Origin of the sequence: Marinactinospora thermotolerans DSM 45154 (genome assembly GCF_900167435.1) — a bacterium.
GTDB lineage: Bacteria > Actinomycetota > Actinomycetes > Streptosporangiales > Streptosporangiaceae > Marinactinospora > Marinactinospora thermotolerans.
This window is the reverse complement of sequence record NZ_FUWS01000011.1, coordinates 55788-112050: the sequence shown is the minus strand read 5'-3', so window position 1 is coordinate 112050 and position 56263 is coordinate 55788. Positions and strand designations below refer to the sequence as shown.

57 protein-coding genes (2 of these 57 only partly in view) are annotated in these 56263 nt (G+C 71.0%); 13 read left to right on the top strand and 44 right to left on the bottom strand.

Going from position 1 to position 56263, the window contains the following annotated elements; genetic code table 11:
• The 9 genes from B5D66_RS19225 to B5D66_RS19185 form a co-directional block, all read right to left on the bottom strand.
• On the bottom strand, nt 1-765 hold the 5' portion of the coding sequence (locus B5D66_RS19225) for a cytochrome c biogenesis CcdA family protein (protein WP_078763180.1). 48 nt of this gene lie to the left of the window's left edge; the window shows 765 of its 813 coding nt (coding positions 1-765); its start codon is at nt 763-765; its stop codon lies off the left edge, out of view.
• Nucleotides 762-1391 (bottom strand): TlpA family protein disulfide reductase, encoded by a 630-nt coding sequence (locus B5D66_RS19220; RefSeq protein WP_078763179.1) that lies wholly within the window; start codon nt 1389-1391, stop codon nt 762-764. The genes B5D66_RS19225 and B5D66_RS19220 overlap by 4 nt, the downstream gene beginning before the upstream one ends.
• A 257-nt stretch (nt 1392-1648) precedes the next feature.
• A complete protein-coding gene (locus B5D66_RS19215) occupies nt 1649-1852 on the bottom strand; it encodes a helix-turn-helix domain-containing protein (protein WP_078763178.1) in 204 nt (67 codons plus the stop codon).
• Nucleotides 1853-2100: 248 nt separating this feature from the next.
• On the bottom strand, nt 2101-2898 hold the full coding sequence (locus tag B5D66_RS19210; protein WP_078763310.1) for a phosphatase: 798 nt from the start codon (nt 2896-2898) through the stop codon (nt 2101-2103).
• A gap of 105 nt (nt 2899-3003) precedes the next feature.
• Entirely contained in the window at nt 3004-4182 is a 1179-nt protein-coding gene (locus tag B5D66_RS19205; RefSeq protein WP_078763177.1) for an acetoin utilization protein AcuC, read from the bottom strand.
• Between the two features lie 131 nt (nt 4183-4313).
• Nucleotides 4314-5108, bottom strand: coding sequence for a pyrroline-5-carboxylate reductase (gene proC / locus B5D66_RS19200; RefSeq protein WP_078763176.1), 795 nt, complete (start codon nt 5106-5108; stop codon nt 4314-4316).
• 8 nt (nt 5109-5116) lie between these two features.
• Nucleotides 5117-6001 (bottom strand): proline dehydrogenase family protein, encoded by an 885-nt coding sequence (locus tag B5D66_RS19195; protein ID WP_078763175.1) that lies wholly within the window; start codon nt 5999-6001, stop codon nt 5117-5119.
• Complete coding sequence (locus B5D66_RS19190) at nt 6001-6636, bottom strand: TetR/AcrR family transcriptional regulator (protein WP_078763174.1); 636 nt, start codon at nt 6634-6636, stop codon at nt 6001-6003. The genes B5D66_RS19195 and B5D66_RS19190 overlap by 1 nt, the downstream gene beginning before the upstream one ends.
• Before the next feature lie 10 nt (nt 6637-6646).
• Nucleotides 6647-7570 (bottom strand): sugar phosphate isomerase/epimerase family protein, encoded by a 924-nt coding sequence (locus B5D66_RS19185; RefSeq protein ID WP_078763173.1) that lies wholly within the window; start codon nt 7568-7570, stop codon nt 6647-6649.
• A gap of 148 nt (nt 7571-7718) precedes the next feature.
• On the opposite strand from B5D66_RS19185, the gene B5D66_RS19180 reads away from it, so the two are divergent.
• On the top strand, nt 7719-8336 hold the full coding sequence (locus tag B5D66_RS19180) for a class I SAM-dependent methyltransferase (protein WP_200813718.1): 618 nt from the start codon (nt 7719-7721) through the stop codon (nt 8334-8336).
• 43 nt (nt 8337-8379) lie between these two features.
• Here B5D66_RS19180 and B5D66_RS19175 read toward each other — a convergent pair whose 3' ends face one another.
• Complete coding sequence (locus tag B5D66_RS19175; RefSeq protein ID WP_144390207.1) at nt 8380-9075, bottom strand: hypothetical protein; 696 nt, start codon at nt 9073-9075, stop codon at nt 8380-8382.
• Nucleotides 9076-9255: 180 nt separating this feature from the next.
• On the bottom strand, nt 9256-10164 hold the full coding sequence (locus B5D66_RS19170; protein ID WP_078763170.1) for an SGNH/GDSL hydrolase family protein: 909 nt from the start codon (nt 10162-10164) through the stop codon (nt 9256-9258).
• Nucleotides 10165-10462: 298 nt separating this feature from the next.
• On the opposite strand from B5D66_RS19170, the gene radA reads away from it, so the two are divergent.
• Complete coding sequence (gene radA, locus B5D66_RS19165) at nt 10463-11824, top strand: DNA repair protein RadA (RefSeq protein ID WP_078763169.1); 1362 nt, start codon at nt 10463-10465, stop codon at nt 11822-11824.
• A gap of 34 nt (nt 11825-11858) precedes the next feature.
• On the opposite strand, the gene B5D66_RS19160 is transcribed toward radA, so the two are convergent.
• On the bottom strand, nt 11859-12626 hold the full coding sequence (locus tag B5D66_RS19160) for a hypothetical protein (protein ID WP_235001107.1): 768 nt from the start codon (nt 12624-12626) through the stop codon (nt 11859-11861).
• Between the two features lie 86 nt (nt 12627-12712).
• On the opposite strand from B5D66_RS19160, the gene B5D66_RS19155 reads away from it, so the two are divergent.
• Nucleotides 12713-13588 (top strand): HhH-GPD family protein, encoded by an 876-nt coding sequence (locus B5D66_RS19155; RefSeq protein ID WP_078763168.1) that lies wholly within the window; start codon nt 12713-12715, stop codon nt 13586-13588.
• A 9-nt stretch (nt 13589-13597) separates the two neighbouring features.
• On the opposite strand, the gene B5D66_RS19150 is transcribed toward B5D66_RS19155, so the two are convergent.
• The 4 genes from B5D66_RS19150 to B5D66_RS19135 all read right to left on the bottom strand — a co-directional run bounded on the left by B5D66_RS19150 (nt 13598) and on the right by B5D66_RS19135 (nt 18394).
• Nucleotides 13598-14185, bottom strand: coding sequence for a DUF3105 domain-containing protein (locus tag B5D66_RS19150; RefSeq protein WP_235001106.1), 588 nt, complete (start codon nt 14183-14185; stop codon nt 13598-13600).
• A 426-nt stretch (nt 14186-14611) separates the two neighbouring features.
• Complete coding sequence (locus B5D66_RS19145) at nt 14612-17119, bottom strand: ATP-dependent Clp protease ATP-binding subunit (protein WP_078763167.1); 2508 nt, start codon at nt 17117-17119, stop codon at nt 14612-14614.
• Nucleotides 17120-17559: 440 nt separating this feature from the next.
• A complete protein-coding gene (locus B5D66_RS19140) occupies nt 17560-17898 on the bottom strand; it encodes a histone-like nucleoid-structuring protein Lsr2 (protein WP_078763166.1) in 339 nt (112 codons plus the stop codon).
• Between the two features lie 220 nt (nt 17899-18118).
• The gene (locus B5D66_RS19135; RefSeq protein ID WP_078763165.1) at nt 18119-18394 is read right to left on the bottom strand and encodes a hypothetical protein; all 276 of its coding nucleotides are present in this window, start codon (nt 18392-18394) and stop codon (nt 18119-18121) included.
• 571 nt (nt 18395-18965) lie between these two features.
• Here B5D66_RS19135 and B5D66_RS19130 point away from each other — a divergent pair.
• Nucleotides 18966-22235 (top strand): UvrD-helicase domain-containing protein, encoded by a 3270-nt coding sequence (locus B5D66_RS19130; protein WP_078763164.1) that lies wholly within the window; start codon nt 18966-18968, stop codon nt 22233-22235.
• Between the two features lie 24 nt (nt 22236-22259).
• Here B5D66_RS19130 and B5D66_RS19125 read toward each other — a convergent pair whose 3' ends face one another.
• From B5D66_RS19125 to dacB, 21 genes are all read right to left on the bottom strand, one after another.
• Entirely contained in the window at nt 22260-22790 is a 531-nt protein-coding gene (locus B5D66_RS19125) for an amino-acid N-acetyltransferase (protein WP_078763163.1), read from the bottom strand.
• 68 nt (nt 22791-22858) lie between these two features.
• Nucleotides 22859-23173 (bottom strand): LuxR C-terminal-related transcriptional regulator, encoded by a 315-nt coding sequence (locus B5D66_RS19120; RefSeq protein ID WP_078763162.1) that lies wholly within the window; start codon nt 23171-23173, stop codon nt 22859-22861.
• A 649-nt stretch (nt 23174-23822) separates the two neighbouring features.
• Nucleotides 23823-25319, bottom strand: coding sequence for a bifunctional lysylphosphatidylglycerol synthetase/lysine--tRNA ligase LysX (gene lysX / locus B5D66_RS19115; RefSeq protein ID WP_078763161.1), 1497 nt, complete (start codon nt 25317-25319; stop codon nt 23823-23825).
• A gap of 76 nt (nt 25320-25395) precedes the next feature.
• Nucleotides 25396-26178 carry a type III pantothenate kinase gene (locus B5D66_RS19110; RefSeq protein ID WP_078763160.1) on the bottom strand — a complete coding sequence of 261 codons (783 nt, stop codon included), beginning with the start codon at nt 26176-26178 and terminating at the stop codon, nt 25396-25398.
• A 29-nt stretch (nt 26179-26207) separates the two neighbouring features.
• Entirely contained in the window at nt 26208-28772 is a 2565-nt protein-coding gene (locus B5D66_RS19105; RefSeq protein WP_078763159.1) for an L-aspartate oxidase, read from the bottom strand.
• Between the two features lie 34 nt (nt 28773-28806).
• Nucleotides 28807-29679 (bottom strand): pantoate--beta-alanine ligase, encoded by an 873-nt coding sequence (gene panC, locus B5D66_RS19100; protein WP_078763158.1) that lies wholly within the window; start codon nt 29677-29679, stop codon nt 28807-28809.
• 32 nt (nt 29680-29711) lie between these two features.
• Nucleotides 29712-30605, bottom strand: coding sequence for a Rossmann-like and DUF2520 domain-containing protein (locus B5D66_RS19095; RefSeq protein WP_078763157.1), 894 nt, complete (start codon nt 30603-30605; stop codon nt 29712-29714).
• A gap of 167 nt (nt 30606-30772) precedes the next feature.
• Complete coding sequence (locus B5D66_RS19090) at nt 30773-31027, bottom strand: chaplin (protein WP_078763156.1); 255 nt, start codon at nt 31025-31027, stop codon at nt 30773-30775.
• Between the two features lie 273 nt (nt 31028-31300).
• The gene (locus tag B5D66_RS19085) at nt 31301-32578 is read right to left on the bottom strand and encodes a PH domain-containing protein (RefSeq protein WP_327308966.1); all 1278 of its coding nucleotides are present in this window, start codon (nt 32576-32578) and stop codon (nt 31301-31303) included.
• A gap of 882 nt (nt 32579-33460) precedes the next feature.
• Nucleotides 33461-34036: a PH domain-containing protein gene (locus B5D66_RS19080; protein ID WP_394330072.1), complete on the bottom strand. Its 576-nt coding sequence runs from the start codon at nt 34034-34036 to the stop codon at nt 33461-33463.
• A gap of 94 nt (nt 34037-34130) precedes the next feature.
• On the bottom strand, nt 34131-34634 hold the full coding sequence (locus B5D66_RS19075) for a DUF3180 domain-containing protein (protein WP_078763154.1): 504 nt from the start codon (nt 34632-34634) through the stop codon (nt 34131-34133).
• Nucleotides 34635-35156: a 2-amino-4-hydroxy-6-hydroxymethyldihydropteridine diphosphokinase gene (gene folK / locus B5D66_RS19070; RefSeq protein WP_078763153.1), complete on the bottom strand. Its 522-nt coding sequence runs from the start codon at nt 35154-35156 to the stop codon at nt 34635-34637.
• Complete coding sequence (folB, locus tag B5D66_RS19065) at nt 35153-35530, bottom strand: dihydroneopterin aldolase (RefSeq protein WP_078763152.1); 378 nt, start codon at nt 35528-35530, stop codon at nt 35153-35155. Before folB ends, folK begins: the two co-directional genes overlap by 4 nt.
• 1 nt (nt 35531) lies before the next feature.
• On the bottom strand, nt 35532-35975 hold the full coding sequence (locus B5D66_RS19060) for a nuclear transport factor 2 family protein (RefSeq protein ID WP_078763151.1): 444 nt from the start codon (nt 35973-35975) through the stop codon (nt 35532-35534).
• Complete coding sequence (gene folP, locus B5D66_RS19055; RefSeq protein WP_078763150.1) at nt 35972-36880, bottom strand: dihydropteroate synthase; 909 nt, start codon at nt 36878-36880, stop codon at nt 35972-35974. Before folP ends, B5D66_RS19060 begins: the two co-directional genes overlap by 4 nt.
• A 105-nt stretch (nt 36881-36985) precedes the next feature.
• Entirely contained in the window at nt 36986-37603 is a 618-nt protein-coding gene (gene folE / locus B5D66_RS19050) for a GTP cyclohydrolase I FolE (RefSeq protein WP_200813710.1), read from the bottom strand.
• Nucleotides 37600-39630, bottom strand: coding sequence for an ATP-dependent zinc metalloprotease FtsH (gene ftsH / locus B5D66_RS19045; RefSeq protein WP_078763149.1), 2031 nt, complete (start codon nt 39628-39630; stop codon nt 37600-37602). Before ftsH ends, folE begins: the two co-directional genes overlap by 4 nt.
• 362 nt (nt 39631-39992) lie before the next feature.
• On the bottom strand, nt 39993-40547 hold the full coding sequence (gene hpt / locus B5D66_RS19040) for a hypoxanthine phosphoribosyltransferase (protein WP_078763148.1): 555 nt from the start codon (nt 40545-40547) through the stop codon (nt 39993-39995).
• Nucleotides 40548-40651: 104 nt separating this feature from the next.
• The gene (gene tilS, locus B5D66_RS19035) at nt 40652-41623 is read right to left on the bottom strand and encodes a tRNA lysidine(34) synthetase TilS (protein ID WP_078763147.1); all 972 of its coding nucleotides are present in this window, start codon (nt 41621-41623) and stop codon (nt 40652-40654) included.
• Nucleotides 41624-41698: 75 nt separating this feature from the next.
• The gene (locus B5D66_RS19030) at nt 41699-42811 is read right to left on the bottom strand and encodes a zinc-dependent metalloprotease (RefSeq protein WP_078763146.1); all 1113 of its coding nucleotides are present in this window, start codon (nt 42809-42811) and stop codon (nt 41699-41701) included.
• A gap of 94 nt (nt 42812-42905) precedes the next feature.
• Nucleotides 42906-44270, bottom strand: coding sequence for a D-alanyl-D-alanine carboxypeptidase/D-alanyl-D-alanine endopeptidase (dacB, locus tag B5D66_RS19025; RefSeq protein WP_078763145.1), 1365 nt, complete (start codon nt 44268-44270; stop codon nt 42906-42908).
• Between the two features lie 84 nt (nt 44271-44354).
• On the opposite strand from dacB, the gene B5D66_RS19020 reads away from it, so the two are divergent.
• The gene (locus B5D66_RS19020) at nt 44355-44873 is read left to right on the top strand and encodes an inorganic diphosphatase (RefSeq protein ID WP_078763144.1); all 519 of its coding nucleotides are present in this window, start codon (nt 44355-44357) and stop codon (nt 44871-44873) included.
• Between the two features lie 71 nt (nt 44874-44944).
• On the opposite strand, the gene B5D66_RS19015 is transcribed toward B5D66_RS19020, so the two are convergent.
• Nucleotides 44945-45541, bottom strand: a complete 597-nt coding sequence (locus B5D66_RS19015; RefSeq protein WP_144390206.1) for an RNA polymerase sigma factor — start codon at nt 45539-45541, stop codon at nt 44945-44947.
• A gap of 170 nt (nt 45542-45711) precedes the next feature.
• The gene (locus tag B5D66_RS19010) at nt 45712-46305 is read right to left on the bottom strand and encodes a hypothetical protein (protein WP_235001105.1); all 594 of its coding nucleotides are present in this window, start codon (nt 46303-46305) and stop codon (nt 45712-45714) included.
• A gap of 694 nt (nt 46306-46999) precedes the next feature.
• Between B5D66_RS19010 and B5D66_RS19005 the strand changes: the two genes are divergently transcribed.
• Nucleotides 47000-47560, top strand: coding sequence for a hypothetical protein (locus B5D66_RS19005; RefSeq protein WP_235001104.1), 561 nt, complete (start codon nt 47000-47002; stop codon nt 47558-47560).
• Nucleotides 47561-47565: 5 nt separating this feature from the next.
• Here B5D66_RS19005 and B5D66_RS19000 read toward each other — a convergent pair whose 3' ends face one another.
• Nucleotides 47566-47937: a hypothetical protein gene (locus B5D66_RS19000; RefSeq protein ID WP_078763141.1), complete on the bottom strand. Its 372-nt coding sequence runs from the start codon at nt 47935-47937 to the stop codon at nt 47566-47568.
• A gap of 146 nt (nt 47938-48083) precedes the next feature.
• Entirely contained in the window at nt 48084-48302 is a 219-nt protein-coding gene (locus B5D66_RS18995) for a hypothetical protein (RefSeq protein WP_078763140.1), read from the bottom strand.
• A gap of 199 nt (nt 48303-48501) precedes the next feature.
• Between B5D66_RS18995 and B5D66_RS18990 the strand changes: the two genes are divergently transcribed.
• The 3 genes from B5D66_RS18990 (at nt 48502) to B5D66_RS25790 (ending at nt 51713) form a co-directional block, all read left to right on the top strand.
• Complete coding sequence (locus B5D66_RS18990; RefSeq protein WP_078763139.1) at nt 48502-49362, top strand: exonuclease domain-containing protein; 861 nt, start codon at nt 48502-48504, stop codon at nt 49360-49362.
• Nucleotides 49363-49646: 284 nt separating this feature from the next.
• Nucleotides 49647-51419, top strand: a complete 1773-nt coding sequence (locus B5D66_RS18985) for a BCCT family transporter (protein ID WP_078763137.1) — start codon at nt 49647-49649, stop codon at nt 51417-51419.
• A gap of 141 nt (nt 51420-51560) precedes the next feature.
• Nucleotides 51561-51713 (top strand): hypothetical protein, encoded by a 153-nt coding sequence (locus B5D66_RS25790; RefSeq protein ID WP_200813709.1) that lies wholly within the window; start codon nt 51561-51563, stop codon nt 51711-51713.
• A gap of 11 nt (nt 51714-51724) precedes the next feature.
• Here the strand turns inward: B5D66_RS25790 and B5D66_RS18980 are convergent, their stop codons facing one another.
• Entirely contained in the window at nt 51725-52888 is a 1164-nt protein-coding gene (locus tag B5D66_RS18980) for a carbohydrate kinase family protein (protein ID WP_078763135.1), read from the bottom strand.
• A gap of 204 nt (nt 52889-53092) precedes the next feature.
• On the opposite strand from B5D66_RS18980, the gene B5D66_RS18975 reads away from it, so the two are divergent.
• Nucleotides 53093-54454 carry a 6-phospho-beta-glucosidase gene (locus B5D66_RS18975; protein ID WP_078763304.1) on the top strand — a complete coding sequence of 454 codons (1362 nt, stop codon included), beginning with the start codon at nt 53093-53095 and terminating at the stop codon, nt 54452-54454.
• A gap of 12 nt (nt 54455-54466) precedes the next feature.
• Here the strand turns inward: B5D66_RS18975 and B5D66_RS18970 are convergent, their stop codons facing one another.
• Nucleotides 54467-54907, bottom strand: coding sequence for a hypothetical protein (locus B5D66_RS18970; protein ID WP_078763133.1), 441 nt, complete (start codon nt 54905-54907; stop codon nt 54467-54469).
• A gap of 250 nt (nt 54908-55157) precedes the next feature.
• Between B5D66_RS18970 and B5D66_RS18965 the strand changes: the two genes are divergently transcribed.
• Genes B5D66_RS18965 through B5D66_RS18955 form a run of 3 tightly spaced genes read left to right on the top strand, consistent with a single transcriptional unit; the run spans nt 55158 to nt 56202 of the window.
• Nucleotides 55158-55370, top strand: coding sequence for an aromatic acid exporter family protein (locus B5D66_RS18965; protein ID WP_078763132.1), 213 nt, complete (start codon nt 55158-55160; stop codon nt 55368-55370).
• A complete protein-coding gene (locus tag B5D66_RS25540; protein WP_078763131.1) occupies nt 55364-56002 on the top strand; it encodes an aromatic acid exporter family protein in 639 nt (212 codons plus the stop codon). Before B5D66_RS18965 ends, B5D66_RS25540 begins: the two co-directional genes overlap by 7 nt.
• A complete protein-coding gene (locus B5D66_RS18955) occupies nt 55927-56202 on the top strand; it encodes a hypothetical protein (RefSeq protein ID WP_144390205.1) in 276 nt (91 codons plus the stop codon). The genes B5D66_RS25540 and B5D66_RS18955 overlap by 76 nt, the downstream gene beginning before the upstream one ends.
• 18 nt (nt 56203-56220) lie before the next feature.
• Here B5D66_RS18955 and B5D66_RS18950 read toward each other — a convergent pair whose 3' ends face one another.
• Nucleotides 56221-56263 carry the 3' portion of a glucose 1-dehydrogenase gene (locus B5D66_RS18950; RefSeq protein WP_200813716.1) on the bottom strand. 749 nt of this gene lie beyond the right edge of the window, so 43 of the gene's 792 nt are visible here — the last part of the coding sequence; its start codon lies beyond the right edge, outside the window — the gene reads right to left on this strand; it ends in the stop codon at nt 56221-56223.

Here is a 56263-nt window from a genome sequence, read left to right as displayed (position 1 = left end):
GACGTCGGTCCACAGACCGGACACCAGGAGCAGGCCCACGACCACGAGCAACGCGCCGCCGACCGCGGTGATGACGCGGTAGTGGCGCTTGACCCAGTCGAACGCGCCGAGGGCGCGTCGGTACATGAGGGCCGCCGCGACAAACGGCAGACCCAGGCCCAGGCAGTAGGCCAGCGACAGCAGCGCGCCCCGGTCGACACTGCCCTCGACGAACGCCAGCGACTGCACGGCGGCCAGCGTCGGGCCGATGCACGGCGTCCAGCCGAGTCCGAACAGCACGCCCAGGAGAGGCGCCCCGGCCACCCCCGCCGCCGGCAACCGGTGGAACCGGAACTCCCGGTTCAGTCCCGGCACGACGCCCATGAAGGCCAGTCCCAGCACGATCGTCATGGCGCCCAGGACCCGGGTGATGACATCGGAGTAGTCCAGCAGCAGGCCGCCGACGCCTCCGAAGAAGACCCCCACCGCCACGAACACCGCGGTGAAGCCGGCGACGAACAGCAGGCTGCCGGCGAGCATGGTCCACCGTCGAGCCGCCAGCGCGTCATCGACGGTCTCGACCCGCGTGGCGTCACCGGAGGCCGCCGCCGCGACCTGCGCCCGGCGCCGTGTGGCGATGTCCGCGCCGGTCATACCGGTGACGTAGGAGAGGTAGCCCGGCACCAACGGCAGGACGCACGGGGACAGGAACGACACCAATCCGGCCGCGGCCGCCAGCGGAACCGCCAGCAGCAGCGAACCCTGCACGATCGTTTCGGCGATCATGCGGATCCGGCGTCCTCCCGGGCGCCCTCGTCCAGGACCGGCTCGACGAGCCCGGTCAGGTCACGGTAGTTGGTGGCGCCGATGACACGGGCGGCGATGCGGCCCTCGCGGTCGATGACCAGCGTGCTGGGGATCGCCTGGGGCGGAACGGTGTCGCGGAACGCCTGGGGGACCTCGCCGGCCTGGTCGTACAGGCTGGGGTAGGTGACCTCCTGGTTGCGTTCGAACGCCTCGGCGGAGGTCCGGTTGTCCTTGATGTTGACCCCGAGGAACTCCAGGCCGGCGTCCTTGTACTCGCCGTAGACCTCCTCCAGGACGGGCGTCTCGGCGCGGCAGGGAGCGCACCAGCTCGCCCAGAAGTTGACGACGACGACGTCTCCCTCGTAGTCGTCGAGGGAGATGGGGTCGCCACCGATCGTCTCCCCCTCGACAGCGGGCGCGGGGGTGCGGTCCTCGGGCGCGAACGCGGTCGTGGACCCGTCGCCCTCGACGTAGCGGTCGTTGGAGCTTCCGGAGTCGGTGGCGGCCTGTCCGGCGCAACCGGTGAGCGCGATGACCGCCGCGAGGGCGGCGACCGAACGCCGGAACGCCGGGCGCGTGCGGGCACCGGGCTCATTACAGGGCATCGTCAAAACCTCGAAAGAGGAGGTGAAACAGGCATCGTTCAATAACGACACAGTGTAGTAGATGCCCTGCGCGAGAGGACTTCGGCCCGGTCCGGGCAGGTCCCAGGCCCCGAGGCCCGCACCCCGGGGGTGGGAGAGGCGGGCGTGCCGGGGAGACACGCCCGCGGATTCCGATATCCGGTGCCGACGCGAAGGCCGGCCGTTCCCCGGTGCCGGTGGGCGGGGTGCACCGCTCCGGGGAGTCCCGGATGCCGCTGCTAACCGGCCTCGACGAACGCCTCTCGGAGGTAGTCGTGGACAGCTCGTTCAGGCACCCGGTAGGAACGTCCCACCCGGATGGCGGGGAGAACCCCCGAGTGGACCATTCGGTAGACAGTCATCTTGGAGACCCGCATGATCGTCGCGACCTCGGCCACGGTCAGGAACCTGACCTCGTCCAAAGGAGCCTTGCCACCGTTCATGTTCCGCCGCCCTCTTTCCCGGACGTGGGCGTACTCGTCCCTGCCCTGTCGCCACCGTGGTGGGCGCGGAGCGATGATCCACTCCGTCCCATCACCACGCCGGTGTGTCGTTCCGTAACTACTGCCACGTCCGGTTTCAGCGTAAATCCGGGGTCACGGCATTGAAAGGTTGGCTTTGCTGTCCCTGCAGCTACATGTGGGGAAGGGTGCCCCTGAGGTTTAGGAGATGGGTATAAAACGATCCGCCCTCAGGTGAGTCCGGCCCGCGACAGGACGTAGTCGGACAACGGACGGTAGTCGTCGGTGAGGTATCCGTCGTCCAACGGCACCGTGGTGTGCAGTTTGCCCTCGTGCTCGCCGAGGAACAGTGCCGGATCGTTGGAATCGGCAAATCCCACCACGTTGATGCCGGCCTGCGCCGCCGCCCCCGCGAAACCGTGGTCGGCGATGACCAGCTGCGGCCACGGCTCGCCCCGCGCCGTGAGGTCGGCCAGGATGGCCTGCATCGCGAAGGGGTGGTGGCTGTGCCGGGGCTGTTGCCCGTCGGTGACCAACGCGACGTCCTCCCGCCAGGTGAGGACACGCGTCTTCGGCGGATGCTCGCCCTCGATCTCGTAGGAGTGGCCCGCCGCGGCCGTCACCACCTGGCATCCGTTGGCCGTCAAGACGCGCTTCCACCCCTGGTAGGTCTCCAGCAGGTTGCGCGGGTGCCCGGTGGCCAGCAGGATCCGCTCCCGGTTGCGCGCCGCCTCGGCCATGCGCTCGGCCACCGCCTCCAGCGCGTCGACGGTGCGGTCGGGGTCGATCGTGTCGATGCCCCACAGGTAGTTCTCGTCGGCGACCACGCCGCAGCGCTTCGACATCAGGGCGAGGACCTCGCCGAAGGACCATTCGTGCGCGAACGAGAGGCCGAACTGGTGGTACGGATCGCCCTCGACGAGCCTCTGGTAGTGCTTGAGGTTGTTCTGCCGGGGCGTGTCCACCTGCCCCGCGATCCCCGTCCGCACCAGGTGGTCGATCAGTTCCGCTCGTGAGGGCGGCGTCACCATGTCCCCTTTCGGATCGTGTGCCCGCCGCTACCGGCCTCCGCGGGCTATTGAGGCATCCTCATACCCGTTCCCCGCCGGGTTCAACTGCTCCGGCGGGCCGGATCACAGGTTCGGGTCGATGCCATGGCAGGGGAAGACCGCCCGGCGGGTCTCCTGGATCGCCTGGTCGACCGGGTCGGCGGGGTCGAATCCCTCCTCGAAGGGCACGTGGCCGGGATCGCGTCCGTCGGTCATCCGCAACGGCGCGGTCTCGCCGGTGCGGCGCTGGACGAACTCCCGCCACTCCTGCGGCGTCTGCGTGTCGGGGTCCAGCGGTGCCCCGGTGACCTCGGCGAGCAGGTGCGTCCAGGCCCGTGGCACGACCTGCACCAATTCGTAGCCACCGCCCCCGAGGACCACCCAGCGGCCCCCTGCGGTCTCCTTGGCCAGCCGGTGCAGCTCGGCGTAGGCCAGCCGTTGCCCGTCCAGGCTCATCGTGAGATTGGCGAGCGGGTCGAGGGTGTGGGTGTCGCATCCGTGCTGGGTGACGAGGACCTCCGGCTGGAACTCGCGCAGCAGCGGGGGGACGACGGCGTGGAAGGCCCGCAACCACCGCTCGTCGCCGGTGCCGGCCGGCAGGGCGACGTTGACCGCGTACCCCTCGGCGCGCGGTCCCCCGATCTCGCCCGGGCGGCCGGTGCCGGGGAACAGCGTCAACGGCGACTCGTGCAGGCTGATCGTCAGGACCCGCGGATCGTCGTAGAACACCTTCTGCACACCGTCGCCGTGGTGCACGTCCACGTCGACGTAGGCGACACGTTTGGCACCCTGCTCCAGCAGCCAGGCGATCGCCAGCGCCGCGTCGTTGTAGACGCAAAAACCCCAGGCGTGCTTGGGCATCGCGTGGTGCAGCCCACCGGCGATGTTGACCGCGTGCTGCGCCTCGCCCGCCCACACCGCGCGCGCCGCCGCGACCGAGGCCCCCGAGATCAGCGCGGCGGCATCGTGCATGTTGGGAAAGACCGGGTTGTCGGCGGTGCCGAGGTAGTAGGGGTCGTCCGGTTGCAAGGTGACGCCGGCCCGCTTGACCGCCTCGATGTAGTGGCGATCGTGCACGAGCTCCAGCAACTTGTCGTCCGCGGGTTCGACGCCGGTGAAGGAGACCCCCGGCGCGTCGAAGACGCCGAGTTCGCGGGCCAGTGCCATCGTCAGTTCGACGCGGACCGGCGCGAGCGGATGCTGCGGCCCGAAGTTGTAGGCCGTCAGCCCCTCGTCCCACGCCACGCGCAGCGAACAGGACATGCACCCTCCCGGCGGAAAACGTGTCGATGTGTGCGTTCCACCACACACTAACGAAATCGGGGACGTCCATCTTCCGCCGGGTCGTCAGGTACGGGGGTGTCGGGGGACCGAGGAGCCGCCTCGGCCGGGGTTCAGCCCTCGGAGAGTTCGCGGCTGCGGTCGCGGGCGGCCTCGATGGCGTCGGTGAACGCGGTGCGCACGCCGTGGCGTTCGAGTTCGCGGACCGCGGCGGCGGTGGTCCCACCCGGCGAGCTGACCGCCTCGCGCAGCACGACGGGGTGCTCCCCGGAGTCGCGCAGCATGGACGCCGAACCCGCGATCGTCTGCACGACCAGCTTCTCGGCGATGTCACGCGACATGCCCATCAGCACCCCGGCGTCGATCATCGTCTCGACGATGAAGTAGAAGTAGGCGGGGCCGCTGCCCGACAGGGCGGTCACCGTGTCCATGTGCCGCTCGGCGACGCGCAGCACCTCGCCGACCGGGCGGAGCAGCGCCTCGGCCCGGTCGAGGTGGTCGGCGGTGGCGTGCCGGCCGGCCGCGATGGCGGTCATCCCCTGGCCGACGACCGCCGGCGTGTTGGGCATCGCCCGCACGACCGCGACGTCACCGACCAGGTGCTTCTCCAGCAGGCCGGTCGTGATGCCGGCCGCCACCGAGATGACCAGCGTGTCGCCGCTGATCGCGGGCGCGACGTCGACGAGCAGGTCGACCATGTCCTGGGGCTTGAGCGCCAGGACGAGGGTGTCGGCGCGTCGCGCGGCCTCCTCGGCCGGGACGATCTCGACCCCGTAGCGCTCGCGCAACCGCCGCGCCTGTTCGGCCCGCGGCTCGGTGACGAGGACCTCGGCGGCGGCGTGGCCGGTGCCGAGGAGTCCGGCGAGCAGGGCTTCGCCCATCTTGCCCGCGCCGATGATCGCGATCATGTGGTCCCCTACCTTTCGACTGGGTCCCACGTTAGCGGTCCGGGCCCCAGGCGCGCCGACGGCGGTCCTCCCGGTGTGGACACCGGTCGAGGACCCCTGCGAGGACTCCCACGATGTCCCGGGCCGTAGGCGAGACCGACCCGTACCCGGGCACCCGGCTCGCCGATGTCACGAGGACGCGCGCCACGACCGACCTGGTACTCGATCTCCTCCGTCGCGAGCGCCGCGAGCGCGCCCGCGATCGCCATCAGACGGGGGTCGTGGGTGGCGACCACCAATTGGGCCCCGCTGTCGATGAGCCGGCGCAGCGCGCGGACATAGGCGAGGTCACCCTCATGACGGGAGAGCAACGTGGCCGCAGGTGCCCCCTCGGGAGCGCCCGAGCACAGCCGGACCCGGGAGCCGGGCCGTAGGGGAGGCTCGCCCGTGAGACGCGACCGGGGCCAGACCTCCACCCCGAGCCGGGGGTGGTCGGTGCGCACGGCGGCCACGAGGCGCGATACCGCCTCATCGGTTCCCCCGGTCCCCGCCCGCACGGTGACGGTCGCTCCCGTCCGCTCGGCCCCGGCGCAGAGCCGGGCGAGAGAGGCCACGGCCAGCGCTTCGCCCTCCGCGCCCAGGTACAGGCCCAGTTCCGTGGGGTGCACCGACAGCTCGGTCACCGCCGAGAGCCCCTCCGCTGCCAGTCGGTCCAGGAGACGCAGGTACCGGTGGAGGGCGGCCGACACCTGCTCGGGGTGGCGGACCTCCTCCCCGTGGTACTCGACGGAGGCGGACAGCCCCTGGTCGGCGAGCCGCCGCACCGCCCGCACCAGGGCCTCGGTCCCCTCTCCGACCGGGAACGGGCGCGGCCCGTGCCGGTCCCGCCTCCACGGGGACGGTCCGATGTCCATCAGCGTCCTCCTGGCTCGTCGGTTCCCGCGCGCCGGCCCTCGTCGTCCGGCTCGGCACCGTCCGCGTCGATCAGGGCGCGCAGGGCGGGCGCGTAGACCGCCACGATGTCGTCGACCGCCGCCGAGGCCAACGGCTCGACCTCGACCACGTAGCGCATCGCCAGCAACCCGAACACCTGGGAGAGGAGCGCGGTGGCGCGCAGCGGAGGAACCTCGAACCGCTCGGCGATGTGCCGGGAGAGGACGTCCTCCAGGAAGCCCCTGACGGTCACGGCGAAGGCGTCGTGGGCGGCCGCCGAGCGCAGCAGCGCCAGCAACGGCCCCCGGGTCCGGGGATCCTCCCACGCCCCCAGCAGGAAGCGGAGCAGCGCCTCGGCGCGGTCGTGCCGGGAGGAGGAGGCCGTGATCCCGCGCAGCACCTCGGCGGGATCGTAGGGCAGCCGCATCGCGGCGACGAACACCTGTTCCTTGGCCCCGAAGAAGTGGTGCACGAGCGCGGGGTCGACGCCGGCGGCCCGGGCGATACCGCGAACGGAGGCGCCCGTGTACCCCTTGTCGGCGAATTCCTCGCGGGCGACCTCGAGGATCCGCTCCCGGGTCACGGTCGCGCCGGGACGCCGTCCGGTACGTGCCACGGGTCCCGGTTCAGGTCTCGTCGACGATCGTGCCGTCGGGGCCGGCCGAGAACCGTCGGGGCGCGGTCTGGGCGGTCGCGCGCCGCAGGGCGATGCGCTCACGGCGGTCCGGCCTCTCGCCCGTCCCCCCGCCGGCCCTCGCGAAGTGCAGGCGGGCGAACGCCAGCGCCTCGGCCAGCTCAGTGCGCCGGGTCTCGCGGTCGGGTGCCTTGCGGGTGCTGACCTCCAGGACGATCTGACCGTCGTACCCCGTGCCGGCGAGGTGTTCGAGCAGCTCCGCGCAGGGCTGGTTGCCGCGCCCGGGGATCAGGTGCTCGTCGATGTTCTGGCCGCCCAGACCGTCGGCGAGGTGGACGTGGGACAGCCGGTCGCCCAACTGCGCGGCCATGTCCATCGCGTCGGAGCGCGACATGGCGGTGTGGGAGAGGTCGAGGGTGACGTCGGGGTAGTCGCGGTCGAGCGGGTTCCAGCTGGGCGCGTAGGGGACGACCTCCTTGCCGCGCATGTGGACCGGGTACATGTTCTCGACCGCGAACACGATGTCGGTCTCCTCCTGCATGCGCGCCAATCCCGTCTCGAACTCCTTGGCGTACTCGCGCTGCCAGCGGAAGGCGGGGTGGACGACGACCGTCCGCGCCCCCAGGGTCTCGGCCATCTCCTTGGAGCGGACCAGCTTGACCCAGGGGTCGCGTCCCCACACCCGCTGGGTCACGATCAGACAGGGCGAGTGGACGGCGAGGATGGGGACCTGGTGGTAGTCGGAGAGCCGCCGCAGCATGTCGACGTCCTGGCTGGCCGGCTCACCGGTGACCATGACCTCGACGCCGTCGTAGCCGAGCTCGGCGGCGATCTCGAAGGCCGCGGGGGTCTTCTCCGGGTAGACCGACGCTGTCGAGAGGACGACAGGCGCGTCTGGAACCTGGATAGCGCTCACCTCATCAACCCTATGCGTTGTAACGGAAATTGGCTCGCACGCCAATGATGCGGATAGCGTCTGCCGAGTGAACGCGACGCCGTCGGGGGCGATTCCCAGCCCCAACATCTGGAACAGCCCGCAGGTCTATGAGCTGGAGAACCGGGCGGTGGATCCTGACGGGGTGATCGACGCCGCCATGCGCGCCATCCGCGACTGGGACGGCGCACACGTCCTCGACATCGGCTGCGGCACGGGCTACCACCTGCCCTACTTCGCGGAGCGCGCCCGCGGGGTCGTGGGCGTCGAACCGCACGCCGCCCTGGCCTCCGTCGCCCGCGCGCGCGTCCGCGACCTGCCCAACGTCGAGGTGCGCACCGGGGTCGCCCAGAGCCTGCCCGTCGCCGACGCCTCCGTGGAGGTCGCGCACGCCCGCTGGGCGTACTTCTTCGGCCCCGGATGTGAGCCCGGTCTCGCCGAACTGGAGCGGGTGATGCGGCGAGGCGGCGTCGCCTTCGTCATCGACAACGACGCCACCCGCAGCACCTTCGGCCGCTGGTTCCGCCGCTTCCTGCCCTCGTACGACCCCGTGGCGGTCGAGCGGTTCTGGAGCCGTCAGGGCTTTGCGCGCCGGCCGCTGGACATGCGGTGGCGCTTCGAACGGCGTGAGGACTTCGAGGCGGTGGTCCGCATCGAGTTCTCCGCCGCGATCGCCCAAGAGGTCATCGCCTCGCACGAGGGGCTGGAGGTGGACTACGCGGTCAACCTGTGGTGGCGGGAGTACTGAGACCGTTCCCGCCCGCACAGACCGGCGGGCGAGCCCGTCCGGCTCAGACCATGGTGAAGCTGACGTAGCCGTAGGCGCTCACCTCGACGTTGTAGGACTCCACCCCGTACTCGGTCTGCGCGTCGCACACGACCCCGCTGTCGATGTCGGGGGTGGCGAGCTGGGCCTCGTCCATGTCGCAGCGCACGGCCTCGGCGTCGGCCCAGTAGCGCAGCGCGTCCTCGACCACGTCGCGGACCATCGGGACGCTGTCGGCGCGGTACTCGTAGCTGAAGATGTAGGAGCCGCCGGTGACGTCGACCGTGTAGGGGATCTGGAGCCCCTGGTAGGTGACGGTGCAGTCGATGGTCTCGTCCACCGACGCCTGCGTCTCGGTGCACTCCGCGGTGGAGGAGGGGTCATAGAGCAGCGACGCCTGGTTCGCGCTCTTGAGGACCTCCCACTCGATCTGCTCGGTGGGGGTGGCGGTGTCACCCGGTTCCGCCGGCAGGGTGGACTCGTCGAACTCCGGGGAGGACGCCGGGATCGGCCCGGTGCGGTAGTCACCGGAGACGAGGCCCTCGGTACCGTCGGCCTGCTGGGCGGGCACGGTCTCCTCGATCGGCACCTCGGGCTCGGGGGCGGGGACGAAGGGGAACGGGAAGAGCAGGCCGCAGCCGGAGAGCGCGAGGGTCGCACCGACGGCGACCGGCGTCATGACCACGGCTCGGGACAGTCGCTTCCTGGCGGGGGACGTCACGGGGGCCTCTTTCACTGCGCCGGGACAGCGGGAAGTCCGTCCCGGTCTGAGATGGAATGACTCTCATGGGACTCCGTGGGATCGGATCCGGTTCCCGATCCCCGCCCCCGTCTTCGCCACCGGTACCGCCCGGGACGACACGGCCGGAGGGCCGCGCCCTCCCGGACCCGCCCTCGGCGCCTAGGCCAATGGGGCCTGTTCGACGCCGACCGCCTCCAAGACGCGCTGCGCGGTCGCCGCCATGCCCGAGGCGTTGGGGTGGACCGGGGCGGCCGGCCGGGTGGGGAAGATGCCCTCGACCCACTTCTCGTCGGCGGCGGCGCATACGTCGTGCCCTCGTTCGCCGACGTCCACGAACACCGCGCCGGCCTCGGCCGCCTCTTTCGCCAAGACCGTGTTGAGGTCGCTCTGCGCGGCGTCGAGGTAGGCGACGTCCCCACGGGCGATGGGCACCAGCGGCCAGCATCCGCGCTCGGCCGGCAGGATCTGCAGGTAGCCGACGACGACCACGGTCGCCTCAGGGCTGCGCTCGGCGATCTCGGCGAGTACCGCGGCGACCTTCTCCCCGGTCTCGTCCGCTCGTCGGGCCAGTTCGTCGCCGCCCTCGTCGTCGACGTAGCGGTCCCGGCAGGGGTCGCCGGCGGGATCGGTGGCGCTCAACGTGGCGCAGGTGATCAGGATCTCCGCGAAGCCGAAGTCGTTGCCCCCGATCCCCAGGGTGACGAGGTCGGTGTCGGGGGTGAGGGCGTCGAGCTGGGGGGCGTTCTCGGTGTCGAGCGGCAGTCCTTGGGGCCGGGTCATGTGCTCGGTGGTCGCCCCGGAACAGCTGGCGTCGTGGAACTCGGCCGAGCCGAGCGCCTGCGCGACCAGGTTGGGGTAGTTCTTCCGGGAGCGCAGGCAGAACACCGGCCTGCCGTACTGTCCCGGGATGAGCGGTCCCGCGGTGAAGGAGTCGCCGAGGGCGACGTAGCGTCCCGTGACGTCCGCGGTGGCCGCCTCGGCCTGGGCGGGGACGGTGGCCAGGGCCAGGACTCCTGCGGCGCTGAGCGCGACGGCCGTGAGACGACGTGCGGTGGTGGTGGGGGACACGCGCTTTCCTCCTCGGGAACGCGAAGGCCGGGAACTCGAACGTGACCCGCCCCCGCCGTTCGGTCAACGAACAGGCCGACAACGGTCATTCACTTGACGCGACGAATTGTATACGTACAGTGACGCATTTGGGGAGGACTGTGCCGGTCATCCCGACGGCATGTCTGATATGTCGCTGCGGTGGGCCGATCGGACCAGCCGTGACGCTTGCCGCCGGCGAGGCAGCGGTCCCGCCGTCCACGGCGCGGGGCTGTGGAGGACCGTACGGAGTGTCACCGGGACACGCTAGCGTGCAGACATGGCCAGGTCTGCGAAAAGTACGTTCCGGTGCGCCGAGTGCGGCTGGACCACCCTCAAATGGGTCGGCCGCTGTGGCGAGTGCCAGGCGTGGGGCACCGTCGAGGAGGTCGGTCCCGCCGTCTCGGGAGGCCTGGTGGCGGCCAAGGTCAGCTCCCCCGCCCGCCCCATCACCGAGATCGACGTCGAAGCCGCCCATGCCGCCCCCACCGGTCTGGAGGAGCTCGACCGCGTCCTCGGCGGCGGCCTGGTCCCCGGAGGCGTCCTCCTGCTCGCCGGCGAGCCCGGCGTGGGCAAGTCCACCCTGCTGCTCGAGGTGGCGGCGCTGTGCGCCGACTCCGGGCCGGTGCTCTACGTCACCGGTGAGGAGTCCACCGGCCAGGTCCGTCTCCGCGCCGAACGCCTGGGGGCGCTGTCCTCCAAACTGTTCCTCGCCGCCGAGACCTCGGTGGCGGCGCTGGCGGGCCACGTCGACGAGATCGCGCCGAAACTGCTCATCGTCGACTCCGTGCAGACCATGAGCTCGCCCGACGTCCCGGGGGTTCCCGGCGGCGTCACCCAGGTCCGCGAGGTCGCCGGGTCCCTGATCAGACTGGCCAAGGCCCGTGGCATCGCCACCGTGCTGGTCGGCCACGTCACCAAGGACGGCTCCATCGCCGGTCCCCGGCTGCTGGAGCACCTGGTCGACGTCGTGCTGCAGTTCGAGGGCGACCGCCACTCCCGGCTGCGGATGCTGCGCGCGGTCAAGAACCGCTACGGCCCCACCGACGAGGTCGGCTGTTTCGAGCTCACCGACTCCGGCATCATCGGCCTGCCCGACCCCAGCGGCCTGTTCCTGACCCGCCGCAACGAGCCCGTCCCGGGCACCTGCGTCACGGTCACCCTTGAGGGACGTCGCCCCCTGATCGCCGAGGTCCAGGCGCTCGTCGCGCCCACCGCGCTGCCCCAGCCGCGACGCGCCACCTCGGGGCTGGACTCCGCCCGGGTCGCGATGGTCATGGCGGTACTGGAGCGCAGGGCGGGCCTGCGCATCGGCTCCTCCGACGTCTACGCCTCCACCGTCGGCGGGGTGCGGCTCGGCGAACCCTCGATCGATCTGGCCCTGGCCCTCGCGCTGGCCGGCTCCCACACCGACCTCGCGTTGCCACGCGGCTTCATCGCCATCGGCGAGGTCGGGCTGGCCGGGGACGTGCGCGCGGTCAGCGGCGTGCAACGGCGGCTCTCCGAGGCGCAACGGCTCGGTTTCACCAAGGCCATCGTCCCGCACAACAGCGACGAACCCGTCGACGGCATCGAGGCGATCGGCGTCGAGGACCTCGGCGAGGCGCTCCGCCTCGCCCTGCCCGCGAAACAGCGTCGTTGAGGATGGTGGCCGGGTGCCCCACCCGGCCACCGTCTCAGTTGAGCCGGAAGACCTGTGGCTCGGCCCCGTTGACGTAGTCGCCGTACAGCGTCACGACGTAGGTGCCCGGACGGGCCTGGCTGTCCGCTTCGCGGCAGTCCGGCCAGGAGCGTTCGCGCTCCCAGGTGACGGTCGTCGTGAGCGGCACCCCGCGGCGCAGCTGTTCGTTGTCGGTGCCCCGCCCCTCGACACAGTCGGCGGTGGAGAAGATCCGGTCCTCACCCGAGGTGATGCGCAGCTCCATCGCCTTGGGCCCGACGTCGATCGTGCAGGTCTGCTCCGCGGTGTTGACCACGGTGACCTCGATCTTGGGCTGGGCGTCCCAGGCGTAGTCGGTGCGGTCCGTCGCGAGGGTCACCACGACGTCCTGGGGACGACAGGGGTCCTCGGAGCGCTGCGGGGCCGGGATGTCGGGCGCTGCCCCGCCGTCCCCGCCTCCCGCGGGGGCCGCGGCGCCGGGACCGCCGGCCCCTCCCCCGGAGCCTTCCCCGCCCTCGCCGGCCGCCCCTTCGGACCCGCCCGCGTCCTCGTCCCCCGCGGGGTCCCCGTCCTCCGAACCGGCACCGGTGGAGGGCGATGCTGCGATACTGGGCGAGGCGGAGGAATCGGGCGACGCACCGGTACCGGGATCAGGGGACACGCCGGCCGCCCGCTCCCCGTCGTCCGAGGGGGAGGCCGAGCAGGCATAGGCGATCAGCGCCACTATCAGAAGTATCCCGGCCAGCACGAAGACACGCCGTTTCATGTACGTCTCGGAACTCACGGGTCCAGTGCTTGAGGGCATGGGCGTAGTATCCCGGCTTTCCGACTTTGCACCTACTCAACCCGCCGTTGGGCAACTGATTACGCATGAACGAAAACCCTTACAGCACAGCGGTTCTCGCATGGTACGAGGCCAACGCTCGCGACCTTCCGTGGCGACGTCCCGAGGCCACCCCGTGGGAGATCCTGATCAGCGAGATCATGCTCCAGCAGACGCCCGTGGTGCGGGTGCTGCCCGCCTGGGAGGCGTGGGTGGAGCGCTGGCCTCGACCGGCCGACCTCGCCGCGGAACCCGCGGGCGAGGCCGTACGCATGTGGAACCGGCTCGGCTACCCCCGTCGCGCGCTCAACCTGCACGCCTGCGCCCGGGCGATCGTGGAACGGCACGACGGGCGGGTGCCCGACTCCCACTCCGACCTGCTGGCCCTTCCCGGGGTCGGCCCCTACACCGCCGCGGCGGTCGCGAGCTTCGCGTTCGGGCAGCGCCACGCGATCCTCGACACCAACGTGCGCCGGGTGCTCGCGCGGGCGGAGACCGGAATTGAGTACCCTCCGAAAACCCAGACCAAGGCCGAGGTGAGGTTGGCGGAGTCCCTGCTGCCGGACGCGCCAGCCGTGGCCGCGCGCTGGGGCGTGGCCGTGATGGAGCTGGGCGCGCTCGTGTGCACGGCCCGCTCCCCCAAGTGCGCCGACTGCCCCATCCTGGACCGGTGCTCCTGGGTCCTCGCCGGCCGCCCCCCGCACGACGGCCCGCCCCGGCGCGGACAGACCTACGCCGGAACGGACCGCCAGGTCCGGGGCCGGCTCCTCGCGGTGCTGCGCGAGGCCCCCGGCCCGGTGGCCAAGGAGGCGCTCGACGCGGTCTGGGACAAGAGCGTGCAGCGCGAGCGAGCGCTGGACGCGCTCGTCGCCGACGGTCTGGTCGACCCCCTGGAGGACGGCACCTACGCTCTGCCCGGGTGAGCGACGGGGTCACACCCCGATGCTGCCGGCCTCGCCGACGCTGGGCTCGCCCATCCCCTCCGAACAGGGGGCGCCGGGCTCCGGTGTCTGCGGTCCCTGCTCGTAGCGGGCGATGAACTCCTGGAGACGCGGGTCGCCGGCGTCGTCCACCCCCAGCTGCTTTCCCCAGGCCGAGGCCACCACGGGCGCCGGCAGACCGGGGACCGGGCTGACCAGAAGGTAGCTTCCCGGCCGGTACAGCCCGGTGAGCAGGTCGACCTGCCCGTCGTCGATGGTTGGGTCGTAGGTGATCCAGACGACACCGTGTTCCAGGGAGTGGACGGCGTTCTCCGCCGGCACCTCCTCCGCGTAGACACCGCAGTTGAGCCAGACCGCCGCGTGGTCGCCGCCCACGGGCGGATTCTGCGGGTAGTCGACCGTCCCGGTGACGTGGTTCATCGACAGGCCGTCGAATGTCTGCACGCCGTCGATGTCACCGGCCTCGCTTCGCCCCTCGGCCAGGCCCGGGTGGGGGCCCGACGCTCCTCCGCCCAGGAGGAGGACGGTCGCGCCGGCGCCGACCAGGAGCACGACGACAAGCGCCGCGGCCCCCAGCACCCACCACAGCGCTCGCGGGCCGCGTCGGGGCGGAGTCGGCGGGCGGAAGCCGGGGGGAGCCCCCGGCGGATACGGACCGTGCGGATGGGCGCCTCCGGGCCCCTGCGGATACGGGCCGCCGGGAGCCTGCGGAGGAGGTCCGGGCGGCCACGCCGCGGACCCGTGCGGTGGGTGGGGGAAACCGGGTGGATACGGGCCGGGGGCGGGCACGCCCGGCCCGGGCAGAGGTCCCGGCCCGGGCACACCGGGAGGGTGCGGCCCGGGAACGCGCGGACCCTCAGGGCCGCCGGCCGGGCCGGATGGGGGGTCTGCTGGATTCGTCACGGTCCGGACACTACCGGCCGATGCCGGCGGGCACCGGCTCGTGGACACGGGAAAGGGGTGGCCATTACGGCCACCCCTTCGTCACCCGAAGCGGACGGGACCTCAGTCGCCCTTGCCCGCGGCGGTCTCGACCTGCGGCGTGTCAGGGACCGACGCCGGCTTCGGCACGCCCCGGAAGGTGAACTTCGCGTCCGTGCCGCTGCCCTCGGCGTCGACGATGACGATCTGTCCCGCCTTCAGCTCGCCGTAGAGGATCTTCTCCGAGAGCGCGTCCTCGATCTCGCGCTGGATCGTCCGGCGCAGCGGCCGGGCTCCCAGAACCGGGTCGTACCCGCGCTCGGCGAGGATCGTCTTGGCCGCCGGGCGCAGCTCCAGACCCATGTCGCGGTCCTTGAGGCGCTCGTCCAGCCGCGCGATCATCAGGTCCACGATCGTGATGATCTCGGTCTCGGTGAGCTGGTGGAAGACGATGATGTCGTCCACGCGGTTGAGGAACTCGGGCCGGAAGTGCTGCTTGAGCTCCTCACCGACCTTCGCCTTCATCCGGTCGTAGTTGGTCTTCTTGTCATCCTCCTTGGCGAAGCCCATGGAGACGCCGCGGGAGATGTCCCGGGTGCCCAGGTTCGTCGTCATGATGATGACGGTGTTCTTGAAGTCGACGTTGCGGCCCTGGGCGTCGGTGAGCCGGCCTTCTTCGAGAACCTGGAGCAGCGAGTTGAAGATGTCGGTGTGGGCCTTCTCGATCTCGTCGAACAGGACGACCGAGAACGGCTTGCGCCGCACCTTCTCCGTGAGCTGACCGCCCTCCTCGTAGCCGACGTAGCCGGGAGGCGAGCCGAACAGCCGGGAGACGGTGTGCTTCTCCATGAACTCGCTCATGTCGAGCTGGATCAGCGCGTCCTCGTCACCGAACAGGAACTCCGCCAGCGTCTTGGACAGCTCGGTCTTGCCGACACCGGAGGGGCCGGCGAAGATGAACGACCCACCCGGACGCTTGGGGTCCTTCAGGCCGGCGCGGGTACGCCGGATCGCCTGGGAGAGCGCCTTGATGGCGTCCTCCTGGCCGATGACGCGCTTGTGGAGCTCGTCCTCCATGCGCAGCAGCCGGGAGCTCTCCTCCTCGGTGAGCTTGAAGACCGGGATGCCGGTGGCCGTGGCGAGGACCTCGGCGATGAGCTCCTCGTCGACCTCGGCGACGACGTCCATGTCGCCGGCCTTCCACTCCTTCTCCCGCTGCGCCTTCTTGGCCAGCAGCTGCTTCTCGTCGTCGCGCAGGGACGCGGCCTTCTCGAAGTCCTGCGCGTCGATCGCGGACTCCTTGTCGCGGCGCACCTGGGCGATCTTCTCGTCGTACTCGCGCAGGTCCGGCGGGGCGGTCATCCGGCGGATGCGCATCCGCGAACCGGCCTCGTCGATGAGGTCGATCGCCTTGTCCGGCAGGAAGCGGTCGCTGATGTAACGGTCGGCGAGCTGCGCCGCGGCGACCAGCGCGCTGTCGGTGATGGAGACGCGGTGGTGGGCCTCGTACCGGTCGCGCAGGCCCTTGAGGATCTCGATCGTGTGCTTGATCGTGGGCTCGTCGACCTGGATCGGCTGGAACCGGCGTTCGAGCGCGGCGTCCTTCTCCAGGTGCTTGCGGTACTCGTCCAGCGTGGTCGCGCCGATGGTCTGGAGCTCGCCGCGGGCCAGCATCGGCTTGAGGATGGAGGCCGCGTCGATGGCGCCCTCGGCGGCACCCGCTCCGACCAGGGTGTGCAGCTCGTCGATGAACAGGATGATGTCGCCGCGGGTGCGGATCTCCTTGAGGACCTTCTTCAGGCGTTCCTCGAAGTCACCGCGGTAGCGGCTGCCGGCGACCAGCGCGCCGAGGTCCAGCGTGTAGAGCTGCTTGTCCTTGAGCGTCTCGGGGATCTCGCCCTTGACGATCTTCTGGGCCAGGCCCTCGACCACGGCGGTCTTGCCGACACCGGGCTCGCCGATGAGCACCGGGTTGTTCTTGGTCCGGCGCGACAGCACCTGCATGACGCGCTCGATCTCCTTGTCCCGGCCGATGACCGGGTCGAGCTTGCTCTCGCGCGCGGCCTGGGTCAGGTTGCGGCCGAACTGGTCGAGCACCAGGGAGGTCGACGGAGTCGACTCCGAGGAGGCACCCGTGGCCTGCGGCTCCTTGCCCTGGTAGCCGTGGAGGAGCTGGATGACCTGCTGGCGGACCCGGTTGAGGTCGGCGCCGAGCTTGACCAGCACCTGGGCCGCCACGCCCTCACCCTCGCGGATGAGGCCGAGCAGGATGTGCTCCGTACCGATGTAGTTGTGCCCCAGCTGCAGGGCCTCGCGCAGAGAGAGCTCCAAGACCTTCTTCGCGCGCGGGGTGAAGGGAATGTGGCCGGAGGGGGCCTGCTGGCCCTGCCCGATGATCTCCTCCACCTGCTGCCGGACCGCCTCGAGGCTGATGCCGAGGCTCTCCAGAGCCTTCGCAGCGACGCCTTCACCCTCGTGGATGAGGCCGAGCAGGATGTGCTCCGTACCAATGTAGTTGTGGTTGAGCATCCTGGCCTCTTCCTGGGCCAGGACCACCACGCGCCGTGCGCGGTCGGTAAACCTCTCGAACATGTCTCGTCGCTCCTCACAGAGCGGTCAGGCAGGGACGGAAGTTCCGACCCTCACTTTTCCGCATATCGGCCCTTCAAGGAGAAAGTCCCCCTGGAGGGCGCTCCCGCACCCGTCTCCACCGCGCCACCGGTTTTGCCGGCGCCCCGGCGAGCACATCCCACACGTCCCGTCCACACACGGGCCGTGCAAGAGACTTTCCCCGACGATAGGGCGTTCACCCTCATCCAACTACCAATCGGGCCTTCGATGTTCCAAGTACGCCGCAAGCGAACGGCCCGCGGCCCCCGAACAGGTGGGGACGCACGGGCCGTGATGGGCGTTCGTGCCGGAATTTGCTCTCAGCGAACAAGTCCCGTCGGTGATCGAGAACCGATTACCGGGTGCGCGGCAGACCGCATTCGCGCCGGGTCGGGCGCGGCAGGAAGACGAGCCTAGCGCTCCTAGCGCTGCTGGGCGGCGTCGTACTCGGCGACGATCGAGGCCGGGATGCGGCCACGCTCGTTGACCTGCTTGCCCGCAGCCTTGGCCCACGCCCGGATCTCGGCGCTGCGCTCACGGCTGGGGGCGTTGCGCTGCTGGCGACGGCTGCTCCGACCGCTCTTCGCCGGCGCCTTGCGGGCAGCCTCGACGAACGGAGCGAGCGCGTCGCGCAGCTTGGCCGCGTTCTTGCCGCTGAGGTCGATCTCATAGGACGAGCCGTCGACGGCGAAGGAGACGGTCTCCTCCGCCTCGCCGCCGTCGAGGTCGTCGACGAGAAGTACCTGAACCTTTTGCGCCATGGATACAGACCTTTCAGCAGAGCAGTGCGATGAGCACTTGAATATAAAGCTATACCGGATAGAACGGGAAAGACAATTCTCGGCGCGGCGAAAGTCGCCATCCCGCTATGCCGGTCCGGTGCCGTCTCTCGGTTTTTCGGCCCCAAGGCTCGATACGGCCCCGGCCTGACGGCCGGGACCGATAACGCTGGGGACGCGCCCCATTCCCTAACGTTGCCAGTTAGCGATCGGTCGAGCCACGCTCCGCACCGGTGACTTCCGGCGTGGAGTCCTGCCCGTCCTTTGCCCCGCCTTCGGCGGTAACGGCATCGGTATCCACCGGCGCCACCGAATCGGCGGCCGCGGGCTCGGTACTCGACGCGGTGCCGGGAGAACCGACGAGCCGCCCATCCGACGTTCTTGGCGCCATCTCCTTACGGAGCAGCCGATAGATGAACGTGCAGAAGACCGTCGCGACAACAGCAGGGGGGAGCAGCGCCGACAATACGTCCCACATCGAACGCAGGCCCCTTCCTTGTTGTGACTTTATGCAGTAATTACCCGTCTGGGGGTACTGGCCAGCTTACGCGCGCGTCAAGCCGGTCTCTCCCGCCCCCCACTAACACGCCCTCGACATCATAGACACCATGTGATCCGGTTCCGTCCACCGAGGGCGCCGGATCCCCTTTACCCCTCCCGGGTTAACCCACTCCCCCTTAGCGGACCGGTATGTCCCACTTGCCGGAAGCCCTTAAAGACAAGGGATCCGCGAAGACCGGCGGACGATAATGAGGGACCGGGCCCCTCTCGGCGAAGAGAAACCTTCCTCCGTGAAGACAGAGGGATCCAGCAATATCGAACTGGATCACCCAGGCCCGCGCCATGTGCGGGATGAACCAGAACCCGGCCGGTTCTTGGGCACTTTGCACAGAGCGCCCCTCGGGACCGGCTCTCGCCTGCCCCTCATTGGCGGTCGTGCCAGGCCGGTCATGGGATCGTGGCATCGTAGCGGGAAGGAACGGGCATCCACGCGAGGATCGCGTATGCGCCCGCGAGTCCGACATCGAGGGCATTGGGAGGGCCTGATCGTGGAGTTCCACGCAGATCTACATATTCACTCCAAGTACTCGCGGGCTTGCAGTAAGGATTGCGACCTTGAACACCTCGCCTGGTGGGCCGCCCGCAAGGGCATTGACGTGGTCGGTACGGGTGATTTCACTCACCCTGCCTGGCGCGAGGAGCTGCACACCAAACTCGTCCCGGCCGAGCCGGGCCTGTTCCGGCTGAAGCCCGAAATCGAGCGACAGATCGCCCGAACCCTCCCTCCCGCCAGTAGCCGCCTCCCTCGCTTCATGCTGTCGGTGGAGATCTCGACCATCTACAAGCGGGACGAGCGCACCCGCAAGGTCCACCATTTGCTCTACGCCCCGAGCATGACGGCTGCCGAGGCGATCACGGCCGATTTGGCGAAGATCGGCAATCTCGCTTCCGACGGACGCCCCATCCTCGGCCTCGATTCACGCGATCTGCTGGAGATCACGCTTTCCAGCGACCCTGGCTCCTATCTGGTGCCCGCCCACGTGTGGACCCCGTGGTTCGCGGCGCTGGGATCCAAATCGGGTTTCGACGCGATCGCCGACTGTTACGTGGATCTGGCCGAGCACGTCTTCGCCGTGGAGACCGGACTTTCCAGCGACCCGGCGATGAACTGGATGGTGTCTTCTCTCGACTCCTACACCCTCGTGAGCAATTCCGACGCGCATTCACCCCCGATGCTGGCTCGCGAGGCGACCCGCTTCGACACCGACCTGGACTACTACGCCATCCGAAGGTCGCTGGAAACCGGCGAGGGCTTCCGGGGAACGGTCGAGTTCTTTCCGGAAGAGGGCAAGTACCACCTCGACGGGCATCGCAAGTGCGGCATTCGGTTCGAACCGGAACTCACCCGTGAGCACGGAGGCCGCTGTCCCGTGTGCGGCCGGCCGTTGACCGTGGGCGTTTTCCACCGTGTCCACGAACTCGCCGACCGCCCCGTGGGATATCAGGTTCCGGGCGCCGCGGGATTCACCAACCTGGTCCCCCTGCCCGAGATCGTCAGCGAGATCGTCGGCGTCGGTCCGAAGAGCAAGCGGGTGCTCGGCGAGGTGGCCCGGCTCGTGGGTGAGATCGGCCCCGAGCTGAGCATCCTGCAATCCGTTCCCCTGGACGAGGTGACCCGGGTCGGCGGCGAACTGCTGGGCGAGGCGATCGGCCGGTTGCGGCGCGGCGAGGTCATCCGGGACGCCGGTTACGACGGCGAGTACGGCGTCATCCGGATGTTCCGGCCCGAGGAGCTGACCGCTTCGGCGAACGCCCCCGCCCTGTTCGAGGAGCACGAGATCGTCCCCAAGGAGGCACGGCGCGCCGGTGACGCGAAGAAGGGGAGGACGCGGCCGCGCCCCACCACCCGGCGCGACGGCCCCGGGGCGGCGCGTGCCGACGCTCCCCTCTCCGACACCACGGCCGACCTGTTCTCCGAGCCGTGGCCCTCCGGCAAGGACGACGCGGACCCGCTCGCCCACGACGGGACCGACGAGGGGGAGCCCGCGCTCTTTCCCGCGGAAGGCGACGAGCCCCCCTTGCGTTCCTCGAACCTGCTCACCGGCCTCGATCCGGAGCAGCGCGCGGCCGCCGGAAGCCCTCCCGGTCCCCTGCTCATCATCGCGGGGCCCGGCACCGGCAAGACCCGCACCCTCACGCACCGGATCGCCCATCTGGTCACCGAGGGCGCTTTGGCGGCCGAACAGTGCCTGGCGATCACCTTCACCCGGAGATCCGCGGAGGAGCTGCGCGAGCGGTTGACGGACCTGGTGGGAGCGCGGGCGCGGTCGATGACCGTGACGACCTTCCACGGCCTGGGCGCGCTCATCCTGCGCGAGCAGTACGAGCGCGTCGGCCTGTCCGCCCGTTTCCAGGTCGCCGACGACGCCCGGAGGCTGGAGGTCGCCACCGAGGTGACCGGCTCCCCGGCCTCGGCCCGTCGCCTCCTGGAGGCCCGTGACGAGGCGACGGCGCGAGGAGCCACCGCGGCGGCCGACGAGGGCGAGGCGGGCGCCTACGAGCGGCGGCTCCGCGAACAGGACCTCGTGGACTTCACCGACCTGCTCGCCCTGCCGGTCCGCCTGCTCGAGGCGGACAACGGGCTCGTCGAGCGCTACCGGCGCCGCTGGCGGTGGATCGGCGTGGACGAGTACCAGGACGTCGACGCCGCGCAGTACAGGCTGCTGCGCCTGCTCACCGCCCCTGACGGGGACATCACCGCGATCGGCGATCCCGACCAGGCCATCTATGGGTTCCGTGGCGCCGACGTGGGTTTCTTCCTGCGTTTCACCGAGGACTTCCCGGCCGCGCGGACCGTCCGCCTCTCACGCAACTACCGGTCCAACGCGACGATCGTGGACGCCGCCGTGCAGGCGATCGCGCCGGCCTCCCTGGTGCCGGGCCGCGAGCTGCGGGCCGTCGGGGACTTCTCCGATCCGCCGCGGATCGGGATCCACGTCGCCGCGGACGAACGCGCCGAGGCGTCGTTCGTCGCGCGGGCGATCGACCGCCTGCTGGGCGGCACCTCCCTGCACTCGCTGGACAGCGGGCGCGTGGGGGAGGACGGGGAGGAGGGGCTGTCCTTCGGTGACTTCTGCGTGCTCTACCGCACCGACGCCCAGAGCGAGGCGCTCGCCGCCGCGTTCGACAACGCCGGGGTGCCGTTCCAGAAGCGTTCCCACGACCGGTTGACGGCGCGTCCGGCGGTGCGCATGGTCGCCGGAGAGCTGGCGCGGGTCGCCGGTGCGGGTGTCGAGGAGCGCGTGCGCAACGCGGTCGCCGCACTGTGCGATCGGCACCACGGTGACACGGGTCTGACCACGTCCGTCCGCACCGCGGGGGAGCTCCTGGCGCCCCTGGCCCGGCGATGCGGCGACGACCTGGAGGGCTTCCTCGCGGAGTTGTCCCTGGGCGCCGAGGTCGACGCCCTGGATCCGCGCGCCGACCGGGTGTCGCTGCTGACCCTGCACGCGGCCAAGGGACTGGAGTACCCCGTGGTCTTCCTCGTCGGCTGCGAGGAGGGGCTGTTGCCCTTGCGCTTCCCCGGGGCGGAGCGTGACGACGACGCGGAGGAACGCCGGCTGTTCTTCGTGGGCCTCACGCGGGCCAGACGGCGCCTCTACCTTTCCCGGGCCCGCCGGCGGACCCGCCGGGGGTCTCGTGTCGAGAACGCCGCGTCCTCGTTCCTGGAGGCGATTCCGTCCCGGCTGACGATGCCGGTGGACGAGGAGACCGCGACCCGGCGACGGCCGAAGGACCGCCAGCTCCGTCTGTTGTGACGAGGGGGCTTGTCCCGTGTCGGGTCAGGCCCCCTCGTCCAGGGACAACAGCATGCGCGTGTTGCCCAGCGTGTTCGGTTTGACCCGCTCCAGGTCCAGGAACTCGGCGACCCCCTCGTCGTAGGAGCGCAGAAGCTCCTCGTAGACGCGCGGGGAGACCGGTGTGCCCTGGATCGGCCGGAACCCGTGCCGGCCGAAGAACCGGGTCTCGAAGGTCAGGCAGAAGACCCTGCGCACCCCCAGCTCGCGGGCCGTGCTCAGGAGTTCGGCGACGATCCGGTGGCCCACTCCGTGTCCTTGGGCCACCGGGTCCACCGCGACCGTGCGTACCTCGGCGAGGTCCTCCCACAGAACGTGGAGGGCACCACAGCCGACAACGGTGCGCTGGGCACCGTTGTCGGCCTCGGCCACCCGGAATTCCTGGATGTCCTCGTAGAGGTTGACCGTGCTCTTGGACAGGACGCGCCCCTCCCCACTGAACTCGTCGACGAGACGACGGATGTGGATGACGTCGCTGGTCCGCGCACGGCGGATGGTCACGTGTTCGACGGACATGATCGGCCCAGATTACCGGCCGGTCCCCCTATGGCCGGCCGGTCCTGGGACGATCAGGCCCGGGCTGCTCAGATGAGTTGGCGACGAGCCGCCCACACGACGGCCTCGATCGGCGTGTTGACCCCTAGACGGTCGCAGATCGAGCGCAGACGGCGCCGCAGGGTGCGAGCGCTCAGTTCGAGCCGGCGGGCGGCGACGTCGGTGGTGACTCCGGTGGCGATCTCGGCCAAGAGCTGGATCTCGTCCTCGCTCAGTCCCGGAAGCTGACTCCCGGCCGGGGTGATACCGGGCTCGCGCGGCGCGGGCGGGGTGACGATCCCCTCCCGAAGCTGCGAGACGCTCGGCTCCTTGGCGACGTGACGTACGAGTGTGGCCTGTTCCACTCCGTCCTCCCTCATCCGTGGTGAGTGCGGAACAACAACTCGTCGCCGCAGGGACCCCGGACAAGCCGAGGCCGAGACCTCCCGACGGACACGCTCGACAACCGGCCCGCGTCCACAGCCCGCCACCGGCACTCTCGTTTCCCTGGCACAGAAACGGGTGCGCCGGCGCGGCGAGGACCCGGGGAGCCGATCACGACGACCTGGGACGGACAGGTCGTGCGCGGGCGCGCCCGGCAAGGGATGCTGGAAACCGCCGAAGCCGATGTCAGCCATCCCTGCTCACCGTCTATTGGATCCGCTACGACAGACACGCGGAATTCTCCGCTCGCTTCGAAACGCTAAGCGGATGAGCAGCGAGCGTCAAGGTCCTTTTGGTTACACAGGGCGACTAAACGGTTCTTCCGGGTCACGGCAGGTCATCGAGAGAACCTACGACACGCGGGCTGACCTGCGAAAATATTCTTCGTCCCAACAGCGGTAAACAGTGCGCCGGGGATTCAAAGAGTATTCTCAAAGTGACTGTCGGGACAGACCCATTGGCCAGCGGTTTCCATATTGGCCGCCGCTGGCCAGCGACAAAACGTGGCCAGGACCACAGCGGGTAATGGACGGGGGCGGCCGCGCCGGCACGCGACCGCCCCCCGGAAGGTCAGTTCGGCTTCACGAGCGGGAACAGAACCGTTTCCCTGATGTTCTTGCCCGTGAACGCCATCAGCAGACGGTCGATCCCCATCCCGACACCGCCCGAGGGAGGCATCGCGTACTCCAGCGCGCGCAGGAAGTCCTCGTCGAGCTGCATCGCCTCGGGGTCGCCCCCCGCCGCCAGCAGGGACTGCTCGGTGAGACGGCGGCGCTGCTCCACCGGGTCGACCAGCTCGGAGTAGCCGGTGCCCATCTCCATACCGAACCCGATCAGGTCCCACTTCTCCGTGAGGAGCGGATCCTCGCGGTGCTGGCGGGTCAGCGGGCTGGTCTCCAACGGGTAGTCGCGGACGAAGGTCGGCTGGATCAGGGTGTGCTCGACGAGCTCCTCGAACAGGTGCTCGACCAGCTTGCCCGGACCCCAGGCCGGGTTCCACTCGATCTCCCGGGCGTCGGCCAGCTTGCGCAGGGACTCGACGGGGGTGCGCGGCGTGACCTCCTCGCCCAGCGCCTCGGAGACCGCCCCATAAAGCGTCACCGACGGCCACTCGCCGCCGAGGTCGATCTCCTGGTCGCCACGGCGCACCACGGTGCTGCCGAACGCGCCGACCGCGGCCTCCTGGATGAGCTCGCGCGTGACGTCGGCCATCACGTTGTAGTCGGCGTAGGCCTGGTAGAACTCCAGCATCGTGAACTCGGGGTTGTGCGTGGAGTCGGCGCCCTCGTTGCGGAAGTTCCGGTTGATCTCGAAGACCCGCTCGACACCGCCCACCACCAGGCGCTTGAGGTACAGCTCCGGGGCGATGCGCAGGTAGAGGTCGAGGTCGTAGGCGTTGATGTGGGTGGTGAACGGCCGCGCCGTCGCCCCGCCGTGCACCTGCTGGAGCATCGGGGTCTCGACCTCGACGTAGCCGCGACCGTGCAGCCCCTCGCGCAGCGCGCGGATGGCGTCGGCGCGACGGCGCACCATGTCGCGCGCCTCGGGGTTGACGATCAGGTCGACATAGCGCTGCCGGACCCGGGCCTCGGGGTCGGTGAGCCCCTTGTGCTTCTCCGGCAGCGGACGCAGGCACTTGGCCGTGAGCCGCCAGGAGTCGACCATGACCGACAGCTCGCCACGCTTGGACGTGATGACCTCGCCCTCGACACCGACGTGGTCGCCCAGGTCGATGTCGCTCTTCCAGGCGGCCAGGGAGTCGGCTCCGAGCTTGTCCAGCGCCAGCATGATCTGGATGTCACCGGAACCGTCGCGGATGGTGGCGAAGCAGAGCTTGCCCCCGGTGCGGTACAGCATGACCCGGCCGGCGATCCCGACGCGCTCCCCCGTGACCGTGTCCGGCCCGAGCCCGCCGTGTTTCTCACGGATCGCGGCGATGGAGGTGGTGCGGGGGTAGGAGACCGGATAGGGGTCCACCCCGTTCTCCCGCAGGCGGTCCAGCTTCTCGCGGCGGACCCGCATCTGCTCGGGCAGGTCGTCGTAGGAATCGTCCAGCACGTCACTCACAGGGACGATCCTATCCGCCCTACCACGTGCCCCGGTGTCCTTCAGCGCCCCGGTCCGCTCCCACGGGACGGCGGGTTCAGCCCACGTTGCGCTCGTAGACCAGGCGCAGGCCGATCAGGGTCAGCCAGGGCTCGTGCACGTCCACCGTCTCGCACTCGTCCACGACGAGCGGGGCGAGCCCGCCCGTGGCCACGACGGTCACGGAGTCGGCGTCGTCGGCGAGCTCCTGCGCCATACGGTCGACGATGCCGTCCACCTGCCCGGCGAACCCGTAGACGATCCCGGACCGCAGCGCCTCGGTCGTGTTCTTCGCGATGACCGCGCGCGGTTTCACGATCTCGACCATGTGCAGTTGCGCGCCGCGGCGCGACAGCGCCTCGACCGAGATGTCGATGCCCGGCGCGATCGCCCCGCCGACGTACTCGCCCTTCTCGCTGACCGCGTCGAAGGTGGTCGCGGTGCCGAAGTCCACGACCAGGCATGGACCCCCGTAGGAGTGCGCCGCCGCCAGAGCGTTGACGATCCGGTCGCTTCCCACCTCCCGGGGGCTGTCCATGCGGATGGGGACCCCGGTCTTGACCCCCGGCTCGACGATGACCGCCTGCACGTCGCCGAAGTGCCGGCGGAACATCTCCCGCATCTCGTGCTGGACCGAGGGGACCGTGCAGCACATGGCGATCCCGTCGACGTCGGTGCGCTCCACCAGCGTGGCCGCGCCGATGAGGCCCTGGAGGACCACCGCCCACTCGTCGGCCGTACGGCGCGGCTCGGTCGCGACGCGCCACTGCTCCATCAGTTCCTCGCCGTCGAACAGCCCGAGCACCGTGTGGGAGTTCCCGACGTCGATCGCCAACAGCATCGTTTCCCCATCCCCCGTCCGTCGTTGGGTCAGGGCGTTTCCCTGAGATCCAGCGCGATGTCCAGTGCCGGACTGGAATGGGTCAGCGCGCCAACCGCAAGATAGTCCACCCCGGTCGCCGCGACATCGGCCGCGACGTCGAGGGTGAGCCCACCGCTGGACTCCAGCCGGGCCCGGCCGGCGACCAGCGCGACGGCCTCGCGCAGCGCCTCGACGGTGAAGTTGTCGAGCAGGATCTCCTCGGCCCCCGCCTTCAGCGCCGGCTCGATCTGGTCGAGACGGTCCACCTCGACCTCCAGCGGGACATTGGGGAAGGCCGTCCGGACGGCCCTGACCGCTTCGGCGACCCCACCGGCCGCGACAACGTGATTGTCCTTGATCAGCGCGGCGTCGGCCAGTCCGTAGCGATGGTTGGTGCCCCCGCCGCAGCGCACCGCGTACTTCTCCAGGACGCGCAGGCCCGGCAGGGTCTTGCGGCTGTCACGGATCCGCGCCCCGGTGCCGGCCACCGCGTCCACCCAGGAGCGGGTCGCGGTGGCGACGCCGGACAGGTGGGTGAGGAGGTTGAGCGCGGTCCGCTCGGCGGTGAGCAGGTCACGGGTGCGCGCGCTGACCGTCATGAGGACGTCGCCCCGGGCCACCGGGTCGCCGTCGGCGGCACGGCGTTCGATCTCGACGATCCCCTCGCTGACCATATGGAATACCAGCTCGGCCAGTGGGAGCCCGGCGACCACGCCGTTGGCGCGCGCGACCACGTCGGCGGTGCTGATCTGGGCGGCGGGGATGGTGGCGGCCGTGGTGACGTCCACCGACCCCGGCGCGGGCAGGTCCTCGGTCAGTGCGCCGGCCACGAGCCGAACGAGACCGGCGGCGCCCCCGCCACCGGGCATGACAGAGGTGAGGGCGTCGAGCTCGGCGGTCAGCCCCGCGGGGAGGGGCGCGCCCGCGTCCCGGTGCGCGGCGGCCCCGCCGCCCAGCCGGATCCGGACGTTGCGGCGGTCGCGGGAGGACCCCGCGCCCCCGTCCGCCTCCGCGAGGTGACGGGCGCGGTACAGCGCGGCCTCGGTCAGCACGGTGGCCACGGTGAGCAGGTTGGTGGCCTCCCAGGCCGCGATCCCCGGTTCCGCGGTGGTGTTGCGCGGGTCGACGGCGAACGCGCGGAGCTCGGCCAGCGCCTGTTCCAGGCCGCGCGCGTCCCGGACGACGCCGACGTGGCGGGACATGACGGCGCGGATCGCCGGAACGAGAGCGGGTTCCACCAGGCCGGCCCGGCGTGACGGCGCTCCCGTCGCCCCCTCCACCGTGCCTCCCGTCGTCGCGGCGATGTGGCCGGCGACCCGTCGGGCGAACACGACGCTTTCCAGCAGGGAGTTGGACGCGAGCCGGTTCGCCCCGTGCACCCCCGTGCAGGCGACCTCGCCCACGGCGTAGAGCCCGGCCACGCTCGTCCGGCCGTCCAGGTCCGTGCGCAACCCGCCCGAGGCGTAGTGGGCGGCTGGGGCGACCGGGATCAGCTCGGTCACCGGGTCGATACCGTGCTCGCGGCACGACGCCAGGATCGTGGGGAAGCGGCGCTCCCACTTGTCGGCGCCGAAGTGCCGGGCGTCGAGGAAGACGTGGTCGGCGCCGGTACGCGCCATCGCCTCGGCGATGCCGCGGGCGACGACGTCCCGTGGGGCCAGGTCCGCGAGCTCGTGACGCCCCCGCATGAATCTGCGGCCCTCGGCGTCCACGAGGAACGCGCCCTCACCGCGCACGGCCTCGGAGATCAGCGGCTGCTGACCGCGGGCCTCGGCGCCGAGCCACAGCACGGTGGGGTGGAACTGGACGAACTCCAGGTCCTGAACCTCGGCTCCGGCGCGCAGTCCCAGGGCCACCCCGTCGCCGGTGGAGACCGCGGGGTTGGTGGTGGCGGCGAAGACCTGGCCGATGCCCCCGGTGGCGAGGACGACGGCGGCGGAGCGGACGGCGCCCACGCCGTCGCGCTCTCCCTCGCCCATGACGTGGACGGTGACGCCGCGGACCGCGGTGCCCGCCTCGCCGTCCTCCTCGAGGATCAGCTCGGGCACGAAGGCGTGCTCGATCACCTCGATGCGCGGTTGGGCCTGTACGGCGTCGATCAGCGCCCGTTCGATCTCCGCCCCGGTCGCGTCGCCTCCCGCGTGGGCGATCCGGTCGGCCCGGTGGCCGCCCTCCCGGGTCAACGCCAGTTCACCGGCCGAGGTCCGGTCGAACGCGGTGCCGACGCCGATGAGCCACCTCAGCGCGTCGGGGCCTTCGGTGACGAGGGCGCGGACCGCCGCGGCCGAGCACAGCTCACGGCCGGCCACGACGGTGTCGACCATGTGCGCCAGCGGGGCGTCGGAGGGGTCGACCACCGCCGCGATCCCGCCCTGGGCCCAGCGGGTGGAGCCGTTGGACAGCACGTCCTTGGTGACGAGCACGACCCGTCCCGTGGGGTGCGCGCCGACGTAGCGCAGCGCGGTGCTCAGGCCGGCGATGCCCGAACCGACGATCACCAGGTCGGTCTCGATGGCCCATCCGGGCTCTGGCGCGCGGAGCCGGGACGGTAGTGCAGTGTCGGGCGTGTTCACCGATTGCTCCCAAATCTGGGCGATATGAGGCGAATTACAGCGTCAGCGGCACGTTATCAATGAGCCTCGTCTCGCCCACCCACGCGGCCACCGCGAGCACGGCCGACCCCCGGTGACCTGGCCGGACATCGGTGAACGTCGCGGGATCGACCAGGGCCAGATAATCGACGAGCACCGGCGGGACCGCTCCCGCAGCCGCGTCGAGCACCTTGCGCGCAGCGGCGAGGATCGCCTCGGGTCCCCCCGACGAGGCGTCCGCCCCGGCCAGCAGCGCCCGGGACAGCGCAAGGGCGCTGTCCCGCTCCGCCGCCGAGAGGTAGACGTTGCGGCTGGAGGTGGCCAGCCCGTCGCCGTCGCGCACGGTCGGCGCGGCCACCACGGTCACCGGCAGGCACAGGTCACGCACCATCCGGCGCACGACCGCGACCTGCTGGGCGTCCTTCTGTCCGAAGACCGCGACATCCGGGCGGACCAGGTTGAACAGTTTGGCGACGACCGTCAGGACCCCCTCGAAGAAGCCGGGACGGAACTCCCCCTCCAGCACCCGGCCCATCTTCCCGGCGTCGACCGTCACGATCTGCTCGCCGGGATACATCACCTCGACCCCCGGCGCGAACACCACGTCCACCCCCTCCTCGGCGCACACCCGGAGATCGGCGTCGAGGGTGCGGGGGTAGCGGTCGTAGTCCTCGTTGGGGCCGAACTGGAGCGGGTTGACGAAGATGCTGACCACGACGGTGTCGGCGTGGCCGCGAGCGGCCGACATGAGGCTGCGGTGTCCCTGGTGCAGCGCCCCCATCGTCGGTACCAGCGCCACACGTCCCATCGAGGCGCGCAGACGGGCCAGTTCCTCGGGGGTGCGGACCACGGTGGGGGCCTTCGGCGTGGAGGGCGTCGTTTCGGTCATGCTCTGGCCTCCGGTCGTTCAGGGTGGGAGATCTATGTCTGGAGGACGTCCAGCAGCCGTTCGGCGTCCTGCGGTTTGAGCAGGCCCGCGGCGAGCGCGCGATCCGCGGTGAGCCGGGCGAGCGCCACGTAGGCCGCCGCGCTCTCGGGCGAGTGGGCGCGCAGCTCGGCGATGTGCTCCGCCACCGTCCCCGCGTCACCTCGCACGACCGGGCCGCTGAGCCCGCCGACCCCCAGCCGCAGCGCGTTGTCCAGGGCGGCGCCGAGGAGGGGACCCAGCATCCGGGCGGGCTGGTCCACGCCCGCCTCCCCCAGCAGGGCCGCGCTCTCGGCGACGAGCGTGACGAGGTGGTTGGCCCCACCGGCGAGCGCCGCGTGGTACAGCGCGCGCCGTTCCTCGGCGATCCACACCGGTTCGGCGCCCATCTCGACGACGAGCGCCTCGGCGATGGGCCGGAGCGGCTCCGGGGCGGTCACCCCGAAGGAACAGTTCGCCAACCGGTCGATGTCCTCGGGCCGCCCGGTGAAGGTCATCACGGGGTGCAGCGCGAGCGGTAGCGCGCCCGCCTCGGTGAGGGGGGCCAGCACTCCGTAGCCGTACCGGCCGCTGGCGTGCGCGACGAGCTTGCCCTCGACCCGCGTACCGGTCCCGACCAACCCACGGGCGAGCGGGTCGAGCACGTCATCGGGCACGGTGAGCAGTACCAGATCCGCCGCCGACACCACGTCGGCGGGTTCGCACACCCTGGCACCGGGCAGCCGCTCGGCGGCCCGATCGCGGGAGGCGTCGGAGACCGCGGAGACCGCGACGACCTCGTGGCCGGCGCGGCGGAGGGCGGCCCCCAGGACCGACCCGACCCTGCCCGCGCCGATGACGCCGATGGCCAGGCGGGCGGGCCGCTGTCGTGTCTCTTCCGTCGGATCCATGTTCCTCGTTCCAGTCCACTCGGGGTACCGGACGTCGTGGCCACAGCCTACTGCCGGGGCTGATCAGCGTGGACGTCGGGTTGGACCGGAGGGAAACGAGAACGGCGCCGGCCCATGATGGGCCGACGCCGGCTGTCCTCGTCCTCGTCGGTGGAGGAGACGGTGGACTAGTCCTTGTCGATGTCCTTCTCGACCACGACCGCGCCGGACTCCTCGCACTCGGCGCTGGAGTTGCCCAGGACCGCGACGGAGACGCCGCAAACGTTCACCGGGATGTTGGCGTCGACGACGAGCTGGTTGCCGCTGAGGACACCACCCGCACCAGAGGTCTCGACCTCGTCGGCGGAGGCGGGGGCAGCGGCGAAGAGCACGCCCGCGGCGGCAGCGGCGATGGCACCGGCGGCGAAGGTCTTCTTCAGCACAGCAATCTCCTCATCAGGCCGGAACGGGGGCTCCGGCCGATTCGTTGACAGTAAGCGTCACTTCGAACACGTTGCGTGTTCGTTGACCATCTAGCCATATCCGGGAGACTCGCGGGACCCTTTTCAAGAATTCGATCACTTTGTGCGACCAAGTCCACGCCCAGAGTGACCGGACATGTCCATACTTGCCGCATGAATTTCCTCGAAGGATCCTCATATGGTGATGGACATCACAAGCGGATGACTCGATCCGGGAGCGGTGGCGCGCCGTCCCTATCCGAAAAGGTCCCCACGCGTGGCCCACCTTTCGGGCCCCGCCGTGGTGGAGCGAGCGGTGTGGGCCCTCCGGGCCACCCCGTCGATCACCCGCCGGGCCTCGGCGACGTCGCGTCCGGTCGCCCGGGCGCGCACCGGCCCCGGCGGGGTGTCGGCCTCGACCGTGGCGGTGCCCCGCAGGCGCTCCACGGGCCCCACGGTCATCCGCAGCACCTGGGTCCTGGCGTGCGGAACGACGTCGATGACCCGGCACAGCAGTCCGCTACGGGTGACGAAGACACGGTCGTCCACGCCCAGAGCCGCCCCGGGCAGCCCACCCGGCTTCGCCGGGTGCAGCACCGCCCCGGCCAGGTCCGTCCCCGGAAACACCTCGTTCACCAGGGCGAACGCCAGACGCCGGGGAACAACGGGCAGCAACGTCGAGGAGTCCATCTGCCGCTCCCCCACATAACCGGCCACGTTCGCCTCGACCCGGACCACGCCCAGCGAGCGCCACAGCAGCGGTTCGACGATGCGCACGGCCTGGACCCGCCCCGGCGGGACCGTCTGCATCCGCGCCTGGAAGACCCCGTAGCGCAGCCGCAGACCATCGGGCGACAACGAGGCGTAGAAGTCCGTGTAGCGCAACAGCGGACCGAGGAAGCCGCGCATCAACCCCAGCAGCAGGGGGACCGCTCCCCCGAGCACCCCCAGCTCGCCGAACGCCAGCCCGGTCACGAGCAGGAGCAGGAGCAGCACGAACGCCCCCAGCACCGGGAGGCGGAACGCCAACGCGCCGAGGAGCAGCCCGAAGGGCAGTTTGTAGAACGGCCACTCCGGCGCCTCGGGCGTCCGGCCGGACAACCCGGCGGCGTGGGCGAGCAGGACCGCCCGCAGCCGCTCTGCGGTACCGCGGCCGAGGTAGCGCAGCCTGATCTCGCTGCTGTCGCCTCCCGCGAGCTCCACGCGCAGCTCTGCCAGCCCCATGACCTGCATCAGGAGCGGGCGCACCACGTCGACCGCCTGGAGTCTGCTCAGCGGGATCTCGCGGGACAGCCGCCTGAACACCCCGGTGTGGACGACCAGATGGTCGTCTCGCAGTCCGAAGGTGACGTTCCACCAGGCCGCGAGCGCGTAGGCCGCGGCACCGAAGGCCACCGTCAGCGAGAGCATCAGCACGGGCCCCCAGCCGAACTCGACCAGCACCACCCCGGGCACGGCGAGGAAGACCAGGACGAAGACGAGCGCCTGGAACGGGATCGTCGCCCAGTGCAACCGATGCGTTCCCGTCGTCACGTCGGGTTCGGGGGCCGGCCGCGCGGCAGGGTGTGGGACGGGCGTCCCCGGTGGGTGCGGGGGCGGCAGTCCCGGCCCGGTCGGGGGCAGGAAGCGCACCGGTCCGGCCGGTGCGGGAGGTGGCAGGTGCCCTTGCGGCACGTGCCCCCCGGGCATCGGCGTCACGGGCGGAGGACCCGGCGGGTGCGGGGGCGGCACCGCGGGCCAGGGGCCCCTCGGCGGCACGAATCCGGTCGGCGGGCCGGAGGGCGGGGGCGCGGGCGCGAAGCGCGGACGTCCCCGTGGCGGGTCGGACGGCGCGCGGGAGGGACCCTCGTCCTCGCCCGACCCCCGGGTCATGGGGCCGGCCGCGGGCGTCCCCCACAGGGGAGTGGTGCCGCGTCCGGGTCCCTTCCCGGGGCTCCCCTCCCACGGGTGGGCTCCGTCCGGGAGCGGACCGGCGTTCCGATCGGGTGTCCCCCTCAGCGGGGCGGACGCCGGCCGGTCGGACGGCCCGTCGCGGCCCGGTCCGAACGGTTCCGCGGAGCCCGATGCCTCGGGGCCGGCCATCGTGTGCGGGGTGCGCCGCGCCGCGCGGCGCAGGTCCCCGAAGGTCCAACGCGCGATCGGCGGGGATTGGGGATCCTCAAGGGGAACCGCGTCGTTCGGCGCGGTCACCTCGCGCAGCCCGGAGCCGGATTCCCCGCGTGGGGCGGGATGCGGTTCCGGCGGGCCGGAAGCCTCGCGGGCGGCGGAACGGCGCCATCCGAACCATCCCCCGCTGTTGGAGGGGGAGCGCTGCCCCGGCGCGGTGTCCTCGGCCCGGCGGAGCCCCCTCCGGCCACGGAGATGGCCGGAGTCGGGTCCCTCCGGGGAGGAGGTCTCGTCAGGTCCGTTCACGTGTCACAACCCCGTGGAGAACGTCTCGCTGCGCGCCGCCAACCGGTCGCGCAGTTGCGCGGCGGCCTCCAGGCGCAGTCCCGGGACACGCGCGTCGGTCGTGGTGGCCGCGGTGCGCACTCGCACCGTGGCGATCCCCAGCGCCTGTTCCAGCAGGTTCGCGGTGACGTCGACGACCTGCATCCGTCCGTAGGGGATCACGATGAGCTGACGGACGAGGACACCGTGGGTCAGGTGGAAATCGGTCGGTCCCTCCGCGTACCCCCAGGAGGCGTGGACCCGCGGCGCGGTCACCCAGCCCAGCGCGCCGGCGGCCAGGACGAGCGCGACCAGCGGCACGGACCATCCCCATCCCGCCCACAGGCCCGCGCACAGGCCCACGACGGCGGCGGAGGGGATCGTGGCCGCGAGGATGAGCAGCCGCCGGTACCAGGTCAGGACGGGATCGACCCGGTTCCAGGTCGTTCCCCGTGGAGGGGCGAACGCCGTCTCCATGGGGGAGGGCACGTCCGGACCGGCGGGCATCCCGGTGGACCCGCCGGTGGCCTCGGAGGGCGGCTGCGATGCGGAGATCTCCACCATTCCAGTCAATCATCCTGAAGGCGATAGAGCGTGCGACACCACCGAAAACGGCGGGAAAGCATAGAAATCAATCCCGTTGTCGGCTCTCGTGTCACGCCCCGCGGGGCCGATCGGATTCGTCCCCGCCCCCCGGGACCCGGCAGGCGTACTCCAGGAACAACGCGGCCCCCATGAGCGCCCCACCGGCCAACGCCGTTCCCGCGGCCGTGATCGCGTCCGTCCGGGGCGAGGGGATGTCGAGCATGTCCGTCAGGGCCAGCGCGACACCGCCGAAGACGCCCACCACGAGCGCCCCGAACAACGCGCTGGCCTTGGCCAGGGCCACCAACCGGGCCGCGCTGAGCGGTTCGACCGGTTCGGTCCCGGGGACCCGGCGGATGCGCCGGCGCGTCTGGACCCCGGTGACCAGCTCCCCGATGGCGAGCAACGACAACGTGGGGATGGCGGTCCAGGGCAACAGGGGCAGGGAGCCGTAGGCGAACTCGACGACCAGGTAGGCGACCACCCCGCCGACGAGGGCGATCCCCACGAGCAGCCGCCAGGAGGTCGGGCGCATGTTCCCCCGCCGCGGGGGGAGGTAGTCGTCCTCGCGCATCTAGGCCGACACCCTGAGCACGAGATCGTCCCGCCGGCTCAGCTCCTGGTCGCCGACCCCCGCGAGCAGGTCGCGAACGGCTCCCCGTCCGGGCAGGACCGCATCAGGGGCCACGTCGAACCAGGGGCGCAGCACGAACGCGCGCTCATGGGCCCGGGGGTGGGGCAGCTGGAGTCGGGGATCGTCGCTGGTGAGGTCGCCGTAGGTGATGATGTCGACGTCGAGCGTGCGGGGACCCCAGCGCACGTCCCGCACCCGCTCGAACGCCTCTTCGGCGCCCTGCGTCCGCTCCAACAGGAGCTCGGGGCCGAACACCGTGTCGGCGACGACGACGGCGTTGAGGTAGGGCCCCTGGTCGGGGCCGCCCACGGGAGCGGTCTCATAAACCGGGGAGACCGCGACGAGGGTGAGCCCCGGAGGCTCGAACAGCGCGTCGACCGCCCCCTGGAGCATCGCCATGCGATCGCCGAGGTTGCTGCCCAGCGCCAGAACGGTCCTGACCGTCCTGTCCGGTCCTGTCATTGACGCCTCCGATGGATGGTGACGGCCACGTCGTCGAACTGGTGGGGGATGGGCGCCTGGGGCTTGTGCAGCGTGACCTCCACCTCGTGGACCCCCGGCCGCGCCAGGCACGTGTCGGCGAGCCGTTGGGCCAGCGTCTCGATGAGGTTCACCGGTTCCCCCTCGATCACCTCGACCAGGGCCGTGGCGAGCAGACCGTAATGGACGGTACGGGACAGGTCGTCGGTGCGCGCCGCGGCGCGGCTGTCGACCCCCAGGACCACGTCGACGACGAACTCCTGCCCCTCGCGGCGCTCGTGCTCGAACACTCCGTGAAAGCCCCGGGCGCGCAGACCCCGCAGTGAGATCCGGTCGAGCGGTGTCTCCTGCCCCACGTCACTCCTCGTCCTCGTCGTCCTCTTCGAGCAGGACCGGGGAGGCGTGGTGGGACCACAACCGCCACCCCTGCGCGGTCCGGATGAAGAGGTTGGTGGTGACCACCTGACCGCCCGCCACGAAGCCGGGGCTGTCGTCCTCGGCGGTGAGGACGTTCTCACCGCAGGTGACCATGGCGATGTCGCCGTTGACCCCGATGTGGGTCTCGGTGAGCACGTACTGGATGTAGGGCACGTTCGCCATGATCAGCGACCAGGCGCGCAGGATCTCGGCGCGCCCGCGCAGAAGGGGCCACCCCGGGTTGACGCAGACCAGGTCCGGAGCCTGGTCCTCCTCGGCCCACACTCGGCGCATCAGGTCGATGTCACCGGTCTCGATGGCCTGGTAGAACTCGGCGTTGGCCTCGGCCACACGCTCCGCGATCTCGTGCTGGCGCGGGCTCACCGGCGGCTCCGACCACCGACGGGGTCGGCCCGTCCCTCGTCGAGCGCGGCTCCCCCGCTGCTCCAGGCGGCCGCGACCCGCACGGCGTCGGCGGTGGGGGCCACGTCGTGGACGCGGACGCACCAGGCGCCGTTGGCCGCGGCCAGGGTGGACAACGCCGCGGTGGCGGCGTCGCACTCGGTGAAGGGGCGGTCCCGGCCGTCGGCGTCGGCGAGCAGCCGGCCGAGGAAGCGCTTGCGGGAGCCCGCGATGAGCAGCGGCCGGCCCAGCTCGTGGAATCGGTCCATCTCGGCCAGCAGGGCCCAATTGTGGCCGCGGTCGGGTCTCTTGGAGAAGCCGAGACCGGGATCGAGGACGATCTGCCCCGGGTCGACCCCTTCGGCGATCATCGCCTCCATCCGTTGCCGCAGCTCCTCATGGACCTCGTGGACGACATCGGTGTAAACCGCGCGGTTCTGCATGTCGTGACTATGCCCACGCCAGTGCATCACTACATAGGCGACACCGGATTTGGCGACGAGACGGGCCATCGCCGGGTCGGCGAGGCCCCCGCTGACGTCGTTGACCAGCGCCGCCCCCGCCTCGACGGCGTGTTCGGCGACTTCGGCGCGCATGGTGTCGATGCTGACCGGAACCCCCTGACGGACGAGTTCGCGCACCACCGGGCCGATCCGGCGCAGCTCCTCGTCGCGGGAGACCCGCTGGGCCCCGGGCCGGGTGGACTCGCCGCCGACATCGATGATGTCGGCGCCCTCGTCCACCAGCCGCAGACCGTGCTCGATCGCGCGTCCGTGGTCGAACCAGTCACCGCCGTCGGAGAACGAGTCCGGGGTGACGTTGACAACCCCCATGACCAGACAGCGGCCGAGGTCGGGTAGGCCGGGAAGTTTCATCATCGACGCCATAGCAGCCACTTTATGGTTTCCTACAAGTCAGTGTGACCAGGCTTCCCAGGCAAGCAGCGCGCCCGGCCCCCTGGGGGAACCGGGCGCGTCGGTAGACGTCCGGGGCTAGTCGCGCAGGATCAGGCTCATCGCCTCGGCCCGGGTGCGATCGCGGTTGCGGAAGTCCCCTCGCACCGCCGAGGTGACCGTCTTGGCACCGGGCTTGCGCACCCCGCGCATCGTCATGCACAGGTGTTCGGCCTCGACCACCACGATGACCCCACGGGGCTCCAGGTGGGTCATGACCGCGTCGGCGACCTGGGTGGTGAGCCGCTCCTGGACCTGTGGCCGCCGGGCGTAGACGTCGACCAGCCGGGCCAGCTTGGACAGCCCGGTGATCTGCCCCTTGGCGTTGGGGATGTACCCCACGTGCGCCACCCCGTAGAAGGGGACGAGGTGGTGCTCGCAGGTGGAGTACAGCTCGATGTCCTTGACCAGGACCATCTCCTCGTGGCCGGCCTCGAACACCGTGGTGAGCACGTCCTCGGGACCCTGCCCGAGCCCGGCGAACTGCTCGGCGTAGGCGCGCGCCACCCGGGCGGGGGTGTCGCGCAGCCCGTCCCGGTCGGGGTCCTCGCCGATCGCCAGCAGGATCTCGCGGACCGCCTTCTCGATCCGGGGCTGGTCGACCTCGGTCGAGATCGGGTGCCCCAGGGTCAGGTCGTCTTCGGCGGAGTCCGTCACGGCTCCTCACCCTGTTCCGGGGCGGACTCGGCATCGGCGCCGCCCGCCCCCCCTGTCCAGGAGGAACGCCCGTTGCCCCCGCCGGTCAGTCCCTCGACGTCCTTGGGTCCCATGAGGGCGAGCTCCTTGGGCGTCAGCACCGGAGGCTTGTCCGACGGCAGACGCTTGCCATAGCCCTTGTAGGAGCCTCGCGAGGGACGCTTGGTGACCGGGGCGAAGATCTCCAGGACCTCCTCCTTGGACAGGGTCTCCTTGTCCAAGAGCCCCAGCACCAGGTTGTCCAGGACCTCGCGGTACTCGACCAGGATCTCCCAGGCCTCGTCGTGCGCGGACTCGATGAGGCGGCGCACCTCCTCGTCGATGATGGAGGCGATCTCCTCGGAGTAGTCGCGGGAGTGCGACATCTCGCGGCCCAGGAACGGCTCGGTGTTGCCGTCCCCGAACTTGCGCGCCCCCAACCGCTCGCTCATGCCGTATTCGGTGACCATGTTGCGGGCCAGCGTGGTCGCCTTGTCGATGTCGTTGGCGGCGCCGGTCGTGGGCTCGTGGAAGACGAGCTCCTCGGCGGTGCGCCCACCGAGCATCATGGCGAGCTGGTCCATCATCTCCGAGCGCGTGGTGAGGAACTTGTCCTCCATGGGCAGGGTCATGGTGTACCCCAGTGCCCGGCCACGCGGCAGGATCGTCACCTTGTGCACGGGGTCGGCGTTGGGCAGCGCGTGCGCCACCAGGGCGTGGCCGCCCTCGTGGTAGGCGATGATCTTCTTCTCGGCGTCCGACATGACCCGCGTCTTGCGCTCGGGTCCGGCCATGACGCGGTCGATGGCCTCTTCGAGGGTCGCCATGTCGATCTGGTTGCGTCCCGCGCGCGCGGTGAGCAGAGCGGCCTCGTTGATGACGTTGGCCAGGTCGGCGCCGGTGAAACCGGGGGTCCGCCGGGCGATGACGTCCATGTCGACCGCGGGGTCGATGGGCTTGCCCTTGGCGTGGACGCGCAGGATCCCCTTGCGCCCCTCCAGGTCGGGGCGGTCCACGACGATCTGCCGGTCGAAACGGCCCGGACGCAGCAGGGCGGGGTCGAGGATGTCGGGCCGGTTGGTCGCGGCGATCAGGATGACGCCGCCCTTGACGTCGAAGCCGTCCATCTCGACGAGCATCTGGTTGAGCGTCTGCTCGCGCTCGTCGTGCCCACCGCCGAGACCGGCACCACGGTGGCGGCCCACGGCGTCGATCTCGTCGATGAAGATGATCGCCGGGGCGTTCGCCTTGGCCTGCTCGAACAGGTCGCGCACCCGCGAGGCACCGACGCCGACGAACATCTCGACGAAGTCGGAACCCGAGATCGAGTAGAAGGGCACACCGGCCTCGCCCGCGACGGCGCGGGCCAGCAGGGTCTTACCGGTGCCCGGCGGGCCGTACAGGAGCACGCCCTTGGGGATCTTGGCGCCCATGGACTGGAACTTGGCCGAGTTCTGGAGGAACTCCTTGATCTCCTGAAGCTCCTCGATGGCCTCGTCGGCACCGGCCACGTCGGCGAACGTGCTCTTCGGCGTGTCCTTGGTGATCAGCTTGGCCTTGGACTTGCCGAAGTTCATCACCCTGGAGCCGCCGCCCTGCATCTGGTTCATGATGAACAGGAAGATGGCGATGATGATGATCATCGGCAGGAAGCTGAACAGGAGCGAGACGAGGACGCTGTCCTGCGGGACGTCGACGTCGTAGCCCTTGAGGTTGCCGTCCTCGAGGTTGGACTGAAGCTGCTGGGCGAGCTCCTGGCCCTGGCCGTCGACCCAGTACGCCTCGTAGACCTCACCGTCGGTGGTCGTCAGCTCGATCCGCTGTTCCTTGTCGACGATCTGGGCGTCTCTGACCTGGTCCTGCTGGATCAGGGAGAAGACCCTGGACGTGTCGACCTTGACGGGTGCGGACGAGCCCCCCACGCCCGAGAAGTTGAATACGACAATGATCATGAGGGCGATGGCCAGAAGCCAGAGCCACGGCCCACGGTACAAACGCTTGAGATTCATCTATGCGGAACCCCGCTGGGTCCGTCCCTCCTGACCAGGCGGTCTGCCCCGGGAGCCGTGGAGGGACCGACCGGAAGAACAGGCGGACCGGCGCTCGCATCGGCGCCGGAACTCCACCGCCCCACCGAAGGGCCTCTTCATGGCCACCGGAAGCGGGACCTATCGGACATGTGCTCCCTACAATGATGCCGGGATAACCGACGGTACACCCCTGCAACGGGCCGTCGCATGTACGCGCGGGCCGTCCGTCGTGGTAATCCGTCAAGAGACCAACGCTCACGGACGGCCCGGTTGTTCCCGGCGGGTGGGGTAACGCGGCCCGCTCACGGCTGTGCGGGGGCGCACCCGCCCACGTCAGGGAGTCAGCCCTGGTACATGTGCGGCGCCAACGTGCCGATGAACGGCAGGTTGCGGTACTTCTCGGCGTAGTCCAGCCCATAGCCGACGATGAACTCGTTCGGCAGGTCGAACCCGATGTACTTGACGTCGAGGTCGACGTCGAAGGCCAGCGGCTTGCGCACCATCGTGCAGATCTCGACCGAGGCCGGGCCACGGGACTTCAGGTTGCCCACGAGCCACGACAGGGTCAGCCCGGAGTCGATGACGTCCTCGACGATCAGGACGTTGCGGTCCTTGATGTCGGTGTCGAGGTCCTTGAGGATGCGCACCACGCCGGAGGAGGTCGTGCCCGCCCCGTAGGAGGAGACAGCCATCCAGTCCATCTCACAGGGGTGGTGCAGTTCGCGGGCCAGGTCGGCCATCACCATGACGGCGCCTTTGAGGACGCCGACGAGCAGCAGGTCCTTACCGGCGTAGTCGGCGTCGATCTCGGCGGCCAGCTCTGCGTTCCTGGCCTTGATCTGCTCTTCGGTGACCAGGACCTTCTCAAGGCCGTCGCCCATGTCTTTCGCGTCCACGCTTCAGTGTCCTCGCTGCTCAGCTCGCGGTTGCTGGAACGCCAACCAGGATAAAGGGCCTAAACCGCTGTCCAGGTGGAGGACCCGCTCACGCCCCACGTGGTTCACCCGTGGAACCGGATCCGGCCCTCGACGCGCCGCCCCGCCACCCCGCCCGGCAGATCGACGTGGGCCTGTCCCCGCCAGCGCGTCACCAGGCGTTCCAGTCCGGCGACGTGGCCCGCGGTGAGCGCGCCGGCCGGGCAGCCGGCCGCTATCGCCGCTCGGCGCAGCACCCGGGTACGGATCGCGCGTGGCAGGTCGGCCAGGACCTTCACGTCGAGCCCTTCCCCCGGCGCCTCGGCGTCGCGGGCCGCCTGTTCGGCCCAGGAGTCGAGCGCGTCGGCGTCGTCGCGCAACAGCGACGCGGTGCGCGCGAGCGCGGCGGCGATCCCGGGCCCCAGGGTCCGCTCCAGCGCGGGCAGCGCGTCGTGGCGGACCCGCGACCGGGCGTAGGAGGGATCGCTGTTGTGCGGGTCGATCCACGGCCTGAACCCCATCTCGGTCGCCGCGGTGTGCACCGTGGCGCGGTCCAGCTCCAGCAGGGGGCGCAGGTAGCGACCGGAGCTCGGGGCCATGCCGGCCAGCGACCGGGCCCCCGACCCCCGGGCCAGACGCAGCAGCACGGTCTCGGCCTGGTCGTCGCGGGTGTGGCCGAGCAGGACCGCCGCCGCGCGGTGGCGGTCGGCCGCGGTCTCCAGGGCGGCGTAACGAGCGGTACGCGCGGCCCCTTCGGGCCCGCCCCGCGCGGCCACGGTCACCGCGACGTCCTCGACCGGGTCCAGGCCGAGGCCGCGGAGCGTGGCCGCGACCTGCGCGGCGCGCTCGGCCGAGCCCGGTTGCAGCCCGTGGTCGACGGTGACGCCGCCCGCGCGCAACCCGGCGCGCGGCGCGACGAACGCGGTCGCCGCGGCGAGCGCGAGGGAGTCGGGCCCCCCGCTACAGGCGACCAGGACCAGGTCGCCGGCCTCCAGGTCGGCGAGGGCGCGGCGCACCGCGACGCGCACCGCCGCGACGGCGGGTGGAGGTCCGGTCATCGTCTCCTCGAAGAGATCCGGTCGGCGCCGGAAGGGGCCGCCCGGTCCGGACACCGGGCATGGCCGTGGCGGTGATCAGGGGGCGGGGTCGGTGTCGGGCTCGGCGGGCGGCAGGGGTGCGGCGGGCTGGAGCACGCGGCTGATCCACGCCTCGGGGGCGCGGATCTCCTGGAGGGTGGGCAGTGTCTCGGGGGACTCCCACACCCGGTTGAAGTCGGCCATCCCCACCCGGGCGACGACCGCGCGGACGAAGGCCGCGCCCTCCTCGTACTGCTTCATCTTCAGGTCGAGGCCGAGGAGCTGGCGGATGATCCGGTCGACGGTGCCGACACCCTCGCGGCGGCGCTGGAACCGTCTGCGGATCTCGGCGACACTGGGCACCACCTCGGGACCGACCGCGTCCATGACGTAGTCGCCGTGTCCCTCGGCCAGGGTCATCACCGCGGTGACGCGGTCGAGGATCTCGCTCTGTTCCGGCGTCTGGAAGGCGTCGATGAGGTTGGCCTCACCACCGCGCACCACCTCGGCCACCGCCTCGCCCGCGGCGCGCAGCCGGTCGAGGAACGCCGAGGCGTCGAGGTCGGAGGCGAGCAGGAAGTCGCGCATGCTCTCCTGCACGTAGTCACGCAACCAGGGGGTGGAGGTGAACTGGGTGCGGTGGGTCTCCTCGTGCAGGCACACCCACATGCGGAAATCGCGGGGATCGACGTCGAGCTCGCGTTCGGCCTGCACGATGTTGGGGGCGACCAGCGTCAGGCGGCCCGTGGGGGCGTTCCCCTCGGGGTCGGGCGGCAGGAACAGTTCGTACTGGCCGAGGACCCGGCCGGCCAGGTAGGACAGCACGGCGCCGAGCTGCACACCGGTGACCCGGGATCCCACGGCGGTGGCCAGGGAGCCGCCGGCGGCCCCGGGCCGGGTGGCGGCCAGACGTTCCAGGATGGGTTCGAGCACGACGCGGAACCCGTCGACGTTGGCCCTGATCCAACCGGGACGGTCGACGATGACCGCCGGGCCTGCGGGTTCGAGGCTGTGCATATCGGTGAACTCGCGCACGTGGCGCTGCGCCGTGACCGACAGCTCGCGGAGCTGTAGCACGGCCGCGCGGGCCTCGTCGAGTTCGACCTGCGGACCGGGCCGCACAAGGCGGACACCGGTATTGACGGCTACGTCCCAGTCGATGAAACTCACGATTTTCACAGTACCCACTGGTCCGTTTCCCCATTGGTCTCCACCGGAATCTCGGGGTTTCCTCAGGGGCTCCCCGCAGGGGCCGCGCCCGCCGTCACGAGCAGCCGCACTCCGCGAGCGTCGCCGCCAACGTGTCGAGCGCGCCGCCCGTGGCCGCGGGGTCGTTGGCCATGAAGGCGAACACCAGCAGCCGGCCATCGGCGTCGTGGGCCAGGCCGGCCAGCGTGCTGACACCGTTGAGCGTGCCCGTCTTGGCCCGCACCAGACCGGCGCCGGCCTCCGCGCCGCTGTACTCGGAGTAGCGGTCGGAGAGCGTGCCGCTGAAATTGGCGGTGGGCAGGCCGCTGAGCACGTAGTGCAGGTCGGGCCGTTGCGGGTCGGAGGACAGGAGGAGCAGGTCCACGAGCGCCCGGGGGGTGATGCGGTTCTTGACCGACAGCCCGCTGCCGTCCTCGACGTGCACACCCGGTACGCCCAGTTCCTCCAGCACCGCGTGGGTGGCCGTGGCGGCCCCGGCGAAGGACGGCTCCTCGCCACGGGCGATCGCGACCTGGCGGGCCAGCGCTTCGGCGATGTTGTTGTCGCTGCGCAGCATCATCATCTCGACGAGCGCGGAGATCGGGGCCGAGTCGACGGAGGCGAGTTCCTCCGCCTGGTCGGGAGCCCGCTCCTCGGCCGGCCTGCCCTCGACGTCGACGCCGAACCGCCGGAGCTGCCGCGCGAACGCCTCGGCCGCGGCCAACGGCGGGTCGGAGACCCGTTCGCTGTAGGACTCCTCGCGGTGGACACGCCCACCGTCGAGCATGAGCGCGTGGACCGCCGCGGTGCTGCCCTCGTCGATGTAGCCCTGCTTCCAGCCCGGGGCGAGGGCCGAGCCTGGGTAGAGGGAGTCGTCGTAGCCCAGCCGGACGGAGGTGATGCCATCGGCCTTGAGGGCCGCCGCGGTCTCCTCCGCGAGTTCCTGCATCGTGGGCAGGCGTGGATAGGTGCCCGCGCGGACGACCTCGGTGAGGGTCGGATCGCCCCCGCCGACCAGGATGACGTCGCCGGTCGCGGGTCCGCGCACGACACTCGTGGTGATCCGCTCGTCGGGGCCGAGTTCGTGCAGGACGGCGACGGAGGTGACGATCTTGGTCGTGGAGGCCGGGGTCGCGCCCTCGTCCTCTTCCAGGGCGTACAGCCGCTCACCGGTGACCGCGTCGGCGACGTAGGCCGAGAGCCCCTCGGTGAGCCCGGAAGCCGACATGGGATCATCGAGCTTGTCCGCGAGCCGTGCCGGATCGACCGGGGGGGCGTCCGACTCCGCCGCGGCGGGCGCCTGTTCGGCGTGCGCGACAGGGTAAGGCATGGTCTCCGGTGGCCGTGACCCGGTCACGTCCCAGGCGACCACGCCTGTGACCAGGACGAATATGTTGAGCAGGGCCAAGGTGAGGAGAGCCTGGGCTCGATCGTGCCGCACCCCCGGTACCTGCCTTCCTTTGGCAATCGCGAGAACCTGACAACCGACGTAGCGACACTAGTCGCAAGGGAAGCCGAGAACAGCATGGAATTCGACGTAACGATCGAGATCCCCAAGGGTGAGCGAAACAAGTATGAGATGGACCACGAGACAGGCCGGATCCGCCTGGATCGGATGCTGTTCACCTCGACCAGCTACCCCGCTGACTACGGGTTCATCGAGGGGACGCTGGGGGACGACGGCGACCCGCTCGACGCTCTGGTGCTCCTCAAGCACCCCACCTTCCCCGGTTGCCTGATCCGCTGCCGCGCCATCGGCATGTTCCGGATGCGCGACGAGGCGGGCGGGGACGACAAGGTGCTGTGCGTGCCGTCCACCGACCCCCGCATGGAACACCTGCGTGATATTCACCACGTCAACGAGTTCGAGCGGCTGGAGATCCAGCACTTCTTCACGGTCTACAAGGACCTGGAGCCGGGCAAGTCGGTCGAAGGCGCCACCTGGGTGGGCCGGCACGACGCCGAGGAGGAGATCAAGGCGTCGATCAAGCGTGCCGAGGAGGCCGGTGTGCACGGCGACACCACGCACATCAAGATCGACTAGGGGTGTCGCGGGGACGTCCGGGGGCGGTGCGGGCCATCACGCACCGGCTCCGGACCTCCCCGGTCTCGTCGTCATCCCGCGGTGTGGGGCGGCCGGGTCATCCAGGCCGTGAGGGGCTGTGAGGAGAGTCCGGCCATCTCGATGACGACCAGCGCGGTCAGCGCCAACGCGCAGGCCACGATGATGAGGCCGGGAAGCAGGTAGGAACTGGGAGGGACCGGGCGCTGGCAGCGGGGCGGGAGCGGAAAACCCGCCCGGTCGAAGCGGTCGGCGCGCCGGGCGACACGCGCGTGGTAGGCCGCGAGCTCGGGGGCGGTGGCCCCGGTGAGCACGCGGACACGCAGCGACGCGACCGGAAAGACGGTCTGATCCTCCTCCCATCGGGGGGTGTCGGCGGCCTCGACCGCGGCCCTCAGGCGTTCGCATTCGGTGTCGGCGATGGCGGAGAGCCATTCCGCGAGCCGGCGCGGATCGCCCAACTGATCGATATGGGCGCGCGCTACGACGAAGGTGTCCCTGAGCGCGGTGACCGCCGCCCCGTGATCCCCCAACATCGACCGACAACGCCGGTACAGCCGCGCACCGTGTGCGTCGAAGAGCAGTCCGCAGGCCCGCGCGGCGGAGACGTCCCCTGAACGCAGGGCGCTGACCAGTTCCCGGTCCCTCATGATCATGGAATCTACGGTTATCCGGGCGCCAAGGACACTGTTTTCAACGATAAAACATCGTTAATGCTGCAAATCATGGGATCGGCGCTGTTTCACGTCCCATCCGCAGATTCTCGGAAGGATCCGGAGGATTATGAAAATAATTCGTAATTCTCGGGAGAACCGCGTCGTCACAGCTCCGGGGACCGTTCGCTCGCCCCCCTCGCGATCGCCTCGACCTCCTCTTCGTCGAGCACCCGCGGCCGGCCCAGAATGTGACGTACCGCGGCGCGCGGACGGGCCACGACCACCGTTCCCGAGCGCATCACCGGCTCGGGCAGCGGGCCGGCCACCGTGATGAGCGGCACCACCGAAACGCCAGCCCACATGTCGGGGAGTCCCAGCAGCCGTTCGATCCGGGCCGCGTGGGCGGCGATGCGCTCCACGGCGCGCTCGGCCGGTTCGGCGCCGATCCACCAATTGCCTTCGCCCCGGGACAGGGCGTGCCGCCAGACGCGCGTCTCCAACAGGTAGACGCCCCCGGGACCGACCGCGAGATGGCGCGCCATGCCGCCCGGGATGACGTGGTAACCGCGGCGCTGGAGACCGCGCAGCAGCCGGCCACGCCCATAGGGCGCCCGCAGGCGGGGCGCCACCGTGGCGAGCAGCACGTAGGTGAGGGCGACCAGGGTCGCCACCAGCAGACCGGCCCGCCAGCCGAGGAACCCGCCGGCCATGACCCCGGCGGCGAGGACGACGAGCGCACGGGCTCCCAGGAGCGTCAACCACGCCGCCGCCGAGTCGGACCCAGAGGTCCGTTCCCCCGACCTTTCGACGGAGCCCGGCTCGCCCTCCCCCACCTGACACCTCCGGCACACCACGTTCAACGGCTGATGGGGATCCGTGTCCCTCCCCGCCTGTCGGGCCTCCCCGTCACCGGCGTCCCCGCTAAGGGCTCGCCTCAGAGGGGCCGGGCCTTCGGCAGTCCTTTATGCCATCACCGAATGCATCGGAATCGCAATCTGTCCACCGAAAAACCGGCCTGTCCGCATCAATGATTCTGGACCGGGCGAACCAGACGTCCTCACCCGGACACCACCGACCGGAGGGGTGATACAGGCGACACACCGCTCCCGGGGAACCGCTTGACATCGACTCCCCCGGTTGGTCTGCTTACAAACATGCACTCGCGCACCTCTCCGGTCCGGCCGGTCATGGCACGCAAGGCCCCCGTGGCCTTCCGCCGTGTGGCCAGCGCGTTGTGTCCGCTTCCTTCGTGTAGCCGCTGACCGCGGTCTCTGCCGTCACGCGCCCTCCCCGGACGGGGGACTACCGCGCGTGACCGATCCTCACGGTCGTCTCTTTCCCGGTCCCCCGTGCGATACGCGCACCGGTGCGTCCGGACCGACGCCTGACCTCTTCTCGGCTTCAGCCCGTGCACGCGCCGCTCGCGCGCCCTCACCACGAAGGTCCCTTTCGATGTCCTACGACGTCTCCGGCCACACGCGCCCCCAGTCCGTTCCCGCCCGCTCGGCCATCGCCCTGGCCCCGGCCCCCACGGCCGCCGACCTGTCCGCCTCGCTCGCCGGGATCGGCGACATCTCGATGGCGGGCCACCGCAGCGGCTACGCCCACCTGGACACCCGGCCCTCCCCCACGGTCGGACGGCTGTCCGCCGCCGCGCGCGGCGCCGCCGAAGCGCTGTCCCGGCCGAGCCTGTGGCCACGGCGCCGCGGCGTCTGGCAGCCGGCCCCGCGCACCGTCCGGCGGCGGGCCGACGGGCGGATGCGAGTCGCGGTCGTGACCCTGGACCCTGACCAGTTCGTCTCGCTGCCCGCCGCGCGCGACCGTTCGGCCTCGGCCGAGGTGCTCCACCTGGTCCACGGCCGGGCGCACACCGTGGCCACCTCCGAGGACGGCCGGATGCTGGCGGTGCAGCGGCTCGGCGACGGCCGGATCCGGGTGCTGGGCACCGCGGAGGGGCACCAGCTCGTCAACACCGGCACCGAGACCGCCGTCGTGGTGCGGGTGAGCGGCTGAGCCCATCACTCCTCCGGTCGCGTGGCCGCCCCACGCAGCGCCTCGTCCACGAGGTCGACGGCGCGCAACGTGGCGGCCGCGCGCCTTCCCTCCTCGAGGTAGGCGTTCATGACCTGGTCGAGGGCGTGCGGCGGCAGGTAGTCGCGCAGGTCCAGGCGTAACGTGCGATACCCCTGGCGCGCCCCCTCCAGGCATCCGGCGACGTGGTGACGGACCAGTCGGGCCAGCGCGACGGGATGGCGCCGCAGCACGCCGTGCAACCGGTAATCCGCGGGAACCTGGTCGAACAGCCAGACGACCGCGGTCTGCTCGAACGTCTCGGCTCCGGGCGGGTGCACGCCCGCCGGCCAATCCGGGGACAACTGCTGGTCGGCCATGGGGACAGCATAACCCGCGCATTCGAACACGGGTTCGAACCGTCCACATGGCGCGTCTCCCTCCGGGCCCGAGAGGGGCGGGCCGGACGATCAGAATCCGGGCGTCCCGGGGCCCTGACGGCCACGGCCGGCCCCGTCGGCACGGCTCAGCCGATCCGCCCCTCGGGCGCGCTCCCCTTCGCGTCCTCGTCCTTGCGTCGCTCCAGCTCGACCCGGATCGCGTTCTCCGCCGCGTCCACCGCGGCGCGCGCGGTGATGGCGTTGGTGTGGGCCCGCTCCAGCTCCTCAAGGGCGATGCAGTCGAACGACACCCGCGCGTCGTGGATCGCCGCTTCGAGCTGGCGCGCCGCCTCGTCAAGACTCATGGCCGTCTCCTTCTCCGCTGTCCCGCCACGTACCGCGGGAGGGTCCGTCCCCTGCGTCGAGGGACGACCTCCGCGCCACGGTTGTGTACCCGTGTGGGTCCTACCCCATGTCCGGGGAGTATGTACGTGTGCGCCGAAGGCCCACGTCCACCGCCCCTCGCCGCTTACCATTGCGGTGGCCGCGAAGAGGGGGAACCGCATGCGCAACCGTTATCCCGGAGCCTGCCGGACCTGTGGCGTCAAGGTGGCGGCCGGAGCCGGTACCGCGACCCGGGGCGATGGACGCTGGTACGTCCACTGCGCCGAACACGTCCCCGCCGCCGCGCCCGCCGCGCCTCCACCGCCGCGCGGCGACCATCCCGGCTGGCACACCTCGCTCCTGGCCGGCTACGACTGCGAGACCTCCGGCCGCGATCCGCGCTCGGCCTTCCTCGTTTCCGCCGCGCTGGTCGACACCCGGGGCGAACAGCGGAGCTGGCTGGTGGACCCCGGCGAGCGGGAGATCCCCCCGGCGGCCGTGGCGGTCCACGGCATCACCACCGAGCGCGCCCGGGCCGAGGGAGTCCCCGCCGAGCAGGCCCTCGACGAGATCGCCGAGGCCCTCTCCGCACACCTGGCCGCGGGGCGCGGACTGGTCGTCTTCAACGCGCCGTTCGACCTGACCGTCCTCGACGCGGAACTCGCCCGACGGGGTATGAAATCCCTCACGGAACGGGTGGGACACCCTCCTTCCCCCATTATCGACCCGCTCGTGATCGACCGCGGCCTCGACCCGCACCGCGGTGGCCCGCGCACCCTCGGCGCGATGTGCGCCTTCTACGGGTTCGAGGTGGCCGGCGCGCACACCGCGAACGGCGACGCCACAGCATGTCTGGAGCTCGCGCGCGAACTCGGCGCCCGCTATCCGGAGATCGCCTCCGACTCCCTGGAGGAGCTGCACGAACGGCAGGTGGAGTGGGCCTCCGCCTACGCGCGGCAACGGCGCGGGAGAAGGGACAGACCCCAGAGCGACGCCGGCCGCGGGGAGTGGCCCGTCCCCTTCCCCATCGAAGGCGGATAACGTAAGGTGACCGTTTTGTCCACGCCGCCAGCTCGATGGATGACATTGCGTGCCGCTTTCGCCACGACCCGGAGGGATCGGAGACGGCCCCGGGAAGACGAATGTTCATCCTGGCCCCGAATGGGTACAAGGCGTCTGCCCTGACGGAACCGCGCACGGCTATGGCCTCCGCGAAGTGCGAAGACCCCCGACGCCGGGGCCGCGATACGGGCTGGCGAAGAACAACGGCCTGAGAGGAGGCGGCGCCCGACGCGCCGATCACCGTGGCGGTAGACAACGGACATATGCGACCGGACGACCAATCCGGTTCTACCGAGAGCACCGGATCCACGTCCGGTGAGCTGTACACAACCGAGGACCTGCTGTGGGAACCCCCGCAGACGACCAAGGCCGACCGCGCGCCGAAGACCGACTGGGTGGTGTTCGGGGTCGCCGGAGCGCTGACCCTCGCCTTCGTCGCGTGGGGCGCGCTGTCCTCCGAGTCTCTGGGGAACGTCGCGGGAGCGGCTCTCGGCGGCCTGATCCACTACGGCGGCTGGGGCTTCGTCCTCGCCGCCTCGGCCTTCGTCTTCCTCGCCCTGTGGCTCGCCTTCAGCAAGTACGGCAACATCACTCTGGGCCGCGACGACGAGCCCCCCCAGTACAAGACCCTGTCGTGGATCGCCATGCTGTTCGCCACCGGCATGGGCATCGGCCTGATGTTCTACGGCGTGAGTGAGCCCCTGGCCCACTTCACGGCCTCTCCCCCCGGAATGGAGGGAAGCAACCCCGCGACCACCGCGATGGCCACCACCCTGTTCCACTGGACGCTGCACCCGTGGGCGATCTACGCCGTGGTGGGCCTGGCCATCGCCTACGGCACCTACCGGCGCGGCCGCCGCCAGCTGATCAGCGCCGCGTTCATCCCGCTGATCGGGGAGAAGGCGGCGAACGGCCCCATCGGCCGCCTCATCGACGTGCTCGCGATCTTCGCGACGCTGTTCGGTTCGGCCTGCTCGCTGGGCCTGGGCGCGTTGCAGATCGCCGGCGGCCTCCAGGAACTGGGCTGGGTGAGCACGATCGGGATCGGCCTGCTCATCGGCATCATCGCCGCCCTGATGGTGTGCTTCGTCCTGTCGGCCGTGTCCGGCATCGACAAGGGCATCCAGTGGCTGTCCAACATCAACATGGGGATGGCCGCCCTGTTGCTGCTGTTCCTGCTGATCACCGGCCCCACCGTCTACATCCTGGACATGATCCCCACGTCGCTGGGGACCTACTTCCAGGACTTCTTCGCCATGGCGGCCCGGACCGAGGCCTCCGGCGGCGAGGGGACCGGCGACTGGCTCGGCGGCTGGACGATCTTCTACTGGGCCTGGTGGATCTCCTGGACGCCGTTCGTCGGCATGTTCATCGGCAAGATCAGCCGCGGCCGCACCATCCGTCAGTTCGTCTCCGGCGTGATCCTGGTGCCCAGCGCCGTCAGTCTCGTGTGGTTCGCGATCCTCGGCGGCACCGCGATCGACCTCCAGTCCTCCGGCGTCGACCTCGCCGGGCAGGCCAGCGCGGAGGCGCAGCTGTACGGGCTGTTGCAGAACTTCCCGTGGGCCACCGCGGTCAGCGTGCTCGTGGCGCTGCTCGTCGCCATCTTCTTCATCACCGGGGCGGACTCCGCGTCGATCGTCATGGGCACCCTGTCCCAGCGCGGCGCGAACGACCCGAAGCGGGCGATGACCGTGTTCTGGGGCATCCTCATCGCCGCGGTCGCCGCGATCATGCTGCTGGTCGGCGGGACCGACGGCGACGCGCTCGACGGTCTGCAGAACCTCACGATCCTGGTCGCCGCGCCCTGGACGCTGGTGATGATCCTGTTGTGCGCCGCCCTGGTGAAGGACCTCCAGCGCGACCCGTTGATCGTCCGCTCCCACAAGGCGCGCGAACTCGTCACGGCGGCCGTGGTCACCGGCGCGCAGGAGTACGACGGCGACTTCCAGATCGAGATCTCGCCGATCGACGACGAGCCCGACACCCCCGACGCCGCCCCTCACGTGGTCGTCCGCAAGAAGGACGATCACTAGGCGTTCGCTCCGAAATGTCGTGTTCGAAGGGGGTCCGCTCCGGCGGGCCCCCTTCGCCGCTTCCCACAGCCGCATGGCCGTCCCGGCCGCGGGTAGGGACCGGACCATCCCGCCCGACGGGAGTACAGGGAGGAGACCGCCATGCTGAACCTGGTCCTGCTGCTGCTGGCCGTCTGGCTGGTCCTGGCCATTCTCGGACTCGTCGTCAAGGGCCTGTTCTGGCTGTTCGTGATCGGCGCGGTCCTGTTCGTCGCCACCGCCATATGGGGGTGGGTGCAGCGGCGGGGCACCTGACCCCGGCTCGGTCAGTGGCGCAGGCCGATGGTCGCGCTGGCCCGTCGCCGGTCGGTGGGCCGCCACGGCATCGGCACGAGGTCGGACAGGAAACCGTACTCCTCGGCGAGCCGGCGTTCCGCGGCCCGCGAACCGGAGTGGACCCGCACCCACCAGGTGGCGATGTCGGCCCAGCCCGGCGCCGACAGCGACCCGCCCGTGTGCTGCACCGACAGCGCGGCGCACAGGTTGGCGAACCGCAGCCGCTGCTCCAGCGGCCAGCCGGCGAGCGTCCCGACGATGAAGGACGCGCCGAACACGTCCCCGGCCCCCGTGGTGTCGATCGCGTCCATGACCAGGCCGTCCACCTCGGCGCTCTCGTCGGTGAGCTGGTCCACCGCGAGCGCCCCGCGTGGACCGTCGGTGACGACCGCGATCGGGACGTACTCGGTCAACGCGGCCAGCGCTGAGGCCGGGCTGCCGGTGCGGGTGTAGGACATCGCCTCGATCGCGTTGGGCATGAAGGCGTGGCAGTGGCGCAGCTGCTCCAGTACCGACTCCGGCCAGCGCTGGCTGTCGTCCCAGCCGACGTCGGCGAACAGCTTGGCCCCGTTGGCGGACTGTTCCAGGGCCCACTCGGGAACGTCGGCGTCGGCGCCCAGGCTGATGAACGCGGCCCTGGCCCGGGGCAGCCCGCGCGCCATCTCCTCCAGGGGCAGGGGCGAGGGGTGTTCGTGGGTGACCATGCTGCGATCGCCCCGGTAGGCCAGTGAGACGGTGAACGGGGAGTGCCAGTCGGGGATGCGGCGGGACGCCCCGAGGTCCACCATCTCCTGCTCCGACAGCGTCTCCCAGCAGAAGTCCCCGTAGACGTCCTCCCCGAACGCGGCGGCCACCGCCGTGCGCAGGCCCAGCCGGGACGCGGCGACGGCGAGGTTGGCCACACCCCCCGGACAGGACCCCATGCCCTCGGCGTCGACCTCGGTGCCACTGGCCGGGGGCGCGACGAGCCCCGTCAGCACGATGTCGAAGAAGACCGTGCCGCTCAGCGCCAGGTCGATCTCGGGACCGTCGCTGGAACGCTCGCCGGCCAACAGGTCACGCGGCTCGCCGACCAGCGGGGTCGTCTCAAGCTTGTCGTACTCCGGCTCGTGGCCGGCGGCGTTCTCGCCCTTCGCTCGCCCATTCGTCGCCATGCTGGCTCTCCTGCCCGCGTTCCCCGTGATCGGAAGTGGTGATCCGGCATATCCGCCCTGCGCCCTGGCGAGGTCCGGGCGGCTTGGAGTGAAGGGTAGCCAACGTGTCCGTCATCCGCCGCCGATCATGCCGATCGTCACGTGGGACGATCGGGCCGCGCACTACTGTGGGGCGCGGTGGCGACGGACGGAAGGGAGCTGGGCGTGCGACTGACGATCCTCGGCGGGGGCGGGTTCCGGGTGCCGCTGGTCTACCGGGCCCTGCTGTCCGACGTGTCGCGCGGAGACTCCCCCATCACCGAGGTGGTCCTGTTCGACCGGGACCGGCGGCGCCTGGAGGCGATCGGTGCGGTGGTCGAACACCACCGGGCCGAACACCGCGCCGCCCACGGCGGTTCCGGTCCCCCGGTGCGCGTCGAGACCGACCTCGAGACCGCCCTCACCGGCTGCGACATCGTCTTCTCGGCGATCCGGGTGGGCGGGATGGCCGGGCGGATCCTGGACGAGCGGGTGGCGCTGGCCGCGGGCGTCCTGGGCCAGGAGACGGTGGGCGCCGGGGGGATCAGCTACGGGCTGCGCACCCTTCCCGTGGTCACGGAGATCGCGCGCGTCCTCGCCGAACGCTCCCCCGACGCCTGGGTCATCAACTTCACCAACCCGGCGGGGCTGGTCACCCGCGCAATGGCCGACGTGCTCGGCGACCGGGTGATCGGCATCTGCGACTCCCCCGTCGGGCTGGGACGGCGGGCGGCCCGCGCCCTCGGTCTGGACCCCGCCACCGTCCGGTTCGACTACGCCGGTCTCAACCACCTGGGCTGGCTGCGCGGGCTGTACCACGACGGCCGGGACCGGCTCGGCGACCTCCTCGCCGACGAGGCCGCGCTGGAGTCCTTCGAGGAGGGGCGGCTGTTCGGCGCGGCGTGGCTGCGCGCGCTCGGGTCGCTGCCCAACGAGTACCTGCACTACTACTACATGGGGGACGGCGCGGCCGACGCCGGGGAGGCCACACGCGGCGAGCAGATCACGGCCCAGCAGGCCGACTTCTACCGTGAGGCGCCCGGCCGGCCCCGCGAGGCCGCCGCGCTGTGGGAGCGGGCCCGGCTGGCGCGCGAGGAGACCTACATGGCCGACAACCGCCGCGCCGCCGGTGGGGTCGAGCGCGCCGCCGAGGACCTCGACGGCGGCGGCTACGAGCGGGTCGCGCTGGCGGTGATGCGGGCGATCGCGCGGGACGAGCCGGCCCGGCTCATCGTGAACACCCGTAACCGGGGGACGATCGACGGCCTGGACGACGACGCGGTGGTGGAGGTGTCGTGTCTGGTCGACGCCAACGGCGCCCGTCCGCTCGCCGGCGGGCGTCTCAGCGCCCACCAGTCGTCCCTGGTCCAGGCGGTCGCCTCGGTCGAGCGGGACGTGGCCGAGGCGGTGCGCACCGGATCGCGCACGCCGGCCCTGCGCGCGTTCGCCACCCACCCCCTGATCGGTTCGGTGCCCGCCGCCCGCGCCCTGCTCGACGGTTACCTGCGGGCCTTTCCCGCACTCGCCGAGGTGCTGCCCCGCCCGTGATCCGGTCGCGGCTCAGCGCCCCTCCCCGGCGCGGACGCGATCCACGGTCTGGCGGGCCCGGTGCAGGTCCATTCCGGTCGCCTCGCGCACGACCGCCACGGCGTCGTCCTCGCGTCCCAGCGCGATCAGCTCGCGGACGCGCTCGAAGGGCAGGTCGGGCAAGGGCGGAGCGTCGGGGACGAGGCTCCCGTGCGGGTCCTCCCCCGCGAAGGAGGCGTTGGGCCCGGTCGGCGCCTCCGCGTCGGCGGGAATCGGGTCCTGCGCCGTGGCCTCCTCGCGCCGCTCCTCCGACGGCGCGACGGGCGCGGGCGGTGCCCCGCCACCCTCGACGGGGCGGGTGTTCCCGGTCCGCCGTTCCCCCAGAGCCGTGCGCGCCCATGCCGTCACACCGGCTCCGGCCCCCAGTACGACGAGCGCCCCGAGCAGGGCCATCACCATGAGTAGCAGGCTCATGACCCGACCCTAATCCGCCGTGCCGGTCCGGCCCGGGAGCGGCACGACGACCGGAAACGGTCAGCGGCAGGAGTACAGGAGCAGCAGGAGCAGGGCCGTCAGGGCCACCGAGACGGCGATGGAACCGAGGCAGCCGAGCCGGTTGCTGAAGAAGAAGAACATGTCCCTGTCCTTCCCGCCGAGGACGGCCCCATACATGGCCCCGGCCTGGCGCGTTGCCAGCGCACCGCCCTGCCGTTGTACTGGGCCTATGGGGCTCCTCGCGAACCTGCTGTCGCGTTCGCGACGCCAATTGCGGTCGGCCTGGTGGCCCTGTCTCCAGGCCGCGGCGACCGCCGGGGTGGCCTGGTGGATCGCCCGGGACCTGCTCGGCCACTCCCAGGCCTTCTTCGCCCCCATCTCGGCGATCGTGTGCCTGTCCGCGGGGCTGGGGGGCGCGGCCGGCAGGCCGTGGACATGCTGACCGGCGTCGTGCTGGGCGTGGCCATCGGGGAGGTCACCGCGGTGGCGCTGCACTTCACGGGCGGGGTCGCCGTCGCCGGGGTGGCGTTCGTCGGGATGCTGGCCGCGACCGCGGTCATCGCCCGGCCGCTGCCCGTGGTGCAGGCCGGCGCCTCGGCGGTGCCGGTGGTGGCCACCCAGGACCAGCAGGGCGGCATCGAGCGCCTGGGGGACGCGCTCGTGGGGGGCGGGCTGGCGCTGCTGGTCAGCCAGGTGCTCTTCACGCCGGGCCCGTGGACGCGCGCGATCGAGCTCACCCGGGCGGTCCTGGGCCGGCTCGACGAGGGGGTGCGCCGGGCCGTCGAGGCCGTGGAGGAGGGGGACCCGGGCCGGGCGGTCATCGGGGTGCGCCGGATACGCGCGGCCCAGCTCGACCTGGCCGCGGTGACCGAGGCGCGCGACAGTGGACGGCGGATGACCCGTCTCACCCTGCGCGGCTGGGGGCACGGCGGCGCGGCTACCGGATCGAGCACCGGATCGCCGAGTTGGACCTGCTGTGCGCGAGCGTCCTGGAGGCCGTGCGCGGAGTCCACCGCTGGCTGGAGGAGGGGGAGCGCGAGGGGCATGACGCGGCCGTCGTCGCGGTGGCGCTGACCGACCTGGCCCGCGGGCTGCGCGCCACGGCCCGGGCCGACCTGGCCGCCGAGCGGCCCGCCGGGGACGAATCCGCGGTTCCCGGCGGTCCCGAGGGCCTGGGCGGCGACGGACACGACCCGGCCACCGCCGACGTGCTCAACCGGTTGAGGTCGGCCGCGCGCGACCTCGACCGGTTGGGCGGGCGCCGGCCGGGCTGAACCGGCGCGGCGCGAGGGTCACATGATCGGTGTTCCGCCGGTGACGGCGACGCAGGCACCC

What these genes read in the sequence shown, in the direction of transcription:
- B5D66_RS18985 (WP_078763137.1), top strand. Translation starts at nt 49,647, where the DNA reads ATGCGACCGGACGACCAATCCGGTTCTACCGAGAGCACCGGATCCACG.
- panC (WP_078763158.1), bottom strand. Translation starts at nt 29,679, where the DNA reads ATGACCGAAACGACGCCCTCCACGCCGAAGGCCCCCACCGTGGTCCGC.
- B5D66_RS19205 (WP_078763177.1), bottom strand. Translation starts at nt 4,182, where the DNA reads ATGTCCTGTTCGCTGCGCGTGGCGTGGGACGAGGGGCTGACGGCCTAC.
- tilS (WP_078763147.1), bottom strand. Translation starts at nt 41,623, where the DNA reads ATGACCGGACCTCCACCCGCCGTCGCGGCGGTGCGCGTCGCGGTGCGC.
- B5D66_RS19000 (WP_078763141.1), bottom strand. Translation starts at nt 47,937, where the DNA reads ATGGCCGACCAGCAGTTGTCCCCGGATTGGCCGGCGGGCGTGCACCCG.
- B5D66_RS18990 (WP_078763139.1), top strand. Translation starts at nt 48,502, where the DNA reads ATGCGCAACCGTTATCCCGGAGCCTGCCGGACCTGTGGCGTCAAGGTG.
- ftsH (WP_078763149.1), bottom strand. Translation starts at nt 39,630, where the DNA reads ATGAATCTCAAGCGTTTGTACCGTGGGCCGTGGCTCTGGCTTCTGGCC.
- B5D66_RS19005 (WP_235001104.1), top strand. Translation starts at nt 47,000, where the DNA reads ATGTCCTACGACGTCTCCGGCCACACGCGCCCCCAGTCCGTTCCCGCC.
- B5D66_RS19135 (WP_078763165.1), bottom strand. Translation starts at nt 18,394, where the DNA reads ATGTGGGACGTATTGTCGGCGCTGCTCCCCCCTGCTGTTGTCGCGACG.
- proC (WP_078763176.1), bottom strand. Translation starts at nt 5,108, where the DNA reads ATGATCGCGATCATCGGCGCGGGCAAGATGGGCGAAGCCCTGCTCGCC.
- B5D66_RS19095 (WP_078763157.1), bottom strand. Translation starts at nt 30,605, where the DNA reads ATGGATCCGACGGAAGAGACACGACAGCGGCCCGCCCGCCTGGCCATC.
- B5D66_RS19075 (WP_078763154.1), bottom strand. Translation starts at nt 34,634, where the DNA reads ATGCGCGAGGACGACTACCTCCCCCCGCGGCGGGGGAACATGCGCCCG.
- B5D66_RS19125 (WP_078763163.1), bottom strand. Translation starts at nt 22,790, where the DNA reads ATGTCCGTCGAACACGTGACCATCCGCCGTGCGCGGACCAGCGACGTC.
- B5D66_RS19140 (WP_078763166.1), bottom strand. Translation starts at nt 17,898, where the DNA reads ATGGCGCAAAAGGTTCAGGTACTTCTCGTCGACGACCTCGACGGCGGC.
- B5D66_RS19215 (WP_078763178.1), bottom strand. Translation starts at nt 1,852, where the DNA reads ATGAACGGTGGCAAGGCTCCTTTGGACGAGGTCAGGTTCCTGACCGTG.
- B5D66_RS19015 (WP_144390206.1), bottom strand. Translation starts at nt 45,541, where the DNA reads ATGAGGGACCGGGAACTGGTCAGCGCCCTGCGTTCAGGGGACGTCTCC.
- B5D66_RS19195 (WP_078763175.1), bottom strand. Translation starts at nt 6,001, where the DNA reads ATGGACATCGGACCGTCCCCGTGGAGGCGGGACCGGCACGGGCCGCGC.
- B5D66_RS18995 (WP_078763140.1), bottom strand. Translation starts at nt 48,302, where the DNA reads ATGAGTCTTGACGAGGCGGCGCGCCAGCTCGAAGCGGCGATCCACGAC.
- B5D66_RS19145 (WP_078763167.1), bottom strand. Translation starts at nt 17,119, where the DNA reads ATGTTCGAGAGGTTTACCGACCGCGCACGGCGCGTGGTGGTCCTGGCC.
- B5D66_RS18965 (WP_078763132.1), top strand. Translation starts at nt 55,158, where the DNA reads ATGGGGCTCCTCGCGAACCTGCTGTCGCGTTCGCGACGCCAATTGCGG.
- B5D66_RS18980 (WP_078763135.1), bottom strand. Translation starts at nt 52,888, where the DNA reads ATGGCGACGAATGGGCGAGCGAAGGGCGAGAACGCCGCCGGCCACGAG.
- B5D66_RS19110 (WP_078763160.1), bottom strand. Translation starts at nt 26,178, where the DNA reads ATGCTGTTGGCGATCGACGTCGGGAACTCCCACACGGTGCTCGGGCTG.
- B5D66_RS19220 (WP_078763179.1), bottom strand. Translation starts at nt 1,391, where the DNA reads ATGCCCTGTAATGAGCCCGGTGCCCGCACGCGCCCGGCGTTCCGGCGT.
- folP (WP_078763150.1), bottom strand. Translation starts at nt 36,880, where the DNA reads ATGGCGTCGATGATGAAACTTCCCGGCCTACCCGACCTCGGCCGCTGT.
- B5D66_RS19020 (WP_078763144.1), top strand. Translation starts at nt 44,355, where the DNA reads ATGGAATTCGACGTAACGATCGAGATCCCCAAGGGTGAGCGAAACAAG.
- B5D66_RS25790 (WP_200813709.1), top strand. Translation starts at nt 51,561, where the DNA reads ATGCTGAACCTGGTCCTGCTGCTGCTGGCCGTCTGGCTGGTCCTGGCC.
- radA (WP_078763169.1), top strand. Translation starts at nt 10,463, where the DNA reads ATGGCCAGGTCTGCGAAAAGTACGTTCCGGTGCGCCGAGTGCGGCTGG.
- B5D66_RS19155 (WP_078763168.1), top strand. Translation starts at nt 12,713, where the DNA reads ATGAACGAAAACCCTTACAGCACAGCGGTTCTCGCATGGTACGAGGCC.
- folK (WP_078763153.1), bottom strand. Translation starts at nt 35,156, where the DNA reads ATGACAGGACCGGACAGGACGGTCAGGACCGTTCTGGCGCTGGGCAGC.
- B5D66_RS18970 (WP_078763133.1), bottom strand. Translation starts at nt 54,907, where the DNA reads ATGAGCCTGCTACTCATGGTGATGGCCCTGCTCGGGGCGCTCGTCGTA.
- B5D66_RS25540 (WP_078763131.1), top strand. Translation starts at nt 55,364, where the DNA reads ATGCTGACCGGCGTCGTGCTGGGCGTGGCCATCGGGGAGGTCACCGCG.